Source organism: Sphingobacteriaceae bacterium GW460-11-11-14-LB5 (assembly GCA_002151545.1).
Lineage (GTDB): Bacteria > Bacteroidota > Bacteroidia > Sphingobacteriales > Sphingobacteriaceae > Pedobacter.
Map to the genome: position 1 here is coordinate 5,594,132 of CP021237.1, position 57,671 is coordinate 5,651,802.

Here is a 57,671-nt window from a genome sequence, read left to right on the forward strand (position 1 = left end):
GTATATCAAGAGGGTTTTTCGGGCCAGCCACATTCTCTTTAATGGCTCAGATCTTGCCAAAAAACCTTTACCCAAATGCAAGTACCTGGAGCAGTTCGAGCTGGCAGATGGCCTCTATTTTAGGGCCGGCAATAGGTGGGATGACTTACGGTTTCTTCGGTATTACCGTAACATATATTGTAATTATTTCTTTTGTATTTATAGCCCTCATTTGTATTTTCTTTTTAAAAGTTCATCCTCCACAGTTTGTGCCTAAAGAAAATATTAAAGAGAGTTTGCTTAAAGGAATAAATTTTGTGTTTAAAACCAAAATGATGGTTTGGGCGATGAGTCTAGATTTGTTTTCTGTATTTTTTGGCGGTGCGGTAGCCATATTACCCGTGTTTGCCAATGATATACTAAAAGTTGGACCCGAAGGTTTAGGCTTCATGCGGGCCGCTGTTTCTGCAGGATCTGTTTTTACCATGCTTGCGATGACTCGATTTTCTCCAATGAACAAACCTTGGCGAAATTTATTGATTGCGGTAACTGGTTTTGGCTTAAGCATCATCTGCTGGAGTTTATCTAAAAATTTCTATTTAACACTCTTCTTCCTCTTTTTAGAAGGCTCTTTTGATAGTGTAAGTGTAATCATCAGATCAACCATTATGCAATTGCTAACACCAGATGAAATGCGTGGGCGTGTATCGGCTGTAAACAGTATGTTTATTGGATCGTCAAATGAAATTGGCGCTTTTGAGTCGGGCCTTACCGCAAAGTTAATGCGTACCATCCCATCGGTGGTATTTGGAGGAAGCATGACATTGGTCATTGCTGGCATCACCTGGTTAAAAACGAAATCTTTAACGAAATTAAGTTTGCAGGATATTAATGAGCAGACCAGTAAAGCGGTTTAATCGTTTCGTCATGCTAACCTGTAGTGCAGCGGAAAGCTACGGAGTAAATTTAGTTGAGCCTCTATCATGCTGTAAATAAGCTTTGGTATTAAAGTTTTTTGACAACCAGTAAACGCTGTTTTAGTAAAAGATTTGGGCATGCCCCAAGCTGCGCAAGGGTCGGGCTATCCGTTACAATCTTTTTTGAAGAAAAATCAAAAAAGTATTTCCACTGCTATCCCTCATGCAAAACCCATAGTAGTTAAAAAATGTCACTTATACGTTTTACCCTAGTCATCTAAACCTGATGGCACGGATGCCGATAAAAGATTATTATTCTTTTCATTAACATTTATCGGCAGGAGGAACAGCGGGGCGGAACCTAACCGAAGGACCATTGGTCTTGCTTTCCAAAAAATAGACTTATTCTACTAACAGTATTATTTTTTAAGGAGAAAATTGAAATGGTCCGTGAGGACACGGACCATGGCGATAAGTTTATATAGTTTAGGGTCGTTAATCTAAAAAATGCAAATGTTATAATCTTCTTTATGAACAGAAAAGCAATGGTGTGCAAGGTTTTTCGGTAGCCCTGCCTTTCCTTCAATCTTTTTGTTAATGGTTTGACGTACCTGTTGATTAGCTGTAACAAAAAGGATTTTCGTACAGTCAGGTTTAGTTAATTTAGCCGCTGCTGTTGTTAATAGTTAAAGAGCATTGTGCTCAAAATCAATTCCTTTGCCATCTAAACCCGATGGCACGGATGCCGATAAAAGATTATTATTCTTTTCATTAACATTTATCGGCAGGAGGAACAGCGGGACGGAACCAAACCGAAGAACTATTGGTCTTGCTTTCCAAAAAAATAGACTTATTCTACTAACAGTATTATTTTTTAAGGAGAAAATTGAAATAGTCCATGAGGACACGGATCATGGCGATAGAGTTGCCTGATTCTAAAAAAACTATCAAGTGTCGACACAAATATTTATTATTTTCCGCTCTCTGCCGCGGGGCATGGTACTTTGGAGCGCCAAAGTACCCAAAGCGCTTTGTCAATCCGGCAAGGTGGCTTCTCACTGCCCTAGGCTCATCAAAAAAACAGCGGCACTTCGTTTTGTGTTCAGTACCTTTTATAAGCTGAGAATCATGATTATTGAACACAAAACCACTGCGTTTAAGGTTTGGTAGTGCTATTTGTTCTATTCTGTAACTGTTTTTTTGATTTTTCTGCCACTTGGGATTGACGAAGTTCTTCGGCAAAGCCTGAACTTTATTAACGTTAGTTAGCAAGATGCATAAAAACCCAAATCAAAAGATGTATCTACATGATAGGATGAATCGGGAGATTTCCTCTGCTATCCCCCATGCAAAACTATCGACGCCCGCATGATATTTAACTTTTATTGTGCCTTAGTTTCTTGGTGGTGAAAAACAAAAATGGTCCGCGAGACACGGAGCATGGCGAAAATTAAAACTTCTTATTCTTACCCCAGATCAAATAGATAATCGAGCCTAGAAATGGAGCGAAAAGGATTATGATAAACCAAAGCACCTTTACCGAGAAACCCATGCTGCTGTTTCTCGATATATGGTACAATGCGACTAATATTAGCGCCAGCCAAAGTATGGCTGCTATAATAATGATCATTGCAATCTGGTTGCTTTCTGCTTGTGCTAGTAACATAATAAAGATATTGTTCCTTAAGCTTCAACAACTCTTTCGCCAATTTGTTGGCGCCACATGGCCTGGTACAATCCGTTTTGTGCAATTAATTCTTCATGTCTTCCTTCTTCAATGATGTTGCCTTTCTCCAGAACATAAATTTTATCAGCATGTTTTATGGTCGATAAACGGTGGGCAATCAAAATGGTAATGTGATCGGTTAAATCCGATACCGAACGGATGGTTTTGGTAATTTCTTCTTCCGTAATCGAATCCAGCGATGAAGTAGCCTCATCAAAAACCAAAATATCTGGCTGACGGAGTAATGCTCTGGCGATTGATAAACGTTGTTTTTCGCCACCAGAAACTTTAACGCCACCTTCGCCAATTAAGGAATCTAAACCTTTATCAGCTCTGGCTAAAAGTGTCTGACAAGCAGCTTGATTGAGCACTTTATAACATTCTTCATCCGTAGCATTGGGGTTAACAAACAACAGGTTTTCTCTTATCGTACCTGAAAATAACTGGGTGTCTTGCGTTACGAAGCCAATTTTCTCGCGTAAGGCATCCAAATCGATATCGTTACTTGGGATGCCATTATATAAAATCTCACCATCTTTTGCCGGATATAAACCAACCAATAGTTTGACCAGTGTACTTTTTCCAGAACCCGATGGGCCAACAAAAGCAATGGTTTGCCCGTGATGGGTTTTAAACGAAATATTATCTAAAGCATTTCTATTGGCGGTTAGGTGTTTGAAACCAACATTGTTAAAGGTGAGGTCTTTTATTTTAGCAATCGAAGTCGGATTTTCAGGTTTTTTATCGACCGGTGTGCTTAAAATCTTTTTAAAGTTACCCAACGAAACTTCGGCCTCGCGCCAGGTTAAAATCACATTACCCAGCTCCTGTAGCGGTCCGAAAAGGAAAAACGAGTAAAAAAGGAAGGAAAAATACTGTCCGGCCGAAATCGTATTGTCGAAAATAAGTAAAAGCAGCACCAGCACCATTGTACTTCGAACCAGGTTTACGGTAGTGCCCTGAACAAAACTCATACTGCGCACATATTTCACTTTTTTAAGTTCTAAGCCAAGGATTTTGTAAGTGGTTTTGTTCAAGCGGTCAATTTCCTGATCGGCCAAACCTAAACTCTTAACCAGTTCGATGTTTCTTAACGATTCAGTTGTCGAGCCCGCCAAAGCTGTGGTTTCGCCAACAATAGAGCGCTGGATGGTTTTAATCTTGCGACTTAAAAACCAGCTTACGAAACTGATAATCGGGATAGCCGAAAAGTAAACTAAAGTAACTTTGTAGCTTACCGAAACCGAATACACGATAACGAAAATCATCCCGATTAAACTGACAAAAAGGATACTAATAAAAGAGGTAATAAACTTTTCCGAATCTAACCGTACTTTCTGTAAAATACCCAGGGTTTCACCACTACGTTGATCTTCGAAAATCTGATAAGGCAGTTTTAAAGAATGCTGCAAGCCATCGGCATACATTTTCGCACCAACTTTCTGAACAATTACACTGGTGAAATAATCCTGAAAGTTTTTAGCAATCCGCGAAACCATGGCTGCGCCAATAGCCAGCCCGATTAAACCAAGAGAACCCCAAAGGTACTGGTTGTAGGTTAACGAATCTTTTTTATTGATAAAGCGGTCTAAAATGCGACCGGTGATATATGGATCTAAAAGTGAAAAACCAATATTTATGCCTGCCAGCAATAGCGCTAGGGCCACAATCCACTTGTGGTGTTTCAGGTAATTAAGTAATAATCCCATTAAGTTTTGCTGTTTGTTAATGCAAACATAAAAAAAGGGAACGGATAAAAATCCATTCCCCTCTTTTATGACTTTAAGCTAAGAAAATAGCTAAATCTTGTTTAAAATCCGTAACGTAAACCGATTTGTATTTGCCAAGGGTTACCCGACGGAGTAACGATGCCGGTGTTATTTACACGGTAAGTATAAGCTTTGTTTGTCGCATCAAATGCGCTAACCGCATATAAAGCCTGGTTGCCCAAAGTTTCATTTACACCCCATTTTTTGTTAAGTAGGTTTGCAAAATTAAATACATCTCCGGAGAATTCAATACTATGCTTTTTATTCAATTGTAGTTGATAGCTTAACTTTAAATCAACAATGCCAAAAAAGTCATTCACGCCACCATTTCGCTCAGCTATCTGACCAGAATATTTATTAATATAATCTTTTAAACTTTGGCTGGCGTCCGGATTATCCAATAATGCCTGTAAACCTGTGCGAATGTTTGCAGGAATATTTTGATTGTTTCTATCGAATACAAAAGCTAAATCATTTGTAGCCACAAAATCTCCATTAATATTGCCACCAGCCAATAAGCTATATCGTGTTCCACCAATACCAGAGTAACGAACGCCTAATCTAAAGCCATAAAAACTTGGCGACGTGCCATAAATAACAACCTTATTACGGAATTGATTATCTGAATAAGACATTTTGCTTAAATCCCTTGGATCATCTTTAACAGGTAGAGATAAAGTAGCAGAGTTTGCCACGTTGCCATTATACGATGTATTATCTTTTGTGTCGTTGTAGGTATAACTTGCAGAGATTTCTCCATCTTTAAAGTAGTTCCAGGTTGCATCTAAAACTACCGCGAATTGATTTACTTTACCTTTGCTATTTAATTCCAGTACACGACCGAATTGATTGGTTAAACGGCCGCCTTTCCAATCGGCAACGCCATTACCTGGAGCAACGCTTGCAATTGGTACGAAAACACCACGGTTACCTTCATTAGGTAGGGTAAAATATGGGTTGGCAGCCATGTTTCTATCTACATACATATAGTTATTACGTCCTAAGGTAGCATAACCGGTTATTCCAACCTTTAACTTATCGGTAATCAATTTACTGTAAGATAAGTTGGCTTTGTAAACTACCGGAATCTTGGCATCTTCTGCGTAAGTATTAATGGTTGGTACTTGTAACAATGGTAAAGAAGGCGTTTGCTCGCTTCCGTTTCGGTAACCAATAAAGTTTGGTTTTGGTACATCAGCACCAAAAACATCAACTGTTGCCAAATGTTTACCATCAAAGGTTAAGTTATTAATGGTTACATAGTTGTTAACATCCGAGCCGAAAATACCTGCTCCGAAACGAACAAAGTCTGTTCGGTTTTCGTTAATATCCCAGTTAAATTGAATTCTTGGTTGAATTAAAAATTGTTTTAATTCATGGTCTGTTCTCACACCAATAGCATCAAATAGTTGCTGATTAAGGGGCGATTTTGGGTAAGTGCTATAATCAATACGTAAACCACCTATAAAATCTAAACCTCTTGCTAATTTAGTCTGCATTTGGCCGTAAACAGCGGCGTTCCATATGCCGGCTTTAACAGTTGGGTCTGCAACCAAAGGTACTTCACGATAAAATCTGTTTGGAGCAAGGTTATTAAAGTTTGTAATCGCCGGAACTTCGATCTTTTTTGTAGGGTCATTTGGAAAAGCAGGATCTTGAATCTGAGAAGTTGAGTATTCGAAACGGCCATTAACTTCACTACCATAAAGAGATTTTGCATTGGTATACATCACATCAACACCAAATGTATATTTAACTTTATCCGTATTATAATAAAAATTATCTACCAATTGAAACACATTATTGGTAAAACCTTCTTGTCCGAAACGGTGGCCACCAATTTGTATTGCCGTAGAGATGCCCTTGGTGCCATCGGCAAGGTCAGACTTTATATTTCCAACAATTGCTCTTGGAATGGCACCTGTTAATTCATCATTTTGTGTACTCGCCTGGAAAGTATATAAATGTTGTATTTTTAATTCGTTAGTAATTTTACTGCTGATGGTTGAACGTAAAGTTGCCAATAAATTATTGTCGACATTTTTATCGTTACCGTAACTTTCGTAGAAATTTATCGTGGTGTTATCTGCTAAACCTAGCGGGTTTCTATCGTTTGTGTAATTATCACGAATGGTTAATAAATTTCTGTCATTAATTTGCCAATCTATACGGGCAAATGCAGCATCCGAACCACGCTTTTTGTCGAATGAACCATATTGAGGGGTATTTGCTACTCCATATTTCGTGCGGGCAACATCCAAAAACTGTGCTAAAGTACTATTGGTGATTCTGAAACGTGCTTCATCAGCAGGGCCATTAACGTCGGCAATGATTAATGGGCGGGCATCTTTCTGATGATCTAAACCAACGAAATAATGTAATTTATCTTTAATAATTGGCCCACCTAAAGTAAAGCCGTATTGATAAGTAGAGAAATCATTATCACGTTTTACGCCTCTAATATCATAACGGCTGGCTAACCAATCTGAACGGCCATAACCAAAAGCGCTTCCGCTTACTGTGTTTGTACCAGATTTAGTTACAGCGGTTACTGTACCGCCTCCGGCTCTGCCTAATGTAACATCATATTGATTGGTTACGACCTTAAATTCGCGGACAGCCTCAATAGAAATTGAATATGGCGCACCACTACGACTCGTGGTACTACCAGCCGAGGTTGGGTTTTTAGCATTCATCCCATCAATGGTATAATTGGTTGATGAACCTAACTGCCCCGAAATATTTCCGCCACGGCTTAAAGGAGATAAATCCATTAAGTTAGAAAAATTACGCCCGTTTACAGGTAATTGGTTCATGGTTTTGGCCGAAATTTCTGTAGAAGCACCAAAGTTTTGAACTTTGTTCCTCAAACCCGAAGCCACAACCTGTACCGCGTCTAAATCCTGCGAAGCTTCCTGCATGGTGATACCCACCTTAACCACATCGCCAAGGTTTAACATATAACCATTCCTGGTTTGCTCGCCAAAGCCTACATAAAGGGCTTTAACCGAATAAGGGCCACCCAATGGAAGCTCTTTAAAAGTATACTCGCCCTGGGCGTTGGTAGATGTTTTAGTGGTGAAACCTGTTGAGTTGTTTCTGATTTGAACCGAAACCCCGGGGATGGGTTTCTTTTGCTGATCGGTAATTACACCCGAAATGGATGCCTGGGTTGTTTGTGCCATTGCCGAATTGTTGGCAAAGCAAAAAAGCAACAATACTACAATAAGTAAATTTTTCATCATCATTTGTTTTTTAGGAATGATGAAGCTTGCCTGAGGTTTTTTGTGTGCCCTGGCAGGTTTCATCGTGAATAGTTTTCTGATTTTTTATGATGACAAAGATGTTAATGTGCTGTTAACTGAATTCTGATTTAATATTAATAATAGGTTTAGTACCTGGTGGTTTTTAGGCCTGATGTTAAAATAAAAAACGGCCAATAAATTAATATTGGCCGTTTGCGTTAAACTGGTGTTAACTTATTTCTTCTCAGTGATATATTTATCGCTGAATTTTTTATCCAGCTGTTTATGTAAATTATCCAGGTTGATATCTCTCCCCTGAATAAAAGCCTGCTCCACTTTGTTGGTGCGCATATCTAAAGCATCACCAGCAGAAATAAAGAAAGTGGCGTCTTTGCCCGTCTCGATACTACCTGTGGTTTTATCTACACCCATGGCTTTGGCCGCATTTAAGGTAATGGTTGACAAGGCTTTTTCTTTATCTAAGCCCCAGGCGGTAACCGTACCCGCCATAAAAGGCAGGTTGCGTTGCTGCCAGTAACCATCAATACTCAATACCACATTTAAACCAGCGTTGGCTAATACTGCCGCGTTTTTGTAAGGCATATTAACATCATCGTCATTGTTATTGGGTAAAGCATGAGGCTGTTTCACCACCAGCGTAATATTGTTTTCTTTTAAGAAATCGATTATCAGATAAGCTTCATCCGCACCGGTGATTACTGGTGTGATGCCAAATTTCCTGGCAAAATTAACTGCCGTAACGATATCCTTCTGACTCTCCGCCGCGATGAACAATTTTTCGTTACCCGCGAATACTTTTTTCATTGCTTCGAAACGGGTATTAATTACTTCTGGTTTACCCATTTCCGAATAGGCTTTGGCTTCGGCAAAGAAGGAGGTTAGCTGTGCAATGGCCGCCTGTGTTCTTTCGGCTAAGCTTTCCGGCGATTGCTGTGGACGACCAAAACCGCCAAAGCCACCTCTAAAACGTGGGGTAACCGGCCAGGTCATGTGCATGGCATCGTCGGTTTTAAGCGCTGCATCTTCCCAGTTCCAGGCATCAAGCTGCACCACTGATGAACTGCCCGAAACTGTGCCACCCTGAGGGGTTGGTTGTGCCATTAATACGCCATTGCTGCGTAATGTTGCCGGAACCTTCGAATCGGTATTGTAAGCCACTATAGAGCGGATGTGCGAATTAAAATCGCCGATTTCCTGAAAATCCAAGGTTGCTTTAACGGCTTCAATTTCTGTTAAACCCAAATTAGTGGTTGCAGCAATAAAGCCCGGATAAATGTGTTTACCTGTGGCTACAATGCGCATAACATCATCTTGTGGTACCTGTCCGTTGGCGGTAACCGAAATAATTTTCCCGTTCCCAAAAAGGATGGTGCCGTTTTCGATCACTGTTCCGTTGCCTACGTGTACGGTTGCACCCGTAATGGCGATGGTTTTACTTTGCTTTTTAGCTGGCGAAATGTTTGCCTGCGCAAAACACATCAGGCTTGTTGCCGATAAAGCCAGACTGAATAAATATTGTTTAGTGTGCATGTTCTTTCTCGGTTAATTCTGCTGAATAGTTTTCTAAAGTTTCGCAATTGTACAGGCGTGGGGCATCACCCATTGGGCGTTGTGTACGGCTACCTTTGCTTTTACTCTCTAACATCTTTTGGATCAGACGTGCTTTTTCTGCCTGCTGCGTTTTAATTACCTGTGCATCTTTCTCGATATCCCAGTAAGCAATACCATCTACAAAAGTTTTCTCTGCCCTGGCATAAATAGAAAGTGGATTAGCGGTCCAGATCACTACATCGGCATCTTTTCCTGCTTTTAAACTGCCCACTTTATCGTCGATGTGCAGCATTTTTGCCGGATTTAAGGTTACAAACTTAAAGGCATCTTCTTCAGGCACATTACCATATAATACTGATTTACCTGCTTCCTGGTTTAAGTGACGGGCCATTTCTGCATCATCAGAGTTGAAAGCGGTAGTTACGCCAACGTTATGCATGATTTTTCCATTGTAAGGAATCGCCTCGGCCACTTCGTTTTTATATGCCCACCAATCAGAGAAGGTTGAGCCCGCAATGCCATGTGCTTTCATTTTATCGGCCACTTTGTATCCTTCTAAAATGTGCGTAAAGGTATTAATCTTGAAGCCTAAGCTATCGGCTACATGGATTAACATGTTAATTTCGCTCTGTACATAAGAGTGGCAGGTAATGAAACGTTTGTTGTTCAGAATCTCCACAATGGCATCCAATTCTAAATCTTTACGTACACTGTTCCCTTTTACCGATAAAGCTTTTTGGTATTCTTTTGCGCGGGTAAATTCATCTACAAAAGTTTGCTCAACACCCATACGGGTAACCGGGAAACGGGCACCTGTACCGAAATTACTTTGTTTCACGTTTTCACCCAGGGCAAATTTAATGAAGCCGTCAGCGCCTGCAAATTTCAATTCCTCTGGCGATTTCCCCCAGCGCAGTTTAATCAATTGCGATTGACCACCAATCGGATTGGCCGAGCCGTGCAAAATTTGTGAAGTGGTTACACCACCAGCAAGCTGGCGGTAAATGTTTACATCTTCGGAGTTGAGGATATCAGCAACGCGTACTTCAGCAGAAACCGATTGTGCACCCTCATTAATACCACCAGCACCTGCAATGTGCGAGTGCTCATCAATAATACCAGCGGTTACATGTTTGCCGGTAGCATCGATCACTTTTGCGCCGCTTGCCGACAGGTTTTTACCAACCGCTTTAATTTTTCCATTTTCTAAAAGTACATCCGCATTTTGGAGGATTCCGTCTTTTTCATTCGTCCAAACAGTTCCGTTTTTGATTAAAACCGTTTCTTGCTTTGGAAGTTCCGTGCTTCCGAAGGCTGAGAAAGGATAAATCACGGGGCCTAAAGCCAAAGTAGTTTTTGGTTCTTCTTTTTTAGGTGTTTCTTTCGCCGCTTCTTTATAGGTTGCGGTAAACTTTCCGCTAGTGCCATCGGCCAGCGCCGATTCGCCTTTTATCGTAACCGGGTTTGCCGAAGTGATGTAACCACTTAAACGAACATCACCTTTAGGGTTTTTCTTTAAATTGAAATTGATACTTACCCAATCGCCGTTTCTGGTAAAAGTGGCCGTAGTTTTTACACTATCTACACCAGTTCTTTCAATTGCAGCGGTCGATCCGCCACCTGTACCCGTAATTTTTAAGGTCAAAGCGCCAACACCATCAACATTTAGGTTATAGGTGCCACGTATATCACCCACATCCATTTTGTTTACAATGAAACGTTTGCCCTGTACCCAGTTTTCGAAAATAATGTTTCCGTTTTTGAACAGGTTATCAGAAGAGATTAAAAAGTTGGCTACTTTTCCTTTTTCCAATGAGCCTACCTTATCGCCGATGCCCAAAAGTGAGGCAGGGATTTCAGTAACCGATTGTAAAGCTTGTTTTTCGGTCAGGCCATTTTCTATCGCTGTGCGGATATTTGCCCAAAAATCGCGGCTGTTTTCTAAGCCAAATGCCGTTAGGGCAAATTTGATTCCTGCCTTTTCTAAACTTGCCGGATTGGTTGGTGCCAGTTCCCAACCCTTCATTTGCGATAAACTTACGTTTCTGGCTTCTGCAGGATCTTCCACATCATATGCCTTAGGGAAAGTTAAAGGAATAATTAAACTTGCACCCGTGGCTTTAACCTCATTTATCCGCTGGTATTCATCGCCGGTCGATTTAATGATGTATTTCTTGCCAAATTCTTTACCGATTTTATCGGCACGGAGGATATTCTGCCATCCATCTACTTCGAAAATTTGTGGAATGGTTTGCTGCTTGCCAAATTCGTCTAACGAGATATTATACTCATCTTTTTGTTTGCCGTACCATTGTGCATCATAATAGGTTTGGCGCAATAAAGCAATCGAACCCATTAACGAAGTCGGATAATCGTTTGATGATGTTCCTTTGTTGAACGAATAATTTGCTGCAGTCTGGTCCTTTAAAAATACGCTGTTATCGGTGCCTTCATTTAAAGTTACAGCTGCCGAAACACCACGCGCTATGCCATCGCGGTTAATTACGTTTACACTACCGAAGCCTACCTTACGTAGTTCATCTGCTTTTTTACTGTCGGTAGAAAAAATGTTTTTTACATAAGTTTCTGGTCGGATAGATTCGTTCCACCCGTAAGCGCCTTTTTTGGTCGATACGAAAATAGATTGTCGCTGACCTCCGAAACCACGCTGTTGTGCAGGCACTTCGCTAAGGCCATAACTGCTAAAGGCATCAATTAAAGATGGGTAAACAAATTTTCCTTTAAGATCGATTACAACATAGCCTTTAGGTACGGCTAAACCAGTACCAACACCTTGAATGGTTTGTCCTTTGATTAAGAGTGTGGCATTTGTAAGGGTTTGGTTGGCATTAACTACTATGGTTGCATTGGTAAAAGCAAACATTCCGGGTCTGGTATCAAAAGAACCGTTAACAGGAAAGGAGGTTTGCTGTGCAAACAGAAATGTAGTAGAAAATACCAGCCCAATGGCGAGTAAAATTTTCTTCATAATAAGTTTAGTGTTTAATTTGTTTAAAACTAATATAAATAAGCGTTCATTCTGCTGAATATCCTATTTTTTACAATTAATGTCTATTTTTGACTAAACATATTTGATAAAAATGTACAACATCTTAAAATCTGCGCACTCCGGATGGCGCTACATCGTATTAATTCTATTGGTTATTGCTGTAATCAATGCTTTGTCGGGCTGGTTTGGTAATAAAACTTACACAGAAGGTAACCGCAAGCTGAATGTATTTACACTGATCAGTGCACACATTCAGTTATTGATTGGTCTGGTATTGTATTTCTTGAGCCCCTTAACCAAATTGCCAATGAGCGATGCTATTGGTCGCTACTTTAAGGCTGAGCATACCGCTATGATGATTATTGCAATTATTTTAATTACGGTTGGTAATGCTAAATCGAAAAAAGTGACTGATGCTGTTGCAAAACACCGCACCATTGCCGTTTTCTTTGGATTGGCGTTGATCCTGATCATTGTTGCCATTCTGTTGATGGTTAAAGCTGTACCGGGAAGATCGTTTTTTGGGGTATCATAGGCAGAGCGCCAGGGGTATGGCGCAAAAGTGTCGTAAATGAGGATAATTTTGTGCTATAATCGACTTTGGACTATCGGCTAGCGAATTCCGACTGAATTTATTTTCATTATTATTTCCATTTTTCAAAATTCTTTATATTTTTGTTGCTCATGATCAACAATATACATACATGGCTTTGGCAAAGTAATTCGAACGAATTGCGCTGGCTGCGTATGAACAAAATATAGTTTATCAACCTAAACCTTATTAAAGAACCATTAAAGCCCGGCGTAGAACCACACGCCGGGCTTTTTATTGTTAAAAAATACGAAATGAAAACCTTAAGCCTTATAGCTTACACCATTTACCTTTATCATGTATAAAATTAATACGACTTACAAAAAAATGCTTGCCGATACCACAACGCCAGTGAGCATTTATTTACGCTTACGTGATGTGTATCCTAACAGCATCCTGTTAGAAAGTTCTGATTACCACAGTAGAGAAAACTCAATGAGTTTTGTTTGTGCCGATCCTGTTGCCGGAATTATTTTAAAAGGATCGCGACTGGAGACTTATTTCCCCGATGGCGCGGTAGAAATTACTGAAAGTAAGAACCTGATTGAAGAAATCACTGATTTTAAAGATAAATTCAGCGAAACGGAGTTACCGGAAATCAAATTTATTTCGAGTGGGCTGTTTGGCTATTTTACCTGGAATGCTGTACAACATTTTGAAGATATCAAATTTACTTCCGAAACGCCCGAAGGTGAAGAAATTCCGGAAATGCAGTACCACCTGTATCGTTATATTATTGCCATCGATCACTTCAAAAATGAAATTACCCTTTTCAAAAATACTTTCGAAGGAGAAGAAGAGGGTGGACTGGAAAAAATGGAATACCTGATCCAGAATAAAAATTATCCTGAATATAAGTTTCAACTGCGTGGGGAGGAAAGTTCCAACCTAACCGATCAGGGTTTTATGGATTTGGTAGAGAAACTGCAAAAGCATATTTACCGAGGTGATGTTTTTCAGATTGTACCTTCCAGAGCATTTAAGCAAGCCTTTTCCGGTGATGAATTTAATGTTTACCGTTGCCTGCGTTCGATAAACCCATCGCCTTATCTCTTTTATTTTGATTATGGCAATTTTAAACTGTTCGGTTCTTCACCCGAAGCGCAAATTACCATCAAAAATAATTCAGCCAATATTTTCCCAATTGCCGGGACCTTTAAACGTAGCGGAAACGACATTGAAGATGCAGAACAGGCCCGTAAATTAGAACAAGATCCCAAAGAAAGTGCAGAACATGTTATGCTGGTTGATTTGGCCAGAAACGATTTAAGCAGACACTGTAACCGCGTAGAGGTAAAATCTTTTAAAGAGGTACAATACTATTCGCACCTGATCCACCTGGTAAGTAAGGTGAGCGGTCATTTGCAGGAAAACGTTAGTGCTTTTAAAGTTGTTGCCGATACTTATCCGGCAGGTACCCTAAGTGGTGCGCCAAAATACAAGGCCATGCAGCTGATTGATGAAAATGAAAAACTGGGCAGGAATTTTTATGCCGGTGCAATTGGCTTTATGGGTTTCAACGAAGATTTTAACCATGCCATTATGATCAGGACTTTTATGAGCAAGAATAACGAACTGCATTATCGTGCAGGTGCAGGTATTGTGGCCGATTCTGTTCCTGAAACCGAAATGCAGGAGGTGAACAATAAAATTGCCGCATTGCGTAAAGCGGTGCAAATGGCAGAGGGGATTTAGGTGAGGTATAAAATGGATGATATGAGATGGAAAATGTAAATAAAGATATAATGGAAGATATAAATAAGAAAACTGTCCTGGTAATTGATAACTACGATAGTTTTACCTATAATTTGGTGCATTTAATTAACGAAGTAGGCTACGAAGCGGAAGTTTGGAGAAACGATAAATTCGACCTGGCTGATGTAGAAAAGTATGATAAAATTTTACTTTCTCCAGGTCCGGGTATTCCGGAAGAGGCCGGATTGTTATTGGATGTAATCAGAACATATGCGCCAACAAAGAGTATTTTTGGCGTGTGTTTAGGTCAGCAGGCCATTGCTGAAGTGTTTGGCGGCACTTTATTAAACTTAGGCAGACCCATGCACGGCATTGCAACACCAGTAACTGTTGTAGATGGCGATGAACCTTTGTTCTGGGAATGTCCGCAAACCATAAATGTTGGCCGCTATCATAGTTGGGTGGTGAGTAAAGATAACTTCCCATCGTGTTTAAAAATTACAGCAAGAGATCATAAAAGTGAAATTATGGCATTAAGACACGAAACTTTAGATGTTCGTGGTGTACAGTTTCACCCTGAAAGTGTATTAACGGAGTATGGAAAGCAGATGATGGAGAATTGGTTAAGTAGTAGTACAACTGTATAAAATAAATTCATCCGGTCGTCATCCTGAGCTTGATTCAGGATCTACTGGGATTAGTTAATGATTAGATGAGGCTGTATCATAAATATAGGCATTGTCATCCTGAGCCTGTCGAAGGGCCTGTTTAGATGCTCGCAAAGCATTTCGACCACTCGTCCCGATTCTTCGGAAAGCTCAACGTGACAAGTTCGAATGGAATCACAACTTATGGTACAAACTCATGACGGATTAGTAAAATGAACATATTAGATAAAATCGTATTACGTAAAAAGGAAGAAGTTGCAGCTGCTAAAGCTTTGGTTTCTGTTCAGGATTTAGAAAATTCGGTGCATTTTAAAAGAGCACCATATTCTTTTAAAGAATTTTTATTGGCAGCAGACCGCACCGGGATTATTGCCGAGTTTAAGCGCCGCTCACCATCCAAAGGTTTAATTAATGGTGTTGCTGATGTTGCCGAGGTAACACAGGCTTATAACGCCGCGGGTGCATCTGCGCTTTCGGTTTTAACCGATGTGGATTTTTTTGGTGGTAAAACCGATGATATTCTGGCCGCGAGGGCTGCCAACCATATTCCAATCTTAAGAAAGGATTTTATGATTGACACGTATCAGATCCTGGAAGCAAAAGCCTGGGGTGCTGATATTATTTTGTTGATTGCGTCCATATTAACCCCTCAGCAGATTAACGATTTCGGGAAGTTTGCAAAAGATTTAGGATTAAATGTGCTGTTAGAAGTGCATAACCTGGAAGAGCTGGAGCGAAGCATCTGCCCGAACCTGGATGCTATTGGGGTAAACAATAGAAACCTTGGCGATTTTACAGTAGATATCCAGACTTCGTTCGATTTAGTGAATAAAATCCCAAATGAATTTTTAAAGATTTCGGAAAGTGCGATTAGCAATACACAAACGATTAAAGATCTAAAAGCCGCAGGTTTTAACGGGTTTTTAATTGGCGAAAATTTTATGAAGACTGATGATCCCGGTGTTGCAATAAAGGAATTTGTAGCGCAGATATAGCTGTTTGTTTCGTATTTAGTCTTTCAGCTAAGGGCTTCAGTCTGCTGTTAAATAAACCTGATAAAGCGAAAAACCCACAGCGAGGTAGGAGCGAGGATTTGAAGCGATAGCAGGACTTTTGTAACCGAAACGCACAGAACCCTGTTTTCCTAAAAATATTTTGACCACCTAAGCCACCTGAGCGCATCCAAGTGTTACGATTGGTCATATTGCCATCAGTTTATGTTTTTACAGCAATGATGGCGCTTTTTGCTGTGGGGCTTTTAAAACTTTTATTGCATCCACATGGTTTGTTAATGGATTTACACGTTGGCAAATTCGTATATTTGCCTTAATTACATGGGAAAACAAAAATTTTATGATACTGCCATTGTGCAGGAGCGGGCAATTTTAGTTGGAGTGGTTACACCTGGCGAAAAAGAAGCCCAAACAAAAGAATATTTAGATGAGCTGGCCTTTTTGGTAGATACAGCTGGGGGGAAGGTAGAAAAGGTTTTTACACAGAAAATGCTGAAACCAGAGCGTGCTACATTTGTGGGTACCGGAAAACTGGAAGAGATAAAAGCTTATGTGAAATCGGAAGAAATTGATGTGGTGGTTTTCGATGATGAATTGTCGCCATCGCAACTGCGTAACATTGATCGTGAGCTTGGCGTTAAAGTTTTAGATCGAAGCAATCTGATCCTCGATATTTTTGCCAACAGGGCCCAAACTGCACAGGCAAAAACACAGGTAGAACTGGCACAATTGCAATATGTTTTACCCCGCCTAACGGGTATGTGGACGCACTTGGAACGCCAGAAAGGTGGTATCGGGATGCGTGGTCCGGGTGAAACGCAGATAGAAAGTGACAGGCGTATTATTTTAAATAAAATCTCTTTGTTAAAAGAGCGTTTAAGAAATATAGACCGGCAGAACGAAACGCAGCGTAAAAACCGTGGACAGTTGATTCGCGTAGCTTTGGTAGGTTATACCAACGTGGGTAAATCGACCATCATGAATATGCTGTCGAAATCGGAAGTGTTTGCAGAAAATAAATTGTTTGCAACTCTGGATACGACCGTGCGTAAGGTGGTGATTGAAAATTTGCCTTTCTTGCTTTCTGATACGGTAGGATTTATCCGCAAATTGCCTCACCATTTGGTAGAATGTTTTAAATCTACCTTAGATGAAGTGCGTGAAGCAGATTTACTGATCCATGTGGTTGATGTTTCGCATCCTAACTTCGAAGATCAGATTAACACGGTTAACGAAACGTTGAAAGATATTGGCGCAATTGATAAGGACATGATTTTAGTTTTTAATAAAATTGATGCTTATGTTTCGCCAGAGGTTGATGATGAAGAGGATGATGGTAAGCTGACTTTAGAAGACTTTAAGAAAAGCTGGATGAGCCATGATAAAGTACCTGTATTGTTTATATCGGCTACAGAAAAGGAAAACTTAGAAGAGTTTAAAACATTATTGTACGATAAGGTTAAAGCTGCACATGTAGCGAGATACCCGTATGATAGTAATTTGTTATATTAGATTAAATTTCGTCATTGCGATACGAAAAATAAACCTTACAGATTTTTAAACGTAAACCACAGTTTGATTAATTAAATTCCTATTAGATTGTTCTAGATGTTTTTAAGCTAGAATCGTCACCCTGAATTTATTTCAGGGTCTATTTGCAAGAGAGATGCTGAAATGAATTCAGCATGACGATCGCCCTAGGAGAATATAATCGAGCTCAGGTTGTGAGGTTTCAAAAGATTTTACATTTTAAAATATTTATTATTAATACCATTTAATATTAGCAGATTATTCATGGTCTGATTATTGGTAATTGATAATTTTAAAACCTTATCAATTTAATTTTAGGCCCTGCAGGGTCTGATAATTGATTATTGGTAATTGATAATTATAACATTATGGAAAGTAAACGTCAGCAGAAATTTGCAGGAGTATTACAAGAGGAGTTAGCACAGGTTTTTCAGCGTGAAGGTGCTGCATTTTTGCCTAATACATTGGTAACCATTACCCGCGTTCGGGTTTCGCCGGATTTGGCAGTGGCTAAAGTTTACCTGAGCTTTTTTAATACCAATAATACCACACTTTCTATCAATACGGTTAATGCACATTCGGGCGAGATCAGATATAAACTGGGCAGCAGAATCCGCCATCAGGTTAGGGTTGTGCCAGAACTTACTTTCTTCGTAGATGACACCAACGAATATGTAGAGCGTATGGACCATCTATTCGATAAGATTGCAAAAGAACCCAGACAAAAAGACGAAGACAGCGAATAATCCTTGTGAGGAAGCTAAGGGAACCCGTAAATTTCTTCACTCATTTCATACCGGCATTAATTGCGATTCCGGCAGGCTATATATTGCTTCAAAAATGCAATACACCTATTGAATATACGGCAGCCTGGATTTATAGCATTGGCACTTTTATCCTGTTTGGCGTAAGTGCCATGTATCATGGCTATCCGGCTACTGATTATGGCGTGCGTTTTTGGCAAAAATTCGATCATTGCTGCATTTATCTGATGATAGCAGGCTCTTACACGCCAACAGCCTTGCTGGTTTTTGATGGCTGGCTAAGGTGGAGTTTATTTGCTATCGTATGGATTATCGCTATGGTAGGTTGTCTGCTTAAAATCTTTAACCGATTAAAGAGCACTGCTATTTCTTTATCGATTTATATTTTAATGGGTTGTTTGATCGTGCCTTTGCTACGAAAAATGCTCGGTACACTACCTGTTGGTGCAATTTTCTGGTTGCTGTTCGGTGGCATTTTTTACATTGCCGGAACCTATTATTATGCAAAGGATAAACAAATGTTTAGGTGGATGCACAGTCATGAGCTTTGGCACTTGTTTGTAATCGGCGGAGCCTTATCTCATTATATTTATAATCTCGTTTATATTTTTAAATAGGTGATTAATGCAAACTTTCGAGCAGCTTATCCGGTCAAATGCTTCGTCGATCCATAGGGTGGTTGATTTTGATGTAAAACGAGACCAGCTTTTAGCTTTAGATTTTACAGCGGCCAATACCAAGTTAATGGATGAAATTTTGGATAATACCGATTTGTTTTCGGCCTGGGTAAATGAAAAATTGGCGGATAATAATGCCCGTTACGGAATTGGTGGCTATGATGAACACCGTACCATATATTCGAGAAGTGCTCATTTTGATGCCGCCGAAGAGCCCCGCAGATTACATTTAGGAGTAGATATTTGGGGTCCGGTTGGAACACCAATCTACAATTTTTACAACGCCACCGTTCAGAGCTTCGCCAATAACGATAACTTTGGCGATTACGGCGCAACCATTATCCTGGCTTATGAAATAGATGGATTTAAGTTTAATGCGTTATACGGGCATTTAAGCCTGGCTTCGTTAAATGGGCTTAAAGAAGGTGAATTTGTTCCTGCCGGGGCTAAAATTGCAACGTTAGGCCCAAAAGAAGAGAATGGTTACTGGCCGCCACACCTTCATTTCCAATTGATCAAAAATATGGAAGGATTAAAAGGGGATTACCCGGGTGTTTGTAAATTTAGCGAAAGGGAAAAATACCTGGCAAACTGCCCCGACCCGAACTTAATTTTGGAGGCTACGTTTTTTTAACCGCAAGGAATACGAACTCACTTATAAGAGTTCAATTAATAATATTTTCTTTGAGAAACATCCTTAAAATATTTAATCCTTGTGTCGCCCCCTTCGATTCATCTGAGGGGCTTGCAGCAGGAAAGATGCTGAAATAAATTCAGCATGACGACCGCATTAGTTCCGTGGCAAAAAAACTCCTTCTTCCTCTGCGAAAAACTTTGTGTTCTTTGCGGTTAAACCTGAATAAACCGTAAATTAGTATGATGAAAAATCTGTTCACCTTTTGTTTGCTTTTCTGCTGTTCACTGGCCATGGGCCAGGTTCAGTTTAAATCGGGTAAAAGTGGTTTTACAAACTTTTTAAGAGAGAATACGATTTATCCCCAGTTTTCGAAAGATAATTGTATCCAGGGAACAGTAAGTGTGAGTTTTAAGCTCGATGTCCAGGGTAAGGTTTACTTTTCGAGAATTAGTAAAGGAATTTTGTCTGAGCTGGATGAAGAAGCCCTGCGGTTGGTGCGTTTAAGCAGCGGTAAATGGCAGGTTCCGGCTGGTTACGATACCACAGTTTCGATTGTAGCTCCGGTTAATTTTAAACTTTCGGGCTACAATTGCGAAGGAAAATCGAGTGAAGATATTCAAGAAGCCATCCGTACCTATCTGGCTGAAGAAGGTTTGACCAATTCTGTCATTAATTTTTATAAAAATATCGATCAGGCAAAACCCGGGCAAGAGGCTCAAATTATTGCCATTAAAAACCAGCTGGGCATTGATGATGAATATCTGGACGACCGGGTAAAAATGGGCCTGAAAAAAATAAAACAGGGCGATAAACAAGGAGCCTGCGAGGATTTCTTATTTGTTAAATATATGGGGAGTAAAATGGCTGATGATTATTTAGCAAAGTATTGTAAGTAAATGAAAAACACCAGCAGATTTTTTGCCTTATTGGATATCCTCAGCATTGTATTACTTGCTAAACAGTTTTGGCAGATTTTAACACACCTGAACGAAATCCCCGATCAGATACTTTCGCAGGCCAAGGTTGTTTTATTGCTGCCCTTATTTGTGTCTCTCTTCGTATCGGCAACAGGTTTAATCTTATTTAAAAAATTCGGTTTTATCACCTATTACATTCAGTTTCCATTCCGTTTGGTGGTATGGGTATTTTCTATCGGTTTTATTACTTATTTACCGGAAATATTAAACCTCGGCGAACGGTGGTTTGATATTTTGTTCCGTATCTGTTTTATTGCCGAATTCTTCAGGTTGTATTTTACCATTAGAATTCACCGCTCATCACCCGGTGGCTATCGGGTCTGATACCTCAGGTAAAACCACGGTTATGGCAGCAGGAAGAATTTTTGCTTCAACCGTATTCACCCTGCCAATGTATTCTCCATCAACCTGGAAGTGTGCTTTGTGTTTCGAAGAAATTTTGACTTCAGCAGTTTGAAAAACCTCTATTTTTTTAGGATTGAAAGGCAGTTTGGTGATCCATATTTTTAATATCTCGAGGTAAGAGTAATCTTTTACCAAAACCACTTCAAAGAGATTATCGTCTAACTTTCCATCAGGGTTTATTTTTAAGCCAGAACCATACATGGTTGCATTGGCTATGGCCACCATGGCTGCTTTAGAAGTAACGGTTTCATCTTTAAGCTTCAATTGTACTTCCATTCTGCTATGGTTCCAAAGGGCATGCCAGGTGGCTTTTGCATAGCCCCACATCCCGCGTTGAGGCAGGCTATCAAATTTCTTTACCAGGTAAGCATTAAAACCTAAATCGGATAAATGGATACAGATTTCATCGTTAAGTTTAACCACATGGATTTTTTGTAAACGGCCTTTATCCAAAATGGCTAAAGCCAGTTCAATATCAGTTGGTATGCCTAATTCTTTCGCCATCCCATTGGCCGAGCCGGCAGGGATAATGCCAATAGGGGTTTCGGTGTGCAGTAAACATTCGGCCACCAGTTTTAAGGTCCCGTCGCCACCAACGGCCACTACACGATCTGCTTTTGCACTTTTAATCCGCGCCTTTATCTTTTCTAAAGAGCAGTCTTCTGGTAATTCAAAAAGATCGATCTCCGTATTTTTTGCATCGAAATGGGTAGAAATTACTTCCTTCAAGTTAATGTCATGACTGCCTGAGCCTGGGTTGATGATGAATAATAATTTCATTTGGCTATCTTAAGTGTACATCACAAACAACTTTTAATAAACTCTGTTTTAATATTGATGAATAAATCTGTAAGCGTTAAAGTATACCATGGCTATGGCCACGCACATAATTTGGTTGTTTATGGTCATGTTTTTAAACGCAAGGCAAAAACACAGCAGGTTTATAGCAACAATCTCTTTGTTAATATTGCACATCTTTTAAAGCTTTTCATCTTAAAACCCTATGCTTTTGTAGAGGTACGTTTGCAATTTTTCGACCAGACGATTTACAATAAAACCGAAGGAGATGGCTTTTTTAAATTCGAATGGAAGGCCGAAAACGATGTGCCTGCGGGCTGGCATTTTGTTAACGTGCAAGCCATTGGTAAAGACGGGACGGTTTTAAGTGAAGGAGAAGGCAGGGTATATGTACCACACATTACGCAGTATGCCTTTATTTCTGATGTGGATGATACCGTAATGATTTCTCATTCGGCAACTATTGGGCGGCGGTTAAGGGAGCTGTTTATCAAAAATCCGCATACACGTAAAACTTTTCCAGAGGCAGCCAGTCACTATCAGCAATTGGCCCTGTCGCACACCGAAGTAAATCAGCCCAATCCCTTTTTTTATGTAAGCAGCAGCGAATGGAACCTTTACGATTATCTGGTCGAGACTTTCAGATTCAATAAACTGCCGGAAGGTGCTTTCCTTTTAAATACATTAAAACGATGGAAGGATTTAGTTAGAACAGGTAAAACAGGGCATGAAGGTAAATTATTGAGGGTAATGCGGATTTTAGACGTTTTCCCCAATCAGAAGTTTGTTTTCTTTGGAGATAACTCCCAGCAGGACCCCGAAATTTATTCAACTATAGTGGAGAAGTATCCAAAAAATATCGAAGCGGTATACATCCGTAATATTCGGCCAGAGAAAGAAGCAAAAACAAGACAATTGCTTAAAATGGTCGAAGAGAGAGGGGTGAAGGCATGTTTATTTAATTATAGTGAAGAAGCGATCGAACATTCTAAATTTATAGGCTTGATCCAATAATTTGGAGCGCAGTTGTTGTGCTCATCGGTTTCAACAGTCCCGCTTTCTTTCCTGCCCCGATGAAGTATCGTGGGCATCCATTCAATCGGGGCTAGGTATAGCGTTTTTTGCTAATGGAAACAGGCCACAGTTCAATAAACCCGACAGCAGCGGGCATCCCGATTTTGCCATCGGGATAAAGCGAATGGCGGGACTTTCGGATCCGATAAACATAGAACCCTGCTTTTCAAAAAAATGTATACAGATTTTGCTTCGCAGCCCCTTCGGGTTCTTCACTGCGGTCGAAATGACGGAACGATATAGATTATCCAAATCAAGAAATCGACTTCCCGAACGGGGTGAAAGCCAAATTCATTAACTTAAAATGCTGGCGCCCGAATGGAATACCCACAATGGTAATGCAAAGCAGGATACCAAAAAATAAATGGGTCAATGCAATCCAGAAACCACCACATAAAATCCAGATCAGGTTCATAATGGTAGACAGGCAGCCTGTATTTGATGAAGTATCGGTGATTTTAACCCCAAACGGAGCAAGGCCTACAATGGCGAATTTAAAACATTGGATACCAAAAGGAATACCCACAATGGTTAGGCAAAGGATTAGCCCCCCGATAATGTATTCAAAGAAAATAAAGATACCGCCAAAAATAATCCAGATAATATTGCCTAAAAAGTTCATTATATTTTTTAAAGGTTAAGATTTAATATTGGGTATTTTGTTACAGTTTATTCATGCATTCTACTTGTATTCTTTGTAATTTAGAATTACACACAAAAGAAACACAACATGAAAAAATTAATTCTTGCAGCGGCAATTGTCGCGTGCTTTGGGCTGTCTAATGCCAAAGGACAAAATGTAAACGGCTTTAAATTAAGCGACATCAAGGTAGAATACATTGAGGTAAAACCGATTTACAACGGTGGCGATACCTATATTGCCAGAATAGATTATGGACAAAAATTCAAAAGAAATAAAGAATTGAACGTAAGAGACGACGATGGAAATGATTTACTTTTCAATTCTCAGATGGATTGCCTCAATAAACTGAAAAGATATGGTTATGAACTTTTTAATACCTATACCGATCAGATTGATAAGGACAGCAGCAGGCCTGTGTATGTATTGAAAAGGAAATAAATAAAAAAGAAGTCAAGTTTAATAGCCAAGGTGCTATGAAACTTGACTTTTTGGTAAACCTATATAAAATCGAGTGTATTAAATTTTTTGTTCAGGATATCAGCATTGTTTACATCCAGCCATTTATCTAAGATGGTACCATAAACCTGCCTGAAATCCAGCTGGTATTTTAAATCGCCTGTATCCAGATCGCTTAGATTAGGCGCAGCATTAAAAATCCCTTGTTTCTTTAATTTTCCACCAAAAACAAACATGTTATTTGCCGTTCCATGATCGGTACCATTACTGGCATTTTGCTCTACCCTACGGCCAAATTCAGAGAAAGTAATCACCAAGGTATCTTCCAGTTTATTGTTTGATTTTAAATCTTTTAAAAAAGCAGCCATACCCTCACTGTATTGTTTAAGCAAATTGCCTTGCTGACCAATCTGATTCACGTGTGTATCGAAACCACTTAACGACACATAATAAACCCTGGTTTTTAATCCCGAAGAAATAAATTTAGAAACGGTTTTCAACTGGTTTGCAAAGCCTGAAGTAGGGTAAGTGGATTTAGACTGGTAAATTTTAGATGTATTCTGGATATAATTGGCAGAAGATGACGTTTCGATCATGGTTTTGTATAAATAACCTAAATTATCTTCATCCAAATGTTCCTTATCATTCTGCAACATCGCTTTAAAAAACGGATCGTTTGTATTACGGAACAAAGCCGCAGGATCTTTTAAGGCAATTCCTTTTTTGGTTTGCCCTTTCATGGCCAGAGAAAGTGAGTCATCCACTTCTATCGCCGTATAGGGAAATTTGCAGGTCTGGCAATTGCTATCTAAATAGCGGCCAATCCATCCGGTTGATAGAAACTGATTGCTATCGCTCCCTGTTTGCCAGATATCCATCGAACGGAAATGTGAACGGTCGGGATTGGGGTAGCCAACATCATTGATAATGGTCATCCAACCTTGATCATAAATTTCTTGCAGGGCGGCCATGTTCGGATTTAGCCCTTGCATATCGTTCAGTTTAATCACCTCTTCAGGTTTAATGGCAATACTTTTTCTTTTTTGATAATAAATATCGTTTCCAAAGGGAATAACGGTATTTAAACCATCATTTCCGCCAGAAAGCTGTACCACAACCAGGTTTTTATAAAGACTCAGTTCATCAAGCGCCATGGCCTCCAGTGGTTTCATAAAAGCCGGAACGAATAGCGAACCTGCTGCAACAAATCCTGTATTTCTTAAAAAGTTTCTTCTGTTCATCTTGTTAATGTTTTGGTTCGCTTTTTCATCAGTCAATAGTTCATTGGTTTGGGTGTTTAGCTAATGGGCTCTTCACCATCAACTATTAACTGTTCTCTAGCACAACTGATACTCGGGCATGCTGGTAATTTCTACTGCTGTACTTCGCAATCCTTTATTATCGCTTACCATCGTTGTGATTTTGGCGTTTAATTTGGGCTGCAATAAAAACTCGGTAAGTTCCAATGGCGTTAATCCCTTTGGTAAGGTATTTAAAAATTTAGGCCAGTCTGCATTTGCGTTTACATACGATTTTGGTTTCATGTTGGCATTTGCATTGCTGGTAGCTGTCCGGCTTAAGGCAATTACGGCCTCGTCTTCAGGATCAGCTTTACCGCTGAAATCGATTTCCCCATCATTTAAAACAAGAGAGGGAATGCGCATCCTTAACATTAACGATGAACTATCAATCCAGCTTTGTCCGCCAGGCCAGCCTGCAACATTAGGTGGGTTAAATAAATATTGCCCCAAACTGCTTTGTAGCTGTATTAAAACCTGTGGTTTGTTGTAGGTAACATAAAACTCGCGACTTAAACCCACTAAAAATTCGGCTGGTGACTTAATTTTTGTGCCTACATTTTCAGGGCTATAGAACCAATCAGCTGTAAACATTTTTTTCATCATCGAGGCGATGTCGTATTTCGAGTTGTAAAAATGAGTAGCAAGTTCTTTAATGTGCGCCTCGTTTGGGTTATCATTTACGAAGAATTTATATACTTTCCGGGCGATAAACTGTGCGGTTTCTGGTTTCTCGAGGATAATATCGATAATGTTTTCGCCTTCAAAATTCCCGATTTTACCAAAGAATGTTTTTGTTCCGGCATCGTGCAGATTTTGTCTGAAAATAAATGAGCCGTCCTTGTCGTACATCCAGCCGGTAAATGAGCGGGCAGACTCTTTAATGTCCTGCTCGGTATAATTTCCCCTGCCTAAGGTGAAAAGTTCCATGAGCTCGCGTGCGAAGTTCTCATTTGGTTTACCTTTTCTGTTCTGCTGGTTATTCAGGTATTGCAACATTGCCGGCGACTTAGAAACCTCAACCAGTAAAGTTTTAAAGCTTCCTAAGGCATTTGTTCTTTGAATATTGTTTAACTGTTGCGCAAAAAAAGGGTTGTTGCTGCGGCAGGCAAAATGGCCATGCCAAAAGAGCGTCATCTTTTCCCTTAGCGGGGCATCGGTATTGATCATTTTGTTAATGAAAGCAATATTCAGGTCGCGGCTTACTTCGTTTTGCTCGCGCACAATCTGCTGGCGCATTTTCTTTTCTTCATCGGTCAGGTCTTTTTTTGAGTATAAACCCGCCTGAACCAGAAGCTGGCGCTTCGATTCGTAATCGTTCACTAAATTGATGGGATCGTTTTTTTGAGAATCTTTAAGCAGATTATCCACCACCTTATCGATGTTTTTCCTGCTTAATTTTTGTAAGTCTGCATAAGAAATCCCGAAACCCGCCCGGTTATAAAGATGTTTTACTTTTAAGAAATTATCTTTTGCGCTCATAATGGACTGTTTTACAGTATGACATATTTAAAACGCCAGGGTTTAATCTTTGTTTTCTTTCTTATTTTTGTTTATGTTTTTTCAGTTACCAGATGATCACCCGGGCTTTCCTGATCCGGCCTTGGCAGAAGAGGACGGTTTATTGGCTATTGGCGGTGATTTAAGTACGGAGCGGTTGTTAATGGCCTATTCGAATGGAATATTTCCATGGTTTAGTGAAGGTGAGCCCATCCTTTGGTATTCGCCACACGAGCGATGTGTAATTTATCCTGATCAGATCAGGATCAGTAAAAGCATGCGTAAAATTTTAAAGCAGGAAATTTTCAAGATTACTTTTAACCAGGCTTTTGCCGAAGTGATCCGCAATTGTGCAACTACTGAAAGGAAAGGGCAGGATGGCACCTGGATTACCAACGAAATGCAAGCGGCTTACATTAATCTCCATCAGCAAGGTTATGCGCACAGTGTAGAGGTTTGGCAAGCTGATCAACTGGTTGGCGGGCTCTATGGTTTAAAAGTAAACCGCGTTTTTTGTGGCGAAAGTATGTTTAGCCATGTAAGTAATGCTTCTAAAGCCGCATTGATTTTTTTAAGCAAAATGAATATCGATTTAATTGATTGCCAGTTACCGAACGATCATTTAATGAGCTTAGGCGCCGAAATGATGGACAGGGAAACATTTATGGGTATTTTGAGAAAAGACTAATCTTTATTCTCTAGCGATTGATGTATAGCCCGTTCAATTCTGGTATCAGGTATAAACCAAATGGCCGCAACAATTACATACATCGAACAGCCAATCCATGGGTTTATGAAGCTAAGCCCAATGCCCAATGCATAAAAAACTAAAGAAATTTTCCCTTTACTATCGTTGCCTATTGCTTCAACGACAAGCGAGTGTGCACCCTCTGTTTTTTTAATCGTGATAACCAGGATTAAGTAGGCAATTGCCGCTAAAAACAATACGATACCATAAGCCACAACCGGCCAAAAGGCAAAGTGATTTTCACCCATCCATCCGGCCGTAACCGGGAAAAGCGATAACCAGAACAGTAAGTTTAAATTAGCCCATAACATTGATCCGCTTACTTTTTTTACGGCATGCATGAGGTGATGGTGGTTGTTCCAGTAAATACCTACGTAGGTGAAACTTAAAACATAGCTGATAAATTTCGGAATAAGGGGCTTTAAGCTGGCCAATGTATCGCCATGCTCCGGTACTTTAATCTCTAAAACCATAATGGTGATGATAATTGCAATTACGCCATCACTAAATGCTTCTAATCTGCCTTTGTTCATAAAATTCAACGCTAATAATCTGATGCAATTATCCGTCAAATTATCTTATAAAACAAAACCTGCAAGCTTTTGGCCTGCAGGTTTTGTATTGTTGTTTTGTTGTAGCGATAAAATCGCAATTTTCAATAATCCTCGTTACAAACGAGGACTATATTGTTGTTTTGTTGAAATTATAATTCTCTAACCCAAATGTTTCTGTAACTAATCGCAGGACTTGGATCGCCGTGATCTTGTAATTTAATTGAAGAAGGGCCATGTTTTTTGTATTCAGGGGCACCGATATACCTGGTTTCGCCCTTTAATACAAAACCATTCTGTAAAAGTACGCCATTTAAAAATACGGTAACGCTCGCAGGTTTTTGTACGGTTCCATCTTCGTTAAAACGTGGTGCGTTCCAAATGATATCGTAATATTGCCACTCGCCTGGTTTTTTGTTGGCATTGGCTAATGGAATCGCTTGTTTGTAAACACTACCTGTTTGTCCGTTCACATAAGTCTTGTTGTTATAAGCATCCATAATCTGGATTTCATAACCATTATCGCCGCCGCCGGTTGAGGCTAAAAATACCCCGCTGTTGCCACGGGCCTGACCTTCGCCCGATATGTTTTCAGGGATTTTCCATTCCATATGCAGCTGGTAATCGGTAAACTTTTTATTCGTTTCAATGTTTCCAGTCCCTTTTTTAACGGTGAAAAATCCATCGTCGATTGTCCATTCGGCTGGTTTAGATGGATCTTTAACTGAATGCCATGCATCTAAATTTCTGCCACCAAAAAGAATGGTTGCATCAGATGGCGCATCCTGAGGCAATTTACCTGGTGTAACAACCTTTGGAACGGGTTCCCAAACCTCGGTTGTTTTTGGGTCTTTGGCAGGATCTGGTTTTTTATCTTGTGCCATCGCTTGCCCTGCAAAAAGCGCAGGAATAAATAATAGTGTATACTTGTTCATGATTGTGGTTTAACTTTTTAAAGTTAACCAGTTTATTAAGAAATGGAAATTTGGTATTTAAAATTTTACCCCAAATCGTCAACAACGTAAGTTTCGCTAATAATTACTTCATCAGGCGCAATGTCTGCGCTGCGCTGTTCTGCCAAATCGCGCATAGGGCAATAACCTGTAATGCCGCGGTACAATAATCCTGCACCAATTGCAGCACCGGTTAAACCAATTACCGGATGCGAAAAAATGCTGGTGATGCCTTTAAAAAGTAAATATGTTCCTGCCGCGCCAGATAACCAGCGCTCAGATTTTGAAACGTTTTCGAATAATTCCGGATACTTCCAGGCTTCTTTAACGTTATTTACAGCAGTATTAAAATCTTGATTTGTCATGATGGTAGAATTTATGTTCTACTGTATAACAAGTAAGAGGGAATTGAGTTTTGAAAAGAAAATTAAATGTGTGGCCCATAAGATTTATCGTCATTTCGAGCGGAGTGCAACGTAGTCGAGAAATCTATTAAGATAGATCTCTCCATTCCACTGCGTTTCAGTCGAGATGACGAGTTAATATTGAATGCCTAATTCAAAATATCACGTATATCTTCCTTGCTGAGCGATTTAAAGAAACTCTCTTCAGTGGTAATTAAAGAATTGGCGAGCGATTTTTTGCGGTTTTGCAAGGCCAGTATTTTCTCTTCAACGGTGTCTTTTGCGATGAATTTGTAAATGAAAACCTTTTTATCCTGACCGATACGGTGCGTTCTATCAATGGCTTGTTGTTCTACTGCCGGGTTCCACCATGGATCGAGGATAAAAACATAATCGGCCTGAGTTAGGTTTAAACCCACGCCACCCGCTTTTATAGAGATTAAGAAGACCTTCAATTCGGTATTCTGCTGAAATTCGGAAACAATTTCACCCCGGTTACGCGTTGCACCATCCAAATAAGCAAAAGGGATATGCTCCGCCTCAAAATGTTTTTTGAAGATATCGAGGTGTTTTACAAACTGAGAAAAAACCAAAACCTTATGTCCGCCTTTAAGCACATTATCCAGTGTGTGGATCACGTTTTCAAACTTTCCAGAATCTGAAACATAAGCCCCGTCAATCATTATGGGGTGATTGGCCAGCTGACGTAAGGCGGTTAATCCCTGTAAAAGCTGCACCTGTTTCTGCGCGAAAGTTCCATCGTCCATGCTCTGCAATAAATCGTTGCGGTAGGCTGATTTTGTTTTCTCGTAATAAGCAGCCTGATCTTCGCTCATGTCGCAGTAAATTACCTGTTCCGTTTTAGGTGGTAATTCTGCCGCCACCTGCTCTTTCGTTCTGCGGAGTACAAATGGCTTGATAATCGATTGTAGTTTGCGCGCTTTTTCTTCGTCCTTTTTCTTTTCTATGGCTTGTACATATTCTTCATAGAAAAATGCTTGTGTACCCAATAAACCTGGGTTTAAAAAGGTTAACTGCGACCATAAATCGCTTACTGAATTTTCTACGGGCGTACCGCTCAAAATCAGTTTATGTTTCGATTTTAAGCTTCTCACGGCTTTGAACGATTTTGATGCCGGGTTTTTAATATTCTGACTTTCATCAAGAATAATGTAGTTGAAATAAAAGTTTTTCAGTTCATCTACATCCACTCGGGTTACACCGTAGGTGGTAATGATAATATCGTAATTGGCAAAATTGGCTACATCTTTATTTCGGTTAGTACCCGTATGTGCCAGTATTTTTAGCTTTGGAGTGAATTTTTTAGCCTCTGTTAACCAGTTATAAATTAAAGAGGTAGGCATGATGATAAGTGAGGTCGTTTGCGTTTCAAGCAATTGATCGTCTTCCTTCACTTTTTGCAGCATGGCTAATGTTTGGATGGTTTTACCCAAACCCATATCGTCGGCCAAACAACCACCGAAATTGTATTCGCGTAAAAAGCTGAACCAGTTATAACCGGCTTTCTGGTAATCGCGTAAACTGCCCTTAAAATGAACAGGCATTTGCGTATCGGCGATATCTTCGAAATCTGATAAGCGCTGCAACTTACGCTCAAGTGTCACGTTAGCTAAACTATCTTCGGCCAAATCGTTGATTAAACCGATATGGTGTTTCTTTAATTTCAGCGTTTTTCCGGCCTCTGCCAAACTGAACAAACTACCGTATTGCGTAAACCATTTATCGGGAATAATGGCCACTTCGCCATCGGGCAATAAAAATTCCCGCTTTTTGTGTAGGATATGTTGTTTTAGCGAAAGAAAAGGAATCTGGTATTTTCCGAACCATACCACAGCATGGATATCGAACCAATCGTTTCCTTCTTTAACTTCAAGATCGATTTTGCTGGCACCGAAAACAAATTTTTTCTGGCCTGTGGCCTGTTCAATTTCGTAACCTGCTGCCTGTAAAAGTTCGATATGTTCGTTTACCCAATTAATGGCTGCATAACTCGGGTTTTCATCAGCTGAAATCACTTCCAGGTTACTAAACAGCGAGCTTGTTTTTTTTAATCCTAATGATAATAACAGATTGAACTGTTTTTTCTCCCATTCTGCCGAACGTTTAATGCGGTGGAAAATATAGTTATCGGCCGTTTTTTCTAAACGTACGGTTACTTTATGCGCATTTTCTACAGGGAAAATATATTCGCCGTATTTAAAGTACAACTGAATCTGAGAAAGTCCGCCATCCACATACAAAACTTTAATTACAGGTGTGGCTTCAAACTGTTCGGTTCTGATTTCGAAACCTTCGGCATACACATGGTGTTTTTCTATTAAAGGGGCAACAAACTTTTCAAAGTAAGTAGCTTCGGTTGTTTTGGGTATGGCAATAAAGCGTTTATTTAAAAAGGGTTGCAGTTTTTTCCCTTCAATATCCTGATCAAAAAAGTACAATACATCGTTAAGCAATAGCCACGCAGGTTTGTTACTGATAATCTGCGCTTCTTTAAACATAAATTCGATGCGTAGATTCTGATACTTGATGGTCGGGAAATAACGTGTTTCCGTTTCATTTCGGCGGAAATGAAAAAGGATAGAGGCGGGCTCATCGGCCAGTTCGATTTTACGTTCTACCGGCCAGCCATCTTTGTCCATTACATAAAGCTCGTTTTTAACCTTTAAAAGCTCTAAAGCTTCGGCAAGTTTCTTTTCGATTTTAGGGCGAACATTTTCGTAAAATTTATTGTCGAAAATTTTAGTGAAAAACTCAGTTGGCCTGATTAGTTTCTTGTAATATTTTTTAATCAGCGAGTCTTGCTCAATGTCATCTAAAATCTTGATCAGCTTATAATCAATATCACTTAAACAGGCATTAAATTCTTCTGCGGTATGTGTGAAAATCCGTTGATAGGTAAAAGAAAAATCTCCTTGTGGATTGAGCTGAACAACGTGAGGTTCAATTAAATAGCCCAAGTACTCATGTTTGCACAAAGAGTACACCACTTTACAGGCTTTAGAACTATCGACACGTAACATTGATTGGTTTAAAATTTTTTCTAAGCTAAGCGCTTAAAAAACTTTAAACTTACAATATTTTGAGGTTACATCAAAAGAAGTATCGGTTTTTGAAGTAAAAATTATCAGTTTTTTCTCGAAATCTTAAAGAACGCTTAAATGCAGATGTTGGATGGAGCGCTATTTGAAGTTAAAGGACAGATAAATATTAAATACTTTATAATTGGCTACAACTTATTATCTTAGTCCTTGTATTGATAGGCTTTCTTTATCAATCCATTAACGCATCACTAAGGTTTAAATGAAATTTTTTTACGCGCTCTCTCTGCTTGCCTGCTTACATTTTTGTAGCTATGCGCAAGAAATCCCCCGGAGCACCCAATATATTTTTAACAATATTTTGCTGAACCCTGCACTATCGGGAATAGATAATTACACAGATTTAAAAATAGGTTTACGTAAACAGTGGAGTGGATTAGAAGGTGCACCAAGTACGCAATACCTTTCTTTAAGTACCGCTATTGGCGAAGATTTTGTTCGGAGCAATGTAAACTCATTTGCCGGGAATGGCGATAATCCAATGAGCAGAAGTTTTGTAAACAGCTATACTGCAGCGGAACCTCACCACGGAATTGGCCTGGTGGCCATGACTGATAAAGCAGGATTAGTTCGGCAGACCAATGTAAACTTAACCTATGCCTATCATTTGGGTATTACAAATGAAGTAAATTTATCAGTTGGTTTATCTGGCGGATTTAAATCAATTAGTGTTGATGTGCGCGGAATTATAGCTGACGAGTCGGGTGACCCTTTATTCTCTGCCGATTACAACAATAAAATCAGACCCGATATTGGTGCAGGTATTTGGCTATATAGCCCAAGGTTTTTTGCTGGTGTTTCGGCTAAACAGCTTATTGGAAATAAAAGCAGCATTGTCAATAACCAGGTTAAAACCAGCCCATATCAAGCAGCTACTTTTTATGGAACAGCGGGCTATAAAATATTTCTGGATGAGGATATCGCAATGATCCCGTCTGGTTTGATTTCGTATTGGGCCAACTCTCCGGCTACTTTTGATGCGAATTTGAAATTTGCCTATCAGGATAAATTCTGGGTTGGAACCAGTTTCAGGAACAACGATTCTTTTTCACTTCTGGCCGGACTTAACATTGCATCGTTAGTAAACCTAAGTTATTCGTATGATGTAAATACTTCAGGTTTACGCTCGGTAAATAATGGCACGCACGAAATTGTGCTGGGTATTTTATTAAACAACCGTTATCAGGTAGTTTGCCCGAGCAGGCAGTTTTAACGTAAAAGGGTTATACTACCACCCAATGGTTTACATTCAGCCCGCAAATCGATCACATAATAATAAACACCTGCCGGTAATTCCTTATCCCTAAACCTGCCATCAAAAGGTTTTGTGTAATTACCGATTGATTCGTACACCAATTGCCCACCCCGGGTATAAATTTTAATGTTGGTGCCTTTAAAATCTGGTAAACCCCTAACTTGCCAAACATCGTTCATACCATCACCATTTGGGGTCATGGTATTGGTAACCTCTAAATTGTCGTGTGTTACCTCTACATGTACTTTGGTAAATTCGCTGGTACAGGAACCCAATTTTCGCCGCACAAAATAATCGGCTGTTTTGGCGACTTTAAATTTAAATATCCCGTTGGTGTTTTCTAAAAACGGTTTGGTATCATCAATTTTTTCAAAGAGCTGGTAAGTTCCTTCTTCTGGTGCAATTACAGGTAAAACGATATCAGAAACATAACAAACACGTAAGTCGTTAATGATGGGAGCCAGGATTTTAAAAGGTTCGTCTACTACCGTATAAGCCTCGCTGATCGCATAACCACAAGATGTTTTGTCTTTTACCTCTAAGCGATACGTACCTGCACCAACATTAATCAGATCCTGGGTATACTGAACGGCTTCGCCAGCTTCGTTTATCCATTTAAAATCATAACCTGGTACACCACCAATTACCTGTATGCCTTTAACAGAACCTCTCTGTAAGGTACAGCCATCTTTAATTACGGTTGCAGTATTGGATACGATGTTTAGTTTTGGTGTAATATTGATGGCATAAGGTCCTAAAACTGTTTCGCAATTGTTTACATCATAAGCGAACATTCTGTAATTGCCTCCAGGCAAATTTTTCAGTTCAATCATGTTCCCTGTTTTGGTTGCTCCGGCAACTGTAGCGCCTGATTCATCTACCCATTTAAACAATGTTGGAAGAACGGAACTGAAGTTTAGGTTGATACTTCCGTTAATCAGTTCACAGGTGGTATTATTAACGGTTGGTGTGAAAGTATAAACCGTTGGTGTTAATGCATCCACTCTAAAAGGTTTGTCTAAAGTGCAGGTATATAGCGAATTGCTGGCCCTTAAGGTATAAGTGCCTGGTGCAAGGTCAATCATTTTTATAGACATTCCGGGCGAGTACGGTCCTTTTTTAATGCTTTGTCCGGTTGGGCTTAACCACTCGTAGGTATCGGCATTGGTAATCGACACACCATCAATAACACCATTGTTAACACCGCATCGGGCTGGTGTAACTGTTCCTCCGTTAATGGCAACATCACTATAAGTGCCGATAAAGAAAGATGAAGAAACTGGTGAACATTGACCTTCATCAGAAACAGATAAGGTATAGTTGCCGCCTCCTACATTTTCAAGATCCAGCGTAGTTGATACCACATCTGTACCTAAAATCCCTGTGATCGGATCACGTTTAAACCATTTGTAGCTTAGGGTACCCGTTGCATCTGTAATGGTAATACCTACAATAGCCCCGTTTTCTTTACCACATGCTGCAGAAGTAGTTTTAGTGGGATTCCCAATTTTAGGTTGAGGTTTCCTTTTAACCGTTATCGGATCAGAATCTAATGAGCAGTTTGCCTCATCCGATACTTTTACGAAGTAAGTACCTTCAGGTAAACTAGCGGGGTTACTTCTGCTTGCCACAGCATTTGTTGCCGTATTTATCCATTCGTATTTTAGCACACCTTTCCCTCTTAAAACCTCAGCGGTAAAGGTAAAAGTAGTTTGTCCACACGCAGGCGAAACCGGCAGGATAGCAGGTTTGGTTAACTTTTGATCTTTGATGATAAACACCGATGGGAATGCTTTACAGCCATCATCAACAGTTACTTCGTAAGTGCCGACATCTAAATTAGAGATGCTCTGTGTGTTCCCTTTAGGTACGCGACTACCATCGGTTTCTATTTTTACCCAGCTAAAAGTAAAACCCTCACGCACTTCGGGAATGGTGATTGATCCGTTAGCACTACAGGTTACAGGTTCTACAATCGCTTCATTTGGTAATAATTCAGCCGTAGAGAAAGGAGAGGTGGTGGCATTTAACAAACTCGCTGTTGCGGTAACCATACCGCTAAGGTTTCCGTTGTATTCCCAGCGGCCATCACTACCAGCCTGTACGGTAGCAATATAGGTTTTACCTTCGCAAATGCCCTGGCAGTTTACGGTATAAAATAATTCTACTTCTGAGTTGGGGGTAGCTTTACCCGAAACATAATTGCTGCGTTTTTTTAGCACCTGAATATATGGTTGCAGTATGCTTAATGTTTTTCCGATCCCAAACGTTTTATTGCAAAAGAAACTGTTTCTCGTAATTTTTACAGGCTTTGACGACACCGTTTCGACACCAAAGTTGTTGTTGGCAATTAAGTTCGCTTCAGCTGGTGTTGCCCCACCAATAGTTCCGCCTGCACCCAACTCTATTTTTACGCCAATACCATTACCCATTGCCACGGTTCCGGCGGCATCGGTGCCTATGGCATTACCGGTTAGAATAAAGTCTGAATTGGTAATCGAAACGCCTGTAGTTCTGTTTCCTCCGATAATGTTGTTCCGCACATAAAGTGCTGTATTGATGGCGTTAACTTTTAAACCTGCAATTTCTAAAGCAGAAGAAGAAAGAAATATCGGTAAGTCATGGAAGTCTTTTTTGCCCGTATAATCAACCCCAATTTTGTTATTGATTACATTAACATCGAACCTTGCGTTAGTGGAGTAGGATGATCGGGTGATGTCAACATTAATCCGGTTTGCGGCAATTACGTTTCCTTCACCAGCATTATCACCGCCCACATCCAGTGCGCTATCGTATAAATTGGCCGAAATACCAAAAACATTTGTATTTGGGGTTATTCCATCATATATCACCCCGATTAAGTTCGATTGGATTTTAATTTTGGTGGCCGTGATGGTGGTGAAAAAAAAGCTGTTCTGAACAATGATACCGTTAATATTTCCTCCAATAACATTTCCTTTCCCCGGAGCCCCAATGGTAATATTATTTGCACGATAATCGATCACAATTCCTGAGCCTTGCGCCATATTTACATTTTGTAAATTATTAATGGTGGCAAAATTCCTGATGTACAAACCATAAACTTCAACCCCTGTAGTTTGGACCTGCGTGGATGACGACTGGCCAATTACCAGTCCCGAAAATGTGGAATTAGGATATTCTGGCTCTAAAATTACCTTGGCTCCGGAAACGCCAAGTGCAGGCCATGCTGCCTGAGAGGTGCCATCAATAACTACATTTGAAGAGACAATAGGTAGTGCTGAACGCAACCTGATGGTGCGGTTAGCGTTGTCGCTAGGTGTACCCGGTAAATTAAAGTTAATGGTAAATGTAGTTACTCTATTGGCTATGGCGGCTTGTGTCAATGCTTCCCTTAACGTGCCAGGACCGCTATCGGCATTACTGGTTACTACATAAGTTTGGGCGTAGCTATTACTAAAGAAAAATAAGCCGGCAAAGAGGGCTAGAAGTTTTGAGAAGCGCATAAAATTGTTTGGTACAGCCAAAATACAAATAAACTATTTAGTGGCTAGCGTTTTAGTGAAACAAACCTACATTATTTTTCTTAAAAATAGTTGGCACACGTATGCTGGTTTAGAAATGGGTTTATGTGAAATAGTCAAGGTAGAAAATTTTCACATTCCACTATTTTACTTTGATTTCGCGCCGCGCAGGGCAGGGAGGTTTCAAAGTAGTTATGAAAGCTCGCTCCCTATGGCGGGAAGCTTTCATGACCTTAATGATTTCGTGCCTCCATAGGCGGGAAGGTTTCATGACCTGTAGGATGGTTACTCACATAAGGAGGAAGGTTTCTACAAATGCTAGTTTACCCTCCTTTCTAAGGAGCGAAAGCAAATCAGCCTAAAACAAAAAAGGCATCCTGAAAACAGAATGCCTTAAAAATTGGTTAATTATTTTTTATTTCCAGCCACCGCCTAATGCACGGTATAAGTTTACAACCGATTGTAGTTTTTGTAATCGATCGTTAATGCCACTTAATTGAGCTGTTAACAAACTTTGTTCTGAAGTTAATACATCCGTATAGTTTGTTGCCGAACTATAACGTAATAATTCTTTGGTAAAATCGACTGCTTTGGTCAAAGAAGCGATTTGTTTTGCCCTTGTTTCTTCTTTTTCTGAAGCGGTTTGATAAGCGTACAAAGCATTCGATACTTCCTGTCCACCGGTTAACAACGTTTGTTGAAAGTTATAAAAAGCAATTTGCTGATTAGCTTCGGCTGTTTTTAAGCGGGCCTTGTTTGCTCCTTTTGCAAAAATGGGCTGTGTTAAACCACCAACCAGATTATAGAAGATCGATTTGCTGAAGAAATCCTGTAATTGCAGACTTGATAAACCACCTGCTGCAGTAATGGTTAAAGCAGGATAAAAATAAGCTTTCGCTACGTTTGTGTTTTCAAAAGCTGATCGGAACCCAAATTCAGCAGCGATCACATCCGGACGGTTTTTTAACAATTGTGCAGAAACGCCGGTTTGTAAATTAGCATAAGGGGTTTGCTGATCTAAGGTCGTGCGGTTAATCGCATTTGGCGCTTTAGCAACCAAAACACTAAGCGCATTTTCAGCTTCTTTAATGCTTCTTTTTAAATCGGGCAAGGTTACCTGAGCAGCGTATAAATTGGCTTCACTCTGTACCACTGCTGCACCATTAACTACAGCCCCTTGTTTTAAGGCTTTCATGGTTTCAACATCCTGCGTTCTTACCTTAATGGTTTGCTCGGTAATGGCCAGTTGTTTGTCAAGCGCCAATAAAGTGTAATAATTGTTGGCAATAGTGGCAATTAACTGAGTTTGAACAGCACGTTTTGCTGCATCGCTTTGTAATAAAGTAGCGTAAGCGCCACGTTTTGCACTGCTTAATTTTCCCCAAATATCAGCTTCCCAACTGGTACTCAGTTGTGCTTTATAAGTTTGGGTTTCCAGATTGATGTTAATCCCTGCCGGAAAATTCTGCGCTGCTGCTGAAGCTTTATTGTCGGTTACATTTACATCAGCCTGTAAGCTGGGTAATAATGCCCCACGGCTTTGTATTAAGGTAGCTTCGGCAATTTTAATACGCTCGATCGCCTGTTTCAGGTCTAAATTTTCATTTATTCCTTGTTGGATCAGCGACTGTAACGTGGTATCCGAGAACAACGTTTTCCATTGCAGATCGGCAATAGTGGTTGTATCTGTTGTATTGTTATCACGGTATAAACCTTCGCTCTTTAGCTGCGGACGCTCGTATTTTTTAGTTACGCAGGCGCTTAGGCTGAGGATGGCTAAACCGATTAATATGGAATGCTTATATCTAAATTTCATGATTTTCAAATTAATGTGGATGGTTAGTCGCTAACTCATACTCTTCCTCTGTTTGTTCGCGATCAATGCCTTCCTCAAATGGAGATTTGTTACTTATTTTTTCCTGCAAGGTTTGGAAAACAATAAACAAGGCAGGGATTACAAATACTCCGAATATAGTACCGATTAACATACCACCTACAGCTCCGGTACCAATTGAGGTATTACCTGCTGCACCAACACCTGATGACAACATTAAAGGCAATAAACCCAGGATAAAGGCAAAAGAGGTCATCAAAATCGGGCGTAAACGTGCAGTTGCACCATCAATAGCCGAATTCACAATGCTCATTCCCTTTCGTCGCCTGTCTACCGCGTACTCTACAATTAAAATGGCATTCTTGGCAAGTAAACCCACCAGCATGATCAGCGTAATTTGTGTATAAATGTTATTGTCTACACCAAAGATCTTATCGAAGATGAATACACCAGCCAAACCAATGGGTAGTGAAAACAATACCGCTAACGGTAAGATATAACTTTCATACTGTGCTGAAAGCAGGAAGTACACAAAGATTACACACAATAGGAAGATAAAAATCGTCTGGCTGCCACTGCTTACTTCTTCACGTGATAAACCTGAGAACTCATATCCATAACCTGTTGGAAGGTGGATTGCTGCTTCTTCCTGAATGGCCTTAATGGCATCACCAGAACTAAAACCTGCATTAGGGTTACCCGTAACCGCAATTGAAGTATACAAGTTGAAACGTGAAATAGCCTGTGGACCATAAACTTTTTCGAGCGTAATAAACTCAGAAATCGGTGCCATGGTTCCGCTTGAATTACGAACATAAATATTGGTTAAACTTTGCTGGTTGGCGCGGTACTTGGCATCTGCCTGGTACATTACCCTGTATTGTTTACCAAACTTATTAAAGTTTGAGGCATAAACACCACCATAGTAACCTTGTAGAACACCTAATACATCGCTAACGGTTAAGCCAGCCTGTTTAACTTTCGCCACATTAACATCAATCTGATATTGCGGGAAATTTGGGTTGAATGAGGTTGATGCATATTGAATCTCAGGACGTTTACTCAAAGCCCCTAAAAATGCATTACCTACTTCGTTGAATTTTTTAATATCGCCACCGGTTTTATCCTGCAACTGGAATTCGAAACCACCACCGGTACCAAAACCCTGAATGGTTGGCGGAGCAAAGAAAATGACTTTTGCACCTTTTATACCGGCTGCCTTTGCAAATAATTCACCAATAATGGCTTTAACATCGCGTTTGCGTTGATCCCATGGTTTTAGCCTTGCGATAACCATACCATAAGAACTACCTGAACCACTGATCAAACTTCGGCCAACAACCCTAAATGTAGCTTCTACCTCTGGTACCTTACTTACAATATCATTGATTTTTACAATAATTTTATCCGTTTCTTCCTGTGAAGTAGAAGGTGGTAATGAAATGTCAGAGAAAACTGTTCCCAAATCTTCGTTTGGTACGAAACCTTTAGGCGTAGTATTCATAATCCATACCAGCACCACCGCGAAAACAGCAATTCCTAATCCTGCTAACCATCTCTTTTTACCCAAAAAGCCTACCGAACGTTTATATTTTTGCGTTACGGCATCAAATGAAGTATTAAAAGCGGTATAAAAACGTTGTAAGAAATTTTTACTTTTTTCGTGATCCTCTGCATGTGGTTTTAAAAACATGGCACATAATGCCGGACTTAAGGTTAAAGCGTTGATCGCTGATAAAATAATCGCAATAGCCAGTGTTAAACCGAATTGTTTATAGAATACGCCAGATGAACCCTGGATAAAACTTACCGGGATAAATACCGCCGCCATCACTAGTGTAATCGAAATAATCGCACCACTAATGTCATCCATCGCATCTTTTGTCGCTTTTTTAGGATCTTTATAACCTGCATCAAGCTTGGCATGCACTGCCTCCACTACCACAATGGCATCATCCACCACGATACCGATGGCCAGTACCAATGCAAATAAGGTTAACAGGTTGATGGTAAAGCCGAACAGACTCAGGAAAAAGAAGGTACCAATAATAGCTACGGGAACACTAATCGCCGGGATTAAAGTTGAACGGAAATCCTGTAAGAAGATAAATACCACTAAGAACACCAGAATGAATGCTTCGATTAAGGTGTGAATTACCTTTTCAATGGAGGCATCCAGGAAGTTATTTACGTTAACAACCGTTTCGTAGTGAACACCTTTAGGGAAAGATGTTGCTGCTTTATCTAAAGTTTTGATCGAATTTTCGATTACTTCTTTCGCATTCGAACCTGCTGTCTGACTAATGGCAATACCTAAAGCAGGTTTACCATTAAACTTTACATAACTCGCATAACTTTGTGCACCAAGTTCTATTCTGGCCACATCTTTTAAACGAAGAATCTGTCCGTTTGCATCCGCTTTAATAATGATGTTGCTAAATTCGGTTTCCGATTTTAAACGGCCACTATATTTTAAGGTGTATTGAAAAGCCTGATTGCCCTGTTCACCGAACTGACCTGGGGCAGCTTCGATATTTTGCTCAGCAAGCGCTACACTTACATCGTTTGGTACCAGGCCATAAACGGCCATTACTTCTGGCTTAAGCCAGATACGCATGGTATAATCTAAAGTACCGAATGCACTTGCATCACCCACACCACTAATCCTTTTAATCTCTGGGATGATGTTAATGTTGGCATAATTCTGTAAAAACTTCTGATCGTATGATGGATCATCACTGTAAATGGCAAAAATAAGCAAGTTACTCGCCTGTCTTTTTGCTGTAATTACACCCGATCTGGTTACCTCTGCAGGTAATAAACTGGTTGCTCTGGCTACACGGTTTTGCACGTTAACCGCCGCTAAATCGGCATTTGTGCCCAATTTAAAGTTAACGGTAATGGTTGCAGTACCATCGTTACTGGCGCTGGAAGTCATGTAGGTCATGTCTTCCACACCATTTATTTGTTCTTCCAGCGGAACAACAACACTACTCATTACCACATCGGCATTTGCCCCCTGGTACGAAGCCGATACCTGAACGGTTGGCGGTGCAATTTCGGGGTATTGCGAGATGGGTAAAGTTACAAGGCCTAATACACCTAATATTACAATTATAATGGATATAACTGTTGATAAAACGGGCCTGTCTATAAATTTCTTAAACATAATTAATATGGATTACACTGCTGTAGTGTGATTGCACTGACTATATTGTTATTTTTTTATTTCAGCATAAACTGAATCGGTGTTTTTTACCTCAGGTTTAATTTTAGTTCCGTCTTTTAATGATTGAAAACCTTCTAAAATAACTTTATCACCTGCTTTAAGTCCCTTGGTAACTACGTAGAAATTACCTTTGGCCAATTCCATCACTTCGATTTGGGTATTGATCACCTTTGCCGAATCGCCTAAAATGTAAACGAATTTCTTGCCTTGTAAATCGATCGTCGATTTTTGAGGGACTAAAATTGCATTTTCAACGTGCTGCGGAATTCTAACCGATGCACTTGCACCGTTTTTTAATAAGAAAACGGGATTAGGAAAGGTTGCCCTTAAACTTGCGGAACCAGTGCTGGTGTTAATCTGCCCATTGATGGATTCGATTTTGCCATTCTGTGCATAGATGGATCCGTCAGCAAGAACCAAACTCACTGCAGGGATGTTTTTCATCTGCTGGGCAAGCGTATTGCCTTTATAGGTATTGGAAAAATCTAAAAGCTGTTTCTCATTTAACGAGAAATAAGCATAAACTTTCGAAGTGTTAGAAACAGTGGTTAAAGGTTGTGTGCTTGAGCTGCTCACCAAACTTCCGTTTCTGAAAGGGATACTGCCTACAACACCATCTACAGGGCTGGTAATCGAAGTATAACCTAAGTTAACCTGTGCGTTTACCAGTTCTGCTTTTGCTTGTGCCAATGCCGCTCTTCTGCTTTGAAGGGTTAACTGCGCTGCATCCAGATCGTATTTGCTAATGATGTCTTTCTCTACCAAAGGTTTGGTTTTGTTTACCGTAAGCTGAGCAGCATTTACGTCAGCTTCGGCACTGCTAATCGCGGCTCTTGCTGTTCTAACCTGTTGCTCATATTGTGGAGCATTAATGGTGAAAAGTAACTGACCTTTCTTCACTACCGCGCCTTCATCTACCAATATTTTTTCGATAAAACCATCAACTTTCGGACGGATATCGATGTTTTGAATACCTTCAATGGTTGCTGGATAATCAGAATCTAAGGTTGTATTTTGTGTGTTTACTGTAAAAACAGGGTAAGCTTGCGGACCAGCTGCTGCTGCAGCGGCAGCTTTTTTAGCTGCATCGTTATTTCCGCAGGATGCCAAAAGCATACCAATGCTCACGCTAAAAAAGAGAGTTGTTACTTTTCTCATGGGTATTTCTGTGTGTTTAAATTTAAATTTCCGGAATTAAGGGCGTTGTCAAAAAAATAGGACTTCGATTTTCGCCGATAAATGCCCAAAAATAGAGCCTAAAAAAAAATAAATCTGTCCGAATTCTGTCATTTAATCAATCGATTGATTTATTTTGCGATTGAAAACAGATCGGATTTCCTTTAAATTGCTGTTATAGATGGTGTTGTCGTATTTTTTAGCATGAAAAACAGTGTGTAAATATCTTGCGACAGATGTTAAAAGCTGTTAAATTCAAAGGAAATATACGATTTTTATTACACTAAATGTCGAAAATTTTGATCGATTTGACACAAGCAAGTGTCCTTGATAATACCCGATTTTAATTTTGGTAATGGCTTAATTATTATAGTTTTTTGAAATTGCTTTGATATCCTCTAGATCATATGATTTAAAATAATCGATTTCTGAAACCGCATGGTATTCTTTTGTTAAAGATTTTAGCTGGACTAATTTTCTACTTTTTGATGAAGAATATCTCTCTTGGCTTGATTTTATAAATGAAAGCTGAAGCGTATCTTTTAAGTTAGGGTAAATGTACTCCACAGTATCCAGATTTAGCTTGTTCCATTTAAATTTATACAAGGAAGCAAGTCCGGGATGATCATAGGTAACACCCCTGATTACTTTTTCTTTTGAATAGAAAGTAGGATTAACAAGTGTTATCTCTTTGCTGAAGGTTTTATTAGCTTTGGAGAGATATAAATCATAAATATTTCTTCTGCAACAACCTGATTCTGGGTACCAATTGACTAAAAAATCTTTTAGCCCATCAGCATTTATATCCTTAATTGAAAATATTGGGAAAGAATAATTTGAATATTTTTTCGTCATCAATTGATTAAAATCTGTACCATCGCTACTATAAATGTATATCCTTGTTTCAAGGTTTGATGCACTCTTGATTAGCAAATTTTTATAGCGCTGTGAAAATAAGTATCCTAACTTAATCTCTACTTTAACGTTATGGTCCAGATGATTATCTTGTGTCGTAGAAAAACTTTTATTAAAGGTGTTCTTTGAATTGGCTTTGATTAGTGTAAATACATGATTTAAAGCAGTATGAAAAAGAGAATCTTGTTTTTTATTCGTAGAATCTATTCTTGCTTTTGATGGGCTATTTATTACTTTGATCTTAAAATGTTTAGTCTGTTTTTTTTGTTTGCATGAAATACAGCACGCTACAAAAATCAAAAGATAAGCTGTTCGGATCACTAAAAATCAAATTTAAAACTATTCCACTTCTCCTTCAAAAACCAATTTGGCTGGGCCACATAAAAACACATTGGTAAATTCCTTACCATCGTAATCAAATTCTATTTTAATATCGCCACCCAAAACTTTAATGGCTGTTTTAATGTGGCCGGTCTGATTTTTATGTTTCGCCATGGCCATGGCTACGGCGGTTACTCCGGTACCACAGGCATAAGTTTCATCTTCAACACCGCGTTCGTAGGTACGCACAAATAAATGATCACCCTTGTCTTCTACAAAGTTTACATTGATACCTTTTTCAGCATAAGTTGCATTGTAGCGAATGTTTTTTCCTGCCGTAAAAACATCAAAGTCTTTTAAATCGCTTTGTAAAGCAACATAATGTGGCGAGCCGGTATTCAATATATAAGCTTCGCCATCTTTGGTAATGGTATCTACATCAATCATTTGTAAATCAACCCATTCGCCATTTTCTGAAATTCTGGCATAATGTGGCCCATCTACTGCCAAAAAGTTTGTTTCGCGGTCGATAATGCCGAGCTGTTTGGCAAATGCAACAATACACCTGCCACCATTTCCGCACATGCTGCCCAGTTTACCATCTGCGTTAAAATAATGCATCTCAAAATCATAATCCTCATGTTTGGTAATGAACATTAATCCATCGGCGCCAATGCCAAATCTTCTGTGGCATAATTGTTCAACTAATTGATTATCAATATTTTTTAACGGACTCATGGTGTGGTCTATTAAAATAAAATCGTTGCCTGCGCCCTGGTATTTAAAGAAATTAATTTTCATGAAAGCTTCATTTTTTAATGCAATATTTGAATTGCAAAAGGTAATAAGCGGTTTGTGTTTTTTAATTTAACATTTTTTAACACAAAACTAAGTGCTTTGAGGATACAAATATCGTTTATATGGTATTAAATTTGAATAAACTTACAAAAGAAAATTTGAGCAGATAAAAACTGCCTGAGCATTCTGCTTAAATCAAAGTGAAAATGCTCTCGCAAATAATAACATTTAACAAATGAATATTATAAGCTAACCAAACAATTAGCTAGCAAATCAGCTTATAATAAATCATGGCTTTAAGAAACAATATATAAACACATGAAACCATTAAAAGCTATCTAAATTAAAAGCAACGTTCAGCTTTTAATAGCTTCATGGCCATTAAAAAACAATATATAAACACATGAAAAAAATATTAGGCATTACCGTGTTGGCTGCTTTTATAGGTGGGGCAGCAGCAATTGGAGGTTACAAACTATTTGAGCGTAACCAAACAGGCAGTACAATTACTGAAAAACAGAATTTATACTTCGCCAATAATCCGCTTAAGGTATCATCAGCGGGAACGACAGATTTTACGCAGGCAGCAGCAGTAGTTGCACCTGGTGTGGTTCACATTAAAACCACGTATGCGGCACAAAGTGGCGGTGGCAGAAGTTCGTCTCCATTTGATATGATGGAAGATTTCTTTGGTGGTGGTGGCCGTCAGATGCAACGCCAGCCCAGAGCGGCATCGGGTTCTGGTGTAATTATCAGTCAGGATGGTTATATCGTAACCAATAACCACGTAGTAGAAAATGCAGAGAAGGTTGAAGTGGTTTTAACAGACAGACGTAAAGTAGAGGCGAAAGTAATAGGCCGTGATCCGAATACAGATTTAGCTTTAATTAAAGTAAATGCAACTGGCTTACCTGTAGTAAAAATGGGTAACTCAGATAATGTGCAGGTTGGAGAATGGGTTTTAGCCGTTGGTTTCCCGTTAGATTTAAATACTACGGTAACGGCTGGTATTGTAAGTGCGAAAAACCGTAGCATTGGTATTATTGGTCGCGAGCAACAAGGCAATGAAATTACAGAAGAGGAATATCGCGAATACCAACGTACGGGTAAAAGACCAGATCGTCCGGCAAATACGAGTATCGAATCATTTATCCAGACAGATGCTGCCATTAACCCAGGTAACAGCGGTGGTGCCCTTGTAAATGCAAACGGCGAATTGGTAGGTATTAACTCAGCTATCGCATCGCAAAGCGGGTATAACCAGGGTTATGGATTTGCAATTCCGGTTAACCTTGCCCGTAAAATTGTTGATGATTTTATGAAATATGGCTCAGTTAAACGTGGTTATATCGGTGTTAACTTTGTGCCGTTAAGTGGTGAGGAAAAACCTGAAGGCATTAAAACTAATGAAATCAGTGGTTTATATGTGAATGATGTGGTTGCGGGTGGCGGTGCTGCTGCGGCAGGTATCAAATCGGGCGACGTAATTAAAAAAGTTGACGGTGTTGTAATCAATGATTCGCCTGATCTTCAGGAAAGAGTTGGCCGTTTAAACCCAGGCGATAAAGTTAAATTAACGGTGTTACGCGATGGTGCACTTAAAGATTATAGTGTAACGTTAAAAGGCGAAGCCAGTGTTGGTTTAACTGCGAAAAATGCAACAAGCAAAGGTGCTGAGGTTTCTAAATTAGGTGCAACTTTTGCTCCGGCTACTCAGGCACAAAAATCGAAATATGGCATTAACAGTGGTGTTGTAGTGACTTCTGTAACCACAGGAAAAGCTTTTGATAATATTGGAGTTGAAAAAGGTTTAATTATTACCAAAGTAAATGGACAACCTGTAAATTCTGTAGCTGATGTGCAAAAAGCATTACCTTTAGGCAGAAACAACATGGTGAGCATTTCGGGTGTTGGCGAGCAAGGTTCGTATAACTACAGCTTCCCAGCACAGTAGTTGATTTGATAAAAAATAGTTTTAAAAGCGTCCCGATATAAAAATCGGGACGCTTTTTTTTAATCCTGATGGATCGGTTCGTGATTAGCATGGCAGGCGTCTGCACATTCTTCGCAGGCAACAGCGCATTGTCTGCAGTGTTCATGATCGTGTTTGCCGCATTCAGCCGCACAAAGTCTGCATATTTCTTCGCAGAGCAATAAATATTGGTGCCCGATAATTGAATCTCTTTGCAACAATCTGGCTGCCTGAGTACAAATATCTGCACAATCCCTATCGAGTTTAATGCAATCAATCATCATGTTGATGTCTTCCTCTTTTAAGCACGACGATGCACAGTGTTCGCAAGCCAGTGCGCAATCTAGTAAAGCCTGGATCAGACCATAGTTGTTTCTCGTTTCCATATCGTTAAAGATTTTGGTTATAAATGTTTTGTATATTAATAACCTGCTGGAATTTAAACTGTTTTAAAAAAAATAGAATTGGGGCTGATCCAGATTCCATCGTATGACGTCTGCGTTCAGAATGAGAGTTTTCCACTAATTCCATATGTTAAAATATCTTAAATAACAGGTTGTTCAGCCAATTCTTTGTACTCAAACCAATATTCATTCGTTTTTCATAATCAAGATTTAGTTTCGCTATTTACCGATTGGTATTCAGCGTTTACCGATGCCCTGTAAATTATTTTTATTTATTGTTCCATATTTGAATCAGCAACAAAAAACCGAATATTATGGCTTTAGCTCGTATTAACCTCAGCGTAAAACAATATTTCAATTTCATGTGCAGAACAGATTTTGAAAGAAGGATATTTCATGATACGTACAAAGAATTTCAAAAAAGATCAAAAATATATAGTCTGGACCACCATCTCCATACCTTTTCACAAATGCAACAGGCTAACGGAAAGGCAAACTCGCTGCACCAAAAACTTCAATATTCAGTAATGAATACCCTGGAAGCATTAGAGCATAAAATACCCGTTTTGAACGATATTGAAGATCATCCGATTCTTTTCGATTGGGCCGAATTACATATTTACACTTCCGACCTCTTAAATAAAGCCGCACATGTAGTTTCGATCACCTATAACAGTCCGAAATTAATTTTACACGAAATCATTGGTGATTTGCTGGTCTTAAGCTATAATGATAAAATGCACGAAACATTAGTCATAAAGATTACAGATAACCTGATAGTCAATTATGAGCAACGCGAAAGCCTGGTTTATAGTTAACTTAATCTTAATTTCTTTCCGGATGCTCATCCATAATAAATAGCGGAAGTAGGTAACTTTCTGCTTGCTGGTCTTTACTTTTTCGGGCAGAAAAGCAGAAGGGAGGGACCGTTTTGAATGTATTTTTTGGGTAAAACTCAGCTCCTGATGAATTAAATCGGGCCGCTAAACAGGGCTTAAAGGGCAAATAGTCAATATATTTAGCATTTATTTATATAATAAAAAATAAAAAATTGATTTATAGGTATTTAACTCTATCTTTGAAACAAATTAAAATACAATATAATGCAACAAGGAACAGTAAAATTTTTTAATGAAACTAAAGGTTTCGGATTTATCACTCCATCTAATGGCGATGCCGAAATTTTTGTTCATGCTTCAGGCTTAATCGATAACATTCGCGAGAATGATACCGTAAACTACGATGTAGAAGAAGGTAGAAAAGGCCTAAACGCGGTAAATGTTAAAGTAGCTTAAGAAAACTCAAACACATAAATCGTAAAAAGTCCCGATGCAAATCGGGACTTTTTTTGTGGAACCAACTTTTGGATTGTCGGTGCCCACACTTATCTGCCTGCCAAATTTTTACTGATCTCGTCGTCAACAAAATCTAAAGAAAGATCATTGTTGGTTAGTACAGTGCCGTTTTTATCCACTAAAAAGAAGTAAGTAACATTATAATTGCTCAGATTTTTTGCATTGGGCGATTTCGCTCCCATTAAATCTGAGTATTGTGGCCAGGTTAAGTGGTCATCCTTGATTACATTTATCCACCAGTCTCTTTTCTTATCGAATGATACCCCGATAAATTCTACGTCTTTATTTTTATACTTTTCGTATAGCTTAACCAGTACCTGATTGTTTTTTCTGCTTTTTCCGCTATAAGAAGTCCAGCAGATAATCAGGTTTACCTTTTTAAGCACACTCAGGGCGAATTTTTTTCCTTCCGGATTTTCTCCTTCAATGCCGGGCATTTTACTTCCGGCCATCATCTGGTTAGCCTGTTTAATCTCTTCTAAAAGATTTTTGCCCTTTTTGCTTTCCTGAATATCCTTGTCTAAGCTGTTAAAAATGGATAAATAAGTTTTGGGTTCCGAATCTGCCCTGCCGAGTTGTTCTAATAAAAAGAGGCTGTGCGCAGAACCGGGATATTTTTTAGCAAAAGCCTTTATGATGTCCATTTGGAGCAAGATTTTTTTCTCTCTCCAACGGTCTGCATTTTTTGCCTTTTCTATAATGTTGCTTCTTGAGGCCTGGTCGAATTCCAATTCAGCGATATCCAAACTGTCGAGCAGATTTTTGCTCATCTTGTCTTTTAGTTTATAGAAGTCAAGAAATTGTTCACCCTCTTGAGTTGGAACACTTTTTAGAGGATACGAATTGATGTTTTTTGCGTCAAGAGTGCCTTTGAAGTCGCCTTTGTCAAGATAGAAATAATATTCTCCTTTGCGATTGCCATCCTCGGTTTTCAAAGTAGCATAACCTTTTATTGGAATGTTGATTTTAAAAGTCTGATTGCTGTTGGTGATGTTTTCAACTTTCAGTGTCTCGCCCTTTTCAGCGCTTTGGATGGTGATCACGGCATTAGGGCCAAAGTTTTTGGTTTCGAGGTTAAATGTAGCAGGAGCTGGGTCGCAAGCAGATAAGAAACCTGCTAATAAAGTAAGTAAGTAGAGCTGTTTTTTCATGTTAATAATTTGACAGAGCAATATAACGAAAAGATTAGTTATGTTTTAATGAAAATAAATTCAAATCAATCTTTTTATCATTAAGAAGTTGAGTTAGTTAAGAAGAAAATTATTATTTTAGTTATGGTAAATAGTTTCTTAATGATCCGATTTATCTAATCATACCCTAATTCTGAGTGCTTGATTAATATGTAGAGTGCATCTTCTTATTTTAATTATTTAGGGAATGACTAAAAAAGAGGTTACACAATTATCCTATGAAATAACAGGATTAGCAATTAAAGTTCATAAAGTTTTAGGGCCAGGCTTATTAGAGCACATATATGAACGTTGCTTAAAATATGAGTTGGAAAAAAATGGATACGCTGTTTCTCAACAGTTTGAATTGTCCATCATGTATGACAATTTAGAGATGGATTTAGATTTACGGCTGGATCTATTCGTTAATAATTGTGTAGTAATAGAAATAAAAGCAATCTCTAATATTTTACCCGTTCATCAGGCACAACTATTAACCTATATGAAACTTCTTAATGCTCCCCAGGGGTTGTTGATTAACTTTTTTACAGATAATATTACCAAGAGTATAGTGCCACTGGTTAATGATTATTTTAAAATTTTGCCAGATGAGTGAAATATTAGAAGTCATTGATTATTGAATCTTAATGCCCTCAATTTCTTAATGGTAAAGCTGTTTGCCATAATAGTTTTTTTTGGTTAATGCCAATATGAAACCTTAAATAATCCCATAATCTTTCAATTATTTCCGAATATGCTTTAGAATGTTTCTAAATAAATGTTTTATCGTTGTTTTGTCATATTCGTTTATAAATTAAACTCATAATTAGATACTTTTGCAAGAAATTTAGATATAAATCCTAATCAAATGAGTGGTTTCGGAAATGCATTTTCTTCTTCTATCGGGAAGAAATTCATCATGGGTATTACAGGTTTGTTCCTGATACTTTTTTTAATTGTACACTGCGGTATTAATGCTTTAATTTTTATTAGCGACGGTGGTTTAACATTTAACGTAGGCGCACATTTTATGGCCACTAACTGGATTATCCGGGCTGGCGAGATTGTGTTGTTTATTGGTTTGCTTGCGCACATTTTTCAGGCGTTACGTTTAACGTTGCAAAATCAAAAAGCACGACCTGTTAAATATGCCGTAAACGATGGTAAGGCAAACAGTAAATGGTATAGCCGTTCTATGGGCTTGCTGGGTACACTTTTGCTGATCTTTCTGGTGGTTCACCTAAAAGATTTTTGGGTAGTTTCTCGTTTTACAGGAATCCCAACGGTTGATGCCAACGGACATGAAGATCTTTATGCGGTAATGAAAGAAAAATTTCAAGATCCGGTAAGGGTTGCCGTATATATTTTGGCTATGTTTTCTTTATGCTACCACTTATTGCACGGTTTTGCTTCGGCATTCCAAACATTAGGATGGAACCACTCAAAATATAACGGTATCATTAAAGGAGCTGGCGTTTGGTATTCGGTTATTATTTCGATCCTTTTCGCAGCCATGCCGATTGCAGTTTATTTCGGTCTTATTCAATAATTTTTAGCACAAAAGATATGTCAGATATTAATTCAAATATTCCAGAAGGCGAATTAACCAGCAAATGGACAAAATATAAGTCTTCTGTGCCTTTGGTTAACCCATCGAACAAAAGAACTATTGAAGTAATCATTGTAGGTTCGGGTTTAGCAGGTGCTTCGGCAGCAGCTACTTTGGCTGAGATGGGTTACAAAGTAAAATGTTTTTGTTTTCAGGATTCACCGCGTAGAGCACACTCAATCGCTGCTCAGGGTGGTATCAATGCAGCAAAAAACTATCAGAATGATGGTGATAGCGTTTATCGCCTTTTCTATGATACGATTAAAGGTGGCGATTACCGTGCCCGCGAAGCCAATGTGCATCGTTTGGCCGAAGTAAGTGCCAACATTATAGATCAGTGTGTGGCACAAGGTGTGCCTTTGGCCCGCGAATATGGTGGTTTGTTAGATAACCGTTCATTTGGTGGTACACAGGTACAACGTACTTTCTATGCTGCAGGTCAAACTGGTCAACAGTTATTATTAGGTGCGTATTCTGCTTTAGAGCGCCAGATTGGTATGGGTAAAGTAGAAATGTATACCCGTCATGAAATGCTTGAGGTGGTTAAAATCGATGGCAAAGCACGTGGTATTATCGCCCGTAACTTAATCACAGGAGAAATCGAACGTCACTTTGGTCATGCGGTGGTATTAGGAACAGGTGGTTACGGTAACGTATTCTATCTTTCTACCAACGCCATGGGAAGTAATGTTACAGCGGCCTGGAAAGCGCACAAGCAAGGTGCTTATTTTGCAAACCCATGTTATACGCAGATCCACCCAACCTGTATCCCTGTTTCTGGCGATCACCAATCTAAATTAACCCTGATGTCTGAGTCGTTACGTAACGATGGACGTATCTGGGTTCCTAAAAAGAAAGATGATAACCGTAAAGCTTCAGAAATTCCTGAAGATGAAAGAGATTATTATTTAGAGCGCCGTTACCCTGCTTTTGGCAACCTGGTTCCGCGTGATGTGGCCTCTCGTGCTGCAAAAGAGCGTTGTGATGCTGGTTATGGTGTAGGGGCTTCTAAATTAGCCGTATACCTGGATTTTAAAGCCAATACAGAACGTTACGGTAAAATCGAAGCTTCTAAATCAGGTAACCACAATCCGGATAAAGAAACCTGTATGCGTTTGGGTACTGAGGTAATCAAAGCTAAATATGGTAACCTGTTCGACATGTATGCGCAGATTACTGGTGAGAATCCTTACGAAACACCAATGCGTATCTATCCTGCGGTTCACTATACCATGGGTGGTTTATGGGTTGATTATAACTTAATGACATCTGTACCAGGTTTATATTGTACAGGTGAGGCTAACTTCTCCGATCACGGTGCTAACCGTTTAGGTGCATCTGCTTTGATGCAAGGTTTAGCTGATGGTTATTTCGTTCTACCTTACACTATTGGTGCTTACTTATCAAAAGAGATTTCGGTAAAAGCAATTCCTACTGATCACCCGGCCTTTGTAGAGGCTGAAGAAAGAGCAGTTGGTATTTTAAATACACTGATAAATATTAAAGGAACCAAATCGGTAGATCATTTCCACAAACGTTTAGGCCACATTATGTGGGAGAAATGTGGTATGGCCCGTAACGAAAAAGGTTTAAACGAAGCGATTCAGGAAATCAGGGCTTTACGTGCTGAGTTTTGGAGTGATGTTCGTGTACCTGGAACGGCTGATGAGTTAAACACCGAATTAGAAAAAGCCGGCCGTGTTGCTGATTTTATCGAGCTGGGCGAGTTGATGTGTATTGATGCTTTAAACCGTAACGAAAGTTGTGGCGGTCACTTCCGTGAAGAGTATCAGACAGAAGAAGGTGAAGCCCTACGTGATGACGAGAACTATGCGTACGTAGCCGCCTGGGAATTTAAAGAAGGTGTAAACTTCGAACTTCATAAAGAAGAACTGAAGTTTGAAAATATTAAAGTAGCACAAAGAAGTTATAAATAGTGATGCGCATTGCGTTAAGCGTTAAACGGTTATTCGCCGAACGCCAAACGCTAACCGCTTACCTAAAACCTCAATATCATGAGTACAGGAAATATGAACTTAACGCTAAAAGTTTGGCGTCAAAAAAATAACAATGCCAAAGGTGCTTTGGTAGATTATAAATTGGCCGATATTTCACCGGATATGTCTTTTTTAGAGATGTTCGATGTATTAAACGAACAATTAATTAACAAAGGTGAAGAGCCGGTTGTATTCGACCACGATTGCCGCGAAGGAATTTGCGGAATGTGCTCGATGTTTATCAACGGCCGTCCACACGGACCAAAAGATTTGGTTACTACCTGCCAGTTGCACATGCGTTCTTTCAAAGATGGTGATACCATTGTGGTTGAGCCTTGGAGAGCAGCAGCTTTTCCGGTAGTAAAAGATTTAACGGTAGATCGTTCTGCCTTTGATAGAGTTATCGCTGCTGGTGGTTTTATTTCGGTAAACACCGGTAACGCGCAAGATGCGAACAACCTGCCAATCCCTAAAATGCAGGCAGATGCGGCTTTCGAGGCGGCAGCTTGTATTGGTTGCGGTGCTTGTGTGGCAACTTGTAAAAATGCTTCAGCCATGTTATTCGTATCGGCTAAGATCTCTCAGCTGGCATTGTTGCCACAAGGACAGCCGGAGCGTTACCGCAGGGTACAGAGCATGGTTGCGCAAATGGATGCTGAAGGTTTTGGTAACTGTACCAATACCGGAGCTTGCGAAGCTGAATGTCCTAAAGGAATCTCTTTGGAAAACATTGCCCGTATGAACCGTGATTTTGCTTCTGCAAAATTTATTTCAGAAGAAACCGTTTAAAAAATATACTGTGCACCCAGTTTAACAGCTGGGTTCTTGAGCCTCCACATTGTGGGGGCTTTTTAGTTTTTGGTGCCTGCATAACCATTTATATCCAAATCAATCCGCGATTATCATGCTAAATTTATATTTCTTTTGGGCATGCATGGTCTAACTTTTGTTATAAACCAGGAATAATAATGAATTAAATTTTAATAATTTATGAGCAAGCCCGGGATTAAAACGGATACACATTTAACATTTGCCAGCCCTTGTGAAAACATATGAAACTTCAGATTTTAAAACCGAAACCTTGCACAACAAAGTTGCCCCGAAATAAAAGTTTGCGAAAGTTGTAATAATCTTATGTTTGCATATTAAAATTTTACGTTATTAGAAATTTTATTCTGTAATATTTGCATATACATTAAAATTTTTCTAAATTTAGTCCTCCGAGACAGGAGAGAAAACATAAAACCCCGGCAATTTTGCTGGGGTTTTGTGTTTGGAGCGCATTCATATAATCTGTTTTTACTTCAGGGCGAAATTAATAGCGATGTTATATTTTACCCTTACAGGCACTCCGTCTTGTAAGGCAGGATTCCAGCGTGGCGACTTGTTCAATACCCTTAATGCTTCTTTATCCGTTTCTGCTGATAGGCTTCTAATGATCTGAATATCGCTTAAAGCACCATTTTTTTCGACTATAAAAGAGGCGAATACCTTGCCTTTTGTCTTATTCCGCTGTGCTGCTTCCGGGTATTTAATTTCGTGACTTAAGTATTGATAGAAATTTGAAATTCCACCGGGGAAAGCCGGTTGTTTTTCAACGGACACAAAATCATAAACTTTATCCGAGTTATTCTGTGCTTTAGCCAAATTATAACACATGGCAATGCCCATTAGGGCTAAAAAGATTAGCTTTCTCATTCGTTTTTTAATTAAAGGTTTAATTATTTAGTTTTTCTTCTGGGTGGGCTTAGATTTTTTTGTGGTGATAATTATTACCCCATTTTTACCCTTATCGCCATACAATTTTAGTGAAGCCGAATCTTTGAGCACCGTTATTGATTCGATGGATGCTTCATCTAAGTTAGGGTCAGTAACTTCTTTCCCATCCACAACATAAAGTAGCTTTGCCCTGGCATCAAAATCTCTGTTTAGTAAATATCTTCTTTCTGAAGGTGTATCAATATTAGGTATTGACGGGCGTATACTGAATCCAGGTACTTTACCCTTTAATTGAAGTTCGTCAGGTTTAACGGGCTTGTTTTTAAGCCCATAACCGACTGCATTATTTTTGGTTTTAATTTCGATCACACCTGCTAAACCATCAGTACCATATTTACTTAGTGCCGTATTATCTTTATAAATACTAACAGATTCAATATGATCAGGATTTATTTCGTTTAAAGCCGCGTTTCCCCTGATGTACTGTTTGTTTCCGTCTATAACAATCAAAGGCTCTAACGCATCAGTAGCCCGTACGCCTCTTATTGTAATTTTGCTTGCTTTAGTGCTGTCTGCTTTTTGTGCAAAACCAACTAAACTGAAGCACATGATGATGGTAAAGCTGAGTATTGTTTTCATATGGGATATTGGTTAGAATTTCCTTTTGAGATCGAAGAAATTAGTGTTTTTATCTATGGCAAGCTCTTTTTCATCAGGATTGCGGAAAATGTTATTTTTTGTTTTGCTGGTAATTACAATTGCCCCAGCTTTAGCTCTTGGTCCATACAGATCTGTGGCTGCCTGGTCTTTTAAGACAGAAATTGATTCGATGTTATTTGGGTTTATAGCGCTTAATTGGCTATTGTTTGGTAACCTCACGCCATCTAAAATGATCAGTGCTTCTTGATTAACACCATCTCTAAGGGTAATCCGGTTGGTAGGTATACTGCTTGTTTTAGTTTCTTTTACAGGGTCGTTGAGTGTGAAATTAACATTGATATTGTACTTTACTCTTACGGCTAGGCCATTCTGGATGCCTGGGTTCCATTTTGGCGATTCTTTTATAACCCTCATCGCTTCTTCATCAGTGCCCATTCCTAAACCCCGTGTGATGTGGATATCTGATAAAGAACCATCTTTTTCAACCACAAAACTGAGAAAAACTTTGCCTTGTACATTATTCTCCAGTGCCATTTTTGGATACTTAATGCTGCCACTCAAATATTTATAGAATTTGGTTATACCACCCGGAAATTCTGGCTGTTTCTCAATCGAAACGAAATCATATACTTTATCTGTATTTTCGGATTTAATAACGGTGGTTTCTGCTTCGGCGGTTTTAGGAAGATAAGAAATGATGTTAATCTTATTCAGATTTACATATCCGCCTGATTCAGGTAATAATTTATTCTTAAACTCTTCTGAAGATTCTGGAATTTTAAAACTTACCGTTAAAGCATATTTGCCATCAGCTACCGTTTTAAATCCTTTGTAAGATAAAATTGCTTTCATCACCTCTTCATCACAGCCTGCCCCGAGTTCTACATTTGATGTAATATTGGTAACCCTGCCACCTTTTAAATTAAATTTTATCTGCGAATTACCTTGTACCTCATCACTGCTGGCTGTCCCTGGATATTTAATATTTCTTAATAAAAACTGATAAAATCCTTTCCAGTTTGCATCTGTCTTGCC

Annotated in this window: 48 protein-coding genes (2 of these 48 running past the window's edge); 23 read left to right on the top strand and 25 right to left on the bottom strand. The window is 39.3% G+C overall.

The window, feature by feature from the left end; translation table 11 throughout:
- Positions 1–896, top strand: the 3' portion of a protein-coding gene (locus tag CA265_22850) for an MFS transporter (GenBank protein ID ARS42342.1). Its footprint begins 427 nt before the window's first position; 896 of the gene's 1,323 nt are visible here — the last part of the coding sequence; its start codon lies beyond the left edge, outside the window; its stop codon occupies positions 894–896.
- Between the two features lie 867 nt (positions 897–1,763).
- On the opposite strand, the gene CA265_22855 is transcribed toward CA265_22850, so the two are convergent.
- The 6 genes from CA265_22855 to CA265_22880 form a co-directional block, all read right to left on the bottom strand.
- Positions 1,764–2,168, bottom strand: coding sequence for a hypothetical protein (locus CA265_22855; GenBank protein ARS42343.1), 405 nt, complete (start codon positions 2,166–2,168; stop codon positions 1,764–1,766).
- Between the two features lie 178 nt (positions 2,169–2,346).
- Positions 2,347–2,562, bottom strand: coding sequence for a hypothetical protein (locus tag CA265_22860; GenBank protein ID ARS42344.1), 216 nt, complete (start codon positions 2,560–2,562; stop codon positions 2,347–2,349).
- A 17-nt stretch (positions 2,563–2,579) separates the two neighbouring features.
- The gene (locus CA265_22865) at positions 2,580–4,331 is read right to left on the bottom strand and encodes an ABC transporter ATP-binding protein (protein ARS42345.1); all 1,752 of its coding nucleotides are present in this window, start codon (positions 4,329–4,331) and stop codon (positions 2,580–2,582) included.
- Between the two features lie 101 nt (positions 4,332–4,432).
- Positions 4,433–7,639: a TonB-dependent receptor gene (locus tag CA265_22870; GenBank protein ID ARS43102.1), complete on the bottom strand. Its 3,207-nt coding sequence runs from the start codon at positions 7,637–7,639 to the stop codon at positions 4,433–4,435.
- Positions 7,640–7,870: 231 nt separating this feature from the next.
- Positions 7,871–9,187 (bottom strand): amidohydrolase, encoded by a 1,317-nt coding sequence (locus CA265_22875; GenBank protein ARS42346.1) that lies wholly within the window; start codon positions 9,185–9,187, stop codon positions 7,871–7,873.
- The gene (locus CA265_22880; protein ARS42347.1) at positions 9,177–12,197 is read right to left on the bottom strand and encodes an amidohydrolase; all 3,021 of its coding nucleotides are present in this window, start codon (positions 12,195–12,197) and stop codon (positions 9,177–9,179) included. Before CA265_22880 ends, CA265_22875 begins: the two co-directional genes overlap by 11 nt.
- Before the next feature lie 112 nt (positions 12,198–12,309).
- On the opposite strand from CA265_22880, the gene CA265_22885 reads away from it, so the two are divergent.
- The 10 genes from CA265_22885 to CA265_22930 all read left to right on the top strand — a co-directional run bounded on the left by CA265_22885 (position 12,310) and on the right by CA265_22930 (position 21,095).
- Complete coding sequence (locus CA265_22885) at positions 12,310–12,753, top strand: cytochrome B (protein ARS42348.1); 444 nt, start codon at positions 12,310–12,312, stop codon at positions 12,751–12,753.
- A gap of 351 nt (positions 12,754–13,104) precedes the next feature.
- On the top strand, positions 13,105–14,505 hold the full coding sequence (locus CA265_22890) for an anthranilate synthase component I (protein ID ARS42349.1): 1,401 nt from the start codon (positions 13,105–13,107) through the stop codon (positions 14,503–14,505).
- 50 nt (positions 14,506–14,555) lie between these two features.
- Positions 14,556–15,152, top strand: a complete 597-nt coding sequence (locus CA265_22895; GenBank protein ARS43103.1) for an aminodeoxychorismate/anthranilate synthase component II — start codon at positions 14,556–14,558, stop codon at positions 15,150–15,152.
- A 233-nt stretch (positions 15,153–15,385) separates the two neighbouring features.
- Positions 15,386–16,168 carry an indole-3-glycerol phosphate synthase gene (locus tag CA265_22900; GenBank protein ID ARS42350.1) on the top strand — a complete coding sequence of 261 codons (783 nt, stop codon included), beginning with the start codon at positions 15,386–15,388 and terminating at the stop codon, positions 16,166–16,168.
- A 339-nt stretch (positions 16,169–16,507) separates the two neighbouring features.
- Positions 16,508–17,698, top strand: coding sequence for a GTPase HflX (locus CA265_22905; GenBank protein ARS42351.1), 1,191 nt, complete (start codon positions 16,508–16,510; stop codon positions 17,696–17,698).
- Between the two features lie 386 nt (positions 17,699–18,084).
- Positions 18,085–18,462 (top strand): ribosome-binding factor A, encoded by a 378-nt coding sequence (locus CA265_22910; GenBank protein ID ARS43104.1) that lies wholly within the window; start codon positions 18,085–18,087, stop codon positions 18,460–18,462.
- Positions 18,459–19,097 carry a hypothetical protein gene (locus tag CA265_22915; GenBank protein ARS42352.1) on the top strand — a complete coding sequence of 213 codons (639 nt, stop codon included), beginning with the start codon at positions 18,459–18,461 and terminating at the stop codon, positions 19,095–19,097. The genes CA265_22910 and CA265_22915 overlap by 4 nt, the downstream gene beginning before the upstream one ends.
- Before the next feature lie 7 nt (positions 19,098–19,104).
- Positions 19,105–19,791, top strand: a complete 687-nt coding sequence (locus tag CA265_22920; protein ID ARS42353.1) for a peptidase M23 — start codon at positions 19,105–19,107, stop codon at positions 19,789–19,791.
- 245 nt (positions 19,792–20,036) lie between these two features.
- A complete protein-coding gene (locus CA265_22925; GenBank protein ARS42354.1) occupies positions 20,037–20,690 on the top strand; it encodes an energy transducer TonB in 654 nt (217 codons plus the stop codon).
- Complete coding sequence (locus tag CA265_22930; GenBank protein ID ARS42355.1) at positions 20,691–21,095, top strand: hypothetical protein; 405 nt, start codon at positions 20,691–20,693, stop codon at positions 21,093–21,095.
- Here the strand turns inward: CA265_22930 and CA265_22935 are convergent.
- Positions 21,072–21,956 carry a diacylglycerol kinase gene (locus CA265_22935; GenBank protein ID ARS42356.1) on the bottom strand — a complete coding sequence of 295 codons (885 nt, stop codon included), beginning with the start codon at positions 21,954–21,956 and terminating at the stop codon, positions 21,072–21,074. The two genes, CA265_22930 and CA265_22935, sit on opposite strands and share 24 nt — an antisense overlap.
- A 57-nt stretch (positions 21,957–22,013) precedes the next feature.
- Here CA265_22935 and CA265_22940 point away from each other — a divergent pair, with 57 nt between their 5' ends.
- The gene (locus tag CA265_22940; protein ARS42357.1) at positions 22,014–22,988 is read left to right on the top strand and encodes a hypothetical protein; all 975 of its coding nucleotides are present in this window, start codon (positions 22,014–22,016) and stop codon (positions 22,986–22,988) included.
- 313 nt (positions 22,989–23,301) lie between these two features.
- Here CA265_22940 and CA265_22945 read toward each other — a convergent pair whose 3' ends face one another.
- Positions 23,302–23,670 carry a hypothetical protein gene (locus CA265_22945; protein ARS42358.1) on the bottom strand — a complete coding sequence of 123 codons (369 nt, stop codon included), beginning with the start codon at positions 23,668–23,670 and terminating at the stop codon, positions 23,302–23,304.
- A gap of 108 nt (positions 23,671–23,778) precedes the next feature.
- Between CA265_22945 and CA265_22950 the strand changes: the two genes are divergently transcribed.
- Positions 23,779–24,129 carry a hypothetical protein gene (locus tag CA265_22950; protein ARS42359.1) on the top strand — a complete coding sequence of 117 codons (351 nt, stop codon included), beginning with the start codon at positions 23,779–23,781 and terminating at the stop codon, positions 24,127–24,129.
- Between the two features lie 59 nt (positions 24,130–24,188).
- On the opposite strand, the gene CA265_22955 is transcribed toward CA265_22950, so the two are convergent.
- Together CA265_22955 and CA265_22960 are read right to left on the bottom strand one after the other, a co-directional pair.
- On the bottom strand, positions 24,189–25,388 hold the full coding sequence (locus tag CA265_22955; protein ARS43105.1) for a twin-arginine translocation pathway signal: 1,200 nt from the start codon (positions 25,386–25,388) through the stop codon (positions 24,189–24,191).
- 96 nt (positions 25,389–25,484) lie between these two features.
- Complete coding sequence (locus tag CA265_22960; protein ID ARS42360.1) at positions 25,485–26,927, bottom strand: hypothetical protein; 1,443 nt, start codon at positions 26,925–26,927, stop codon at positions 25,485–25,487.
- A 73-nt stretch (positions 26,928–27,000) separates the two neighbouring features.
- Here CA265_22960 and CA265_22965 point away from each other — a divergent pair, with 73 nt between their 5' ends.
- Positions 27,001–27,633, top strand: coding sequence for a leucyl/phenylalanyl-tRNA--protein transferase (locus CA265_22965; GenBank protein ARS42361.1), 633 nt, complete (start codon positions 27,001–27,003; stop codon positions 27,631–27,633).
- Here CA265_22965 and CA265_22970 read toward each other — a convergent pair.
- The 4 genes from CA265_22970 to CA265_22985 form a co-directional block, all read right to left on the bottom strand.
- A complete protein-coding gene (locus CA265_22970; GenBank protein ID ARS42362.1) occupies positions 27,630–28,226 on the bottom strand; it encodes a hypothetical protein in 597 nt (198 codons plus the stop codon). The two genes, CA265_22965 and CA265_22970, sit on opposite strands and share 4 nt — an antisense overlap.
- 170 nt (positions 28,227–28,396) lie before the next feature.
- Positions 28,397–29,179, bottom strand: coding sequence for a hypothetical protein (locus CA265_22975; protein ID ARS42363.1), 783 nt, complete (start codon positions 29,177–29,179; stop codon positions 28,397–28,399).
- Positions 29,180–29,244: 65 nt separating this feature from the next.
- Positions 29,245–29,562: a hypothetical protein gene (locus CA265_22980; GenBank protein ARS42364.1), complete on the bottom strand. Its 318-nt coding sequence runs from the start codon at positions 29,560–29,562 to the stop codon at positions 29,245–29,247.
- A 188-nt stretch (positions 29,563–29,750) separates the two neighbouring features.
- The gene (locus tag CA265_22985; GenBank protein ID ARS42365.1) at positions 29,751–32,642 is read right to left on the bottom strand and encodes a helicase SNF2; all 2,892 of its coding nucleotides are present in this window, start codon (positions 32,640–32,642) and stop codon (positions 29,751–29,753) included.
- Positions 32,643–32,922: 280 nt separating this feature from the next.
- Between CA265_22985 and CA265_22990 the strand changes: the two genes are divergently transcribed.
- Entirely contained in the window at positions 32,923–33,933 is a 1,011-nt protein-coding gene (locus CA265_22990; protein ID ARS42366.1) for a hypothetical protein, read from the top strand.
- On the opposite strand, the gene CA265_22995 is transcribed toward CA265_22990, so the two are convergent.
- Entirely contained in the window at positions 33,930–37,460 is a 3,531-nt protein-coding gene (locus CA265_22995; protein ID ARS42367.1) for a hypothetical protein, read from the bottom strand. The genes CA265_22990 and CA265_22995 overlap by 4 nt on opposite strands.
- Positions 37,461–37,464: 4 nt before the next feature.
- Between CA265_22995 and CA265_23000 the strand changes: the two genes are divergently transcribed.
- Positions 37,465–37,734 carry a hypothetical protein gene (locus tag CA265_23000; GenBank protein ARS42368.1) on the top strand — a complete coding sequence of 90 codons (270 nt, stop codon included), beginning with the start codon at positions 37,465–37,467 and terminating at the stop codon, positions 37,732–37,734.
- A gap of 159 nt (positions 37,735–37,893) precedes the next feature.
- On the opposite strand, the gene CA265_23005 is transcribed toward CA265_23000, so the two are convergent.
- From CA265_23005 to CA265_23025, 5 genes are all read right to left on the bottom strand, one after another.
- Complete coding sequence (locus CA265_23005) at positions 37,894–39,294, bottom strand: hypothetical protein (GenBank protein ID ARS42369.1); 1,401 nt, start codon at positions 39,292–39,294, stop codon at positions 37,894–37,896.
- Between the two features lie 10 nt (positions 39,295–39,304).
- Positions 39,305–42,481 carry a hydrophobe/amphiphile efflux-1 family RND transporter gene (locus tag CA265_23010; protein ARS42370.1) on the bottom strand — a complete coding sequence of 1,059 codons (3,177 nt, stop codon included), beginning with the start codon at positions 42,479–42,481 and terminating at the stop codon, positions 39,305–39,307.
- Between the two features lie 48 nt (positions 42,482–42,529).
- The gene (locus tag CA265_23015) at positions 42,530–43,699 is read right to left on the bottom strand and encodes an efflux transporter periplasmic adaptor subunit (protein ID ARS42371.1); all 1,170 of its coding nucleotides are present in this window, start codon (positions 43,697–43,699) and stop codon (positions 42,530–42,532) included.
- Positions 43,700–44,077: 378 nt separating this feature from the next.
- Positions 44,078–44,932 carry a hypothetical protein gene (locus tag CA265_23020; GenBank protein ID ARS42372.1) on the bottom strand — a complete coding sequence of 285 codons (855 nt, stop codon included), beginning with the start codon at positions 44,930–44,932 and terminating at the stop codon, positions 44,078–44,080.
- Positions 44,933–44,971: 39 nt separating this feature from the next.
- Positions 44,972–45,754, bottom strand: a complete 783-nt coding sequence (locus CA265_23025; protein ID ARS42373.1) for a diaminopimelate epimerase — start codon at positions 45,752–45,754, stop codon at positions 44,972–44,974.
- Positions 45,755–46,154: 400 nt separating this feature from the next.
- Here CA265_23025 and CA265_23030 point away from each other — a divergent pair, with 400 nt between their 5' ends.
- Positions 46,155–47,705 (top strand): serine protease, encoded by a 1,551-nt coding sequence (locus CA265_23030; protein ARS42374.1) that lies wholly within the window; start codon positions 46,155–46,157, stop codon positions 47,703–47,705.
- Between the two features lie 59 nt (positions 47,706–47,764).
- On the opposite strand, the gene CA265_23035 is transcribed toward CA265_23030, so the two are convergent.
- Positions 47,765–48,109, bottom strand: a complete 345-nt coding sequence (locus CA265_23035) for a four-helix bundle copper-binding protein (GenBank protein ARS42375.1) — start codon at positions 48,107–48,109, stop codon at positions 47,765–47,767.
- A gap of 332 nt (positions 48,110–48,441) precedes the next feature.
- On the opposite strand from CA265_23035, the gene CA265_23040 reads away from it, so the two are divergent.
- Both CA265_23040 and CA265_23045 read left to right on the top strand, forming a co-directional pair.
- On the top strand, positions 48,442–48,945 hold the full coding sequence (locus CA265_23040) for a hypothetical protein (protein ID ARS42376.1): 504 nt from the start codon (positions 48,442–48,444) through the stop codon (positions 48,943–48,945).
- 285 nt (positions 48,946–49,230) lie between these two features.
- Positions 49,231–49,422 carry a cold-shock protein gene (locus CA265_23045; GenBank protein ARS42377.1) on the top strand — a complete coding sequence of 64 codons (192 nt, stop codon included), beginning with the start codon at positions 49,231–49,233 and terminating at the stop codon, positions 49,420–49,422.
- Between the two features lie 89 nt (positions 49,423–49,511).
- Here CA265_23045 and CA265_23050 read toward each other — a convergent pair whose 3' ends face one another.
- A complete protein-coding gene (locus CA265_23050; GenBank protein ARS42378.1) occupies positions 49,512–50,633 on the bottom strand; it encodes a hypothetical protein in 1,122 nt (373 codons plus the stop codon).
- Between the two features lie 226 nt (positions 50,634–50,859).
- Between CA265_23050 and CA265_23055 the strand changes: the two genes are divergently transcribed.
- The 4 genes from CA265_23055 to CA265_23070 all read left to right on the top strand — a co-directional run bounded on the left by CA265_23055 (position 50,860) and on the right by CA265_23070 (position 55,046).
- Positions 50,860–51,267 (top strand): GxxExxY protein, encoded by a 408-nt coding sequence (locus tag CA265_23055; GenBank protein ID ARS42379.1) that lies wholly within the window; start codon positions 50,860–50,862, stop codon positions 51,265–51,267.
- A gap of 252 nt (positions 51,268–51,519) precedes the next feature.
- On the top strand, positions 51,520–52,200 hold the full coding sequence (locus CA265_23060; GenBank protein ID ARS42380.1) for a succinate dehydrogenase: 681 nt from the start codon (positions 51,520–51,522) through the stop codon (positions 52,198–52,200).
- 17 nt (positions 52,201–52,217) lie between these two features.
- Positions 52,218–54,197: a succinate dehydrogenase flavoprotein subunit gene (sdhA, locus tag CA265_23065; protein ARS42381.1), complete on the top strand. Its 1,980-nt coding sequence runs from the start codon at positions 52,218–52,220 to the stop codon at positions 54,195–54,197.
- Positions 54,198–54,275: 78 nt separating this feature from the next.
- Positions 54,276–55,046 (top strand): succinate dehydrogenase/fumarate reductase iron-sulfur subunit, encoded by a 771-nt coding sequence (locus tag CA265_23070; protein ARS42382.1) that lies wholly within the window; start codon positions 54,276–54,278, stop codon positions 55,044–55,046.
- Positions 55,047–55,556: 510 nt separating this feature from the next.
- Here CA265_23070 and CA265_23075 read toward each other — a convergent pair.
- The 3 genes in view from CA265_23075 to CA265_23085 are tightly spaced (at most 27 nt apart) and all read right to left on the bottom strand, a layout consistent with a single transcriptional unit that may run on beyond the window.
- The gene (locus tag CA265_23075) at positions 55,557–55,955 is read right to left on the bottom strand and encodes a hypothetical protein (GenBank protein ID ARS42383.1); all 399 of its coding nucleotides are present in this window, start codon (positions 55,953–55,955) and stop codon (positions 55,557–55,559) included.
- 27 nt (positions 55,956–55,982) lie between these two features.
- On the bottom strand, positions 55,983–56,615 hold the full coding sequence (locus CA265_23080; protein ARS42384.1) for a hypothetical protein: 633 nt from the start codon (positions 56,613–56,615) through the stop codon (positions 55,983–55,985).
- 12 nt (positions 56,616–56,627) lie between these two features.
- Positions 56,628–57,671, bottom strand: partial view of a hypothetical protein gene (locus CA265_23085; GenBank protein ID ARS42385.1) — the 3' portion only. It continues 939 nt past the right edge of the window; only the last 1,044 of its 1,983 coding nucleotides appear in the window; its start codon lies off the right edge, out of view — the gene reads right to left on this strand; it ends in the stop codon at positions 56,628–56,630.

Bases quoted from the DNA above. Each gene is read 5' to 3' on its own strand.
- CA265_22995 (ARS42367.1), bottom strand. From the start codon at position 37,460: ATGCGCTTCTCAAAACTTCTAGCCCTCTTTGCCGGCTTATTTTTCTTT.
- CA265_22930 (ARS42355.1), top strand. From the start codon at position 20,691: ATGAAAAACACCAGCAGATTTTTTGCCTTATTGGATATCCTCAGCATT.
- CA265_22970 (ARS42362.1), bottom strand. From the start codon at position 28,226: ATGAACAAAGGCAGATTAGAAGCATTTAGTGATGGCGTAATTGCAATT.
- CA265_22945 (ARS42358.1), bottom strand. From the start codon at position 23,670: ATGAACTTTTTAGGCAATATTATCTGGATTATTTTTGGCGGTATCTTT.
- CA265_22940 (ARS42357.1), top strand. From the start codon at position 22,014: ATGAATAAATCTGTAAGCGTTAAAGTATACCATGGCTATGGCCACGCA.
- CA265_23035 (ARS42375.1), bottom strand. From the start codon at position 48,109: ATGGAAACGAGAAACAACTATGGTCTGATCCAGGCTTTACTAGATTGC.
- CA265_23055 (ARS42379.1), top strand. From the start codon at position 50,860: ATGACTAAAAAAGAGGTTACACAATTATCCTATGAAATAACAGGATTA.
- CA265_22960 (ARS42360.1), bottom strand. From the start codon at position 26,927: ATGAGCGCAAAAGATAATTTCTTAAAAGTAAAACATCTTTATAACCGG.
- CA265_22920 (ARS42353.1), top strand. From the start codon at position 19,105: ATGCAAACTTTCGAGCAGCTTATCCGGTCAAATGCTTCGTCGATCCAT.
- CA265_22980 (ARS42364.1), bottom strand. From the start codon at position 29,562: ATGACAAATCAAGATTTTAATACTGCTGTAAATAACGTTAAAGAAGCC.
- CA265_22975 (ARS42363.1), bottom strand. From the start codon at position 29,179: ATGAACAAGTATACACTATTATTTATTCCTGCGCTTTTTGCAGGGCAA.
- sdhA (ARS42381.1), top strand. From the start codon at position 52,218: ATGTCAGATATTAATTCAAATATTCCAGAAGGCGAATTAACCAGCAAA.
- CA265_22865 (ARS42345.1), bottom strand. From the start codon at position 4,331: ATGGGATTATTACTTAATTACCTGAAACACCACAAGTGGATTGTGGCC.
- CA265_22965 (ARS42361.1), top strand. From the start codon at position 27,001: ATGTTTTTTCAGTTACCAGATGATCACCCGGGCTTTCCTGATCCGGCC.
- CA265_22950 (ARS42359.1), top strand. From the start codon at position 23,779: ATGAAAAAATTAATTCTTGCAGCGGCAATTGTCGCGTGCTTTGGGCTG.
- CA265_22880 (ARS42347.1), bottom strand. From the start codon at position 12,197: ATGAAGAAAATTTTACTCGCCATTGGGCTGGTATTTTCTACTACATTT.
- CA265_22875 (ARS42346.1), bottom strand. From the start codon at position 9,187: ATGCACACTAAACAATATTTATTCAGTCTGGCTTTATCGGCAACAAGC.
- CA265_22870 (ARS43102.1), bottom strand. From the start codon at position 7,639: ATGATGATGAAAAATTTACTTATTGTAGTATTGTTGCTTTTTTGCTTT.
- CA265_23030 (ARS42374.1), top strand. From the start codon at position 46,155: ATGAAAAAAATATTAGGCATTACCGTGTTGGCTGCTTTTATAGGTGGG.
- CA265_22935 (ARS42356.1), bottom strand. From the start codon at position 21,956: ATGAAATTATTATTCATCATCAACCCAGGCTCAGGCAGTCATGACATT.
- CA265_22985 (ARS42365.1), bottom strand. From the start codon at position 32,642: ATGTTACGTGTCGATAGTTCTAAAGCCTGTAAAGTGGTGTACTCTTTG.
- CA265_22925 (ARS42354.1), top strand. From the start codon at position 20,037: ATGAAAAATCTGTTCACCTTTTGTTTGCTTTTCTGCTGTTCACTGGCC.
- CA265_22885 (ARS42348.1), top strand. From the start codon at position 12,310: ATGTACAACATCTTAAAATCTGCGCACTCCGGATGGCGCTACATCGTA.
- CA265_23080 (ARS42384.1), bottom strand. From the start codon at position 56,615: ATGAAAACAATACTCAGCTTTACCATCATCATGTGCTTCAGTTTAGTT.
- CA265_22900 (ARS42350.1), top strand. From the start codon at position 15,386: ATGAACATATTAGATAAAATCGTATTACGTAAAAAGGAAGAAGTTGCA.
- CA265_22905 (ARS42351.1), top strand. From the start codon at position 16,508: ATGGGAAAACAAAAATTTTATGATACTGCCATTGTGCAGGAGCGGGCA.
- CA265_22910 (ARS43104.1), top strand. From the start codon at position 18,085: ATGGAAAGTAAACGTCAGCAGAAATTTGCAGGAGTATTACAAGAGGAG.
- CA265_23050 (ARS42378.1), bottom strand. From the start codon at position 50,633: ATGAAAAAACAGCTCTACTTACTTACTTTATTAGCAGGTTTCTTATCT.
- CA265_23005 (ARS42369.1), bottom strand. From the start codon at position 39,294: ATGAAATTTAGATATAAGCATTCCATATTAATCGGTTTAGCCATCCTC.
- CA265_23015 (ARS42371.1), bottom strand. From the start codon at position 43,699: ATGAGAAAAGTAACAACTCTCTTTTTTAGCGTGAGCATTGGTATGCTT.
- CA265_23045 (ARS42377.1), top strand. From the start codon at position 49,231: ATGCAACAAGGAACAGTAAAATTTTTTAATGAAACTAAAGGTTTCGGA.
- CA265_23040 (ARS42376.1), top strand. From the start codon at position 48,442: ATGGCTTTAGCTCGTATTAACCTCAGCGTAAAACAATATTTCAATTTC.
- CA265_23075 (ARS42383.1), bottom strand. From the start codon at position 55,955: ATGAGAAAGCTAATCTTTTTAGCCCTAATGGGCATTGCCATGTGTTAT.
- CA265_22895 (ARS43103.1), top strand. From the start codon at position 14,556: ATGGAAGATATAAATAAGAAAACTGTCCTGGTAATTGATAACTACGAT.
- CA265_23060 (ARS42380.1), top strand. From the start codon at position 51,520: ATGAGTGGTTTCGGAAATGCATTTTCTTCTTCTATCGGGAAGAAATTC.
- CA265_22860 (ARS42344.1), bottom strand. From the start codon at position 2,562: ATGTTACTAGCACAAGCAGAAAGCAACCAGATTGCAATGATCATTATT.
- CA265_23025 (ARS42373.1), bottom strand. From the start codon at position 45,754: ATGAAAATTAATTTCTTTAAATACCAGGGCGCAGGCAACGATTTTATT.
- CA265_23070 (ARS42382.1), top strand. From the start codon at position 54,276: ATGAGTACAGGAAATATGAACTTAACGCTAAAAGTTTGGCGTCAAAAA.
- CA265_22955 (ARS43105.1), bottom strand. From the start codon at position 25,388: ATGAACAGAAGAAACTTTTTAAGAAATACAGGATTTGTTGCAGCAGGT.
- CA265_22990 (ARS42366.1), top strand. From the start codon at position 32,923: ATGAAATTTTTTTACGCGCTCTCTCTGCTTGCCTGCTTACATTTTTGT.
- CA265_23010 (ARS42370.1), bottom strand. From the start codon at position 42,481: ATGTTTAAGAAATTTATAGACAGGCCCGTTTTATCAACAGTTATATCC.